Source organism: Cupriavidus sp. FW305-46 (genome assembly GCF_058787075.1).
Map to the genome: position 1 here is coordinate 1 of NZ_JBYSZI010000043.1, position 56,211 is coordinate 56,211.

General features: G+C 65.4%; 53 protein-coding genes, 2 tRNA genes and 2 pseudogenes (1 of these 57 only partly in view). 38 read left to right on the top strand and 19 right to left on the bottom strand.

Annotation, left to right across the window (positions count from 1 at the left end):
* Window positions 1–104 precede the first annotated feature (104 nt).
* From AC3WON_RS20450 to AC3WON_RS20475, 6 genes are all read left to right on the top strand, one after another.
* The gene (locus tag AC3WON_RS20450; protein ID WP_492352620.1) at window positions 105–1,241 is read left to right on the top strand and encodes an acyl-CoA dehydrogenase family protein; all 1,137 of its coding nucleotides are present in this window, start codon (window positions 105–107) and stop codon (window positions 1,239–1,241) included.
* Between the two features lie 27 nt (window positions 1,242–1,268).
* Window positions 1,269–2,462: a lipid-transfer protein gene (locus AC3WON_RS20455; RefSeq protein ID WP_492352621.1), complete on the top strand. Its 1,194-nt coding sequence runs from the start codon at window positions 1,269–1,271 to the stop codon at window positions 2,460–2,462.
* A 30-nt stretch (window positions 2,463–2,492) separates the two neighbouring features.
* The gene (locus tag AC3WON_RS20460) at window positions 2,493–2,942 is read left to right on the top strand and encodes a MaoC family dehydratase N-terminal domain-containing protein (RefSeq protein WP_492352622.1); all 450 of its coding nucleotides are present in this window, start codon (window positions 2,493–2,495) and stop codon (window positions 2,940–2,942) included.
* 23 nt (window positions 2,943–2,965) lie between these two features.
* Entirely contained in the window at window positions 2,966–3,385 is a 420-nt protein-coding gene (locus AC3WON_RS20465) for a MaoC family dehydratase (protein WP_492352623.1), read from the top strand.
* 37 nt (window positions 3,386–3,422) lie between these two features.
* A complete protein-coding gene (locus AC3WON_RS20470) occupies window positions 3,423–4,256 on the top strand; it encodes an SDR family NAD(P)-dependent oxidoreductase (RefSeq protein ID WP_492352624.1) in 834 nt (277 codons plus the stop codon).
* Window positions 4,257–4,399: 143 nt separating this feature from the next.
* Window positions 4,400–5,950 (top strand): acyl-CoA synthetase, encoded by a 1,551-nt coding sequence (locus AC3WON_RS20475; protein WP_492352625.1) that lies wholly within the window; start codon window positions 4,400–4,402, stop codon window positions 5,948–5,950.
* A 24-nt stretch (window positions 5,951–5,974) separates the two neighbouring features.
* On the opposite strand, the gene AC3WON_RS20480 is transcribed toward AC3WON_RS20475, so the two are convergent.
* Window positions 5,975–6,799 carry an IclR family transcriptional regulator domain-containing protein gene (locus AC3WON_RS20480; protein ID WP_492352626.1) on the bottom strand — a complete coding sequence of 275 codons (825 nt, stop codon included), beginning with the start codon at window positions 6,797–6,799 and terminating at the stop codon, window positions 5,975–5,977.
* 121 nt (window positions 6,800–6,920) lie between these two features.
* Here AC3WON_RS20480 and AC3WON_RS20485 point away from each other — a divergent pair, with 121 nt between their 5' ends.
* From AC3WON_RS20485 to AC3WON_RS20535, 11 genes are all read left to right on the top strand, one after another.
* A complete protein-coding gene (locus tag AC3WON_RS20485; RefSeq protein WP_492352627.1) occupies window positions 6,921–7,907 on the top strand; it encodes a Bug family tripartite tricarboxylate transporter substrate binding protein in 987 nt (328 codons plus the stop codon).
* A 40-nt stretch (window positions 7,908–7,947) separates the two neighbouring features.
* Window positions 7,948–8,862, top strand: coding sequence for an SDR family NAD(P)-dependent oxidoreductase (locus AC3WON_RS20490; RefSeq protein WP_492352628.1), 915 nt, complete (start codon window positions 7,948–7,950; stop codon window positions 8,860–8,862).
* An 18-nt stretch (window positions 8,863–8,880) separates the two neighbouring features.
* On the top strand, window positions 8,881–9,753 hold the full coding sequence (locus AC3WON_RS20495) for a MaoC/PaaZ C-terminal domain-containing protein (protein ID WP_492352629.1): 873 nt from the start codon (window positions 8,881–8,883) through the stop codon (window positions 9,751–9,753).
* 13 nt (window positions 9,754–9,766) lie between these two features.
* Window positions 9,767–11,308 (top strand): acyl-CoA synthetase, encoded by a 1,542-nt coding sequence (locus tag AC3WON_RS20500; protein ID WP_492352630.1) that lies wholly within the window; start codon window positions 9,767–9,769, stop codon window positions 11,306–11,308.
* A 14-nt stretch (window positions 11,309–11,322) separates the two neighbouring features.
* Complete coding sequence (locus AC3WON_RS20505; protein WP_492352631.1) at window positions 11,323–12,483, top strand: acyl-CoA dehydrogenase family protein; 1,161 nt, start codon at window positions 11,323–11,325, stop codon at window positions 12,481–12,483.
* 7 nt (window positions 12,484–12,490) lie between these two features.
* Window positions 12,491–13,651, top strand: coding sequence for an acetyl-CoA acetyltransferase (locus AC3WON_RS20510; protein WP_492352632.1), 1,161 nt, complete (start codon window positions 12,491–12,493; stop codon window positions 13,649–13,651).
* Between the two features lie 3 nt (window positions 13,652–13,654).
* Window positions 13,655–14,065, top strand: coding sequence for a Zn-ribbon domain-containing OB-fold protein (locus AC3WON_RS20515; RefSeq protein WP_492352633.1), 411 nt, complete (start codon window positions 13,655–13,657; stop codon window positions 14,063–14,065).
* A 25-nt stretch (window positions 14,066–14,090) separates the two neighbouring features.
* The gene (locus tag AC3WON_RS20520) at window positions 14,091–15,083 is read left to right on the top strand and encodes a tripartite tricarboxylate transporter substrate binding protein (protein WP_492352634.1); all 993 of its coding nucleotides are present in this window, start codon (window positions 14,091–14,093) and stop codon (window positions 15,081–15,083) included.
* Window positions 15,084–15,217: 134 nt separating this feature from the next.
* The gene (locus AC3WON_RS20525) at window positions 15,218–16,333 is read left to right on the top strand and encodes a CaiB/BaiF CoA transferase family protein (protein WP_492352635.1); all 1,116 of its coding nucleotides are present in this window, start codon (window positions 15,218–15,220) and stop codon (window positions 16,331–16,333) included.
* A gap of 915 nt (window positions 16,334–17,248) precedes the next feature.
* On the top strand, window positions 17,249–18,919 hold the full coding sequence (locus AC3WON_RS20530) for an MASE1 domain-containing protein (protein WP_492352636.1): 1,671 nt from the start codon (window positions 17,249–17,251) through the stop codon (window positions 18,917–18,919).
* The gene (locus AC3WON_RS20535; protein WP_492317902.1) at window positions 18,900–19,565 is read left to right on the top strand and encodes a response regulator; all 666 of its coding nucleotides are present in this window, start codon (window positions 18,900–18,902) and stop codon (window positions 19,563–19,565) included. Before AC3WON_RS20530 ends, AC3WON_RS20535 begins: the two co-directional genes overlap by 20 nt.
* Window positions 19,566–20,214: 649 nt before the next feature.
* Here AC3WON_RS20535 and AC3WON_RS20540 read toward each other — a convergent pair.
* Window positions 20,215–21,138 (bottom strand): LysR family transcriptional regulator, encoded by a 924-nt coding sequence (locus AC3WON_RS20540; protein WP_492317901.1) that lies wholly within the window; start codon window positions 21,136–21,138, stop codon window positions 20,215–20,217.
* Window positions 21,139–21,262: 124 nt separating this feature from the next.
* On the opposite strand from AC3WON_RS20540, the gene AC3WON_RS20545 reads away from it, so the two are divergent.
* The 5 genes from AC3WON_RS20545 (at window position 21,263) to AC3WON_RS20565 (ending at window position 27,363) form a co-directional block, all read left to right on the top strand.
* Complete coding sequence (locus AC3WON_RS20545) at window positions 21,263–22,351, top strand: tartrate dehydrogenase (RefSeq protein ID WP_492352637.1); 1,089 nt, start codon at window positions 21,263–21,265, stop codon at window positions 22,349–22,351.
* Between the two features lie 58 nt (window positions 22,352–22,409).
* Complete coding sequence (locus tag AC3WON_RS20550) at window positions 22,410–23,660, top strand: glycerate kinase type-2 family protein (RefSeq protein WP_492352649.1); 1,251 nt, start codon at window positions 22,410–22,412, stop codon at window positions 23,658–23,660.
* On the top strand, window positions 23,657–25,075 hold the full coding sequence (gene pyk / locus AC3WON_RS20555) for a pyruvate kinase (RefSeq protein ID WP_492352638.1): 1,419 nt from the start codon (window positions 23,657–23,659) through the stop codon (window positions 25,073–25,075). The genes AC3WON_RS20550 and pyk overlap by 4 nt, the downstream gene beginning before the upstream one ends.
* Window positions 25,076–25,165: 90 nt before the next feature.
* Window positions 25,166–26,152, top strand: coding sequence for a tripartite tricarboxylate transporter substrate binding protein (locus tag AC3WON_RS20560; protein ID WP_492317898.1), 987 nt, complete (start codon window positions 25,166–25,168; stop codon window positions 26,150–26,152).
* A 107-nt stretch (window positions 26,153–26,259) separates the two neighbouring features.
* On the top strand, window positions 26,260–27,363 hold the full coding sequence (locus AC3WON_RS20565; RefSeq protein WP_492317897.1) for a mandelate racemase/muconate lactonizing enzyme family protein: 1,104 nt from the start codon (window positions 26,260–26,262) through the stop codon (window positions 27,361–27,363).
* Between the two features lie 14 nt (window positions 27,364–27,377).
* Here the strand turns inward: AC3WON_RS20565 and AC3WON_RS20570 are convergent, their stop codons facing one another.
* Both AC3WON_RS20570 and AC3WON_RS20575 read right to left on the bottom strand, forming a co-directional pair.
* Entirely contained in the window at window positions 27,378–28,247 is an 870-nt protein-coding gene (locus AC3WON_RS20570; protein ID WP_492352639.1) for a metal-dependent hydrolase, read from the bottom strand.
* A 42-nt stretch (window positions 28,248–28,289) separates the two neighbouring features.
* Window positions 28,290–29,840, bottom strand: a complete 1,551-nt coding sequence (locus AC3WON_RS20575; RefSeq protein WP_492352640.1) for a serine hydrolase — start codon at window positions 29,838–29,840, stop codon at window positions 28,290–28,292.
* Window positions 29,841–30,198: 358 nt separating this feature from the next.
* Here AC3WON_RS20575 and AC3WON_RS20580 point away from each other — a divergent pair, with 358 nt between their 5' ends.
* Window positions 30,199–30,417: a hypothetical protein gene (locus AC3WON_RS20580; protein WP_492352641.1), complete on the top strand. Its 219-nt coding sequence runs from the start codon at window positions 30,199–30,201 to the stop codon at window positions 30,415–30,417.
* A gap of 62 nt (window positions 30,418–30,479) precedes the next feature.
* On the opposite strand, the gene AC3WON_RS20585 is transcribed toward AC3WON_RS20580, so the two are convergent.
* Window positions 30,480–30,566 (bottom strand) — tRNA-Leu (locus AC3WON_RS20585).
* A 105-nt stretch (window positions 30,567–30,671) separates the two neighbouring features.
* A complete protein-coding gene (locus tag AC3WON_RS20590) occupies window positions 30,672–31,577 on the bottom strand; it encodes a LysR family transcriptional regulator (protein ID WP_492352642.1) in 906 nt (301 codons plus the stop codon).
* A 121-nt stretch (window positions 31,578–31,698) separates the two neighbouring features.
* Here AC3WON_RS20590 and AC3WON_RS20595 point away from each other — a divergent pair, with 121 nt between their 5' ends.
* Window positions 31,699–32,523: a substrate-binding domain-containing protein gene (locus tag AC3WON_RS20595; protein ID WP_492352643.1), complete on the top strand. Its 825-nt coding sequence runs from the start codon at window positions 31,699–31,701 to the stop codon at window positions 32,521–32,523.
* 74 nt (window positions 32,524–32,597) lie between these two features.
* Here the strand turns inward: AC3WON_RS20595 and AC3WON_RS20600 are convergent.
* From AC3WON_RS20600 to AC3WON_RS20625, 6 genes are all read right to left on the bottom strand, one after another.
* Window positions 32,598–32,684, bottom strand: a tRNA-Leu gene (locus tag AC3WON_RS20600).
* Window positions 32,685–32,797: 113 nt separating this feature from the next.
* Entirely contained in the window at window positions 32,798–33,610 is an 813-nt protein-coding gene (locus AC3WON_RS20605; protein WP_492317891.1) for a MetQ/NlpA family ABC transporter substrate-binding protein, read from the bottom strand.
* Window positions 33,611–33,813: 203 nt separating this feature from the next.
* Entirely contained in the window at window positions 33,814–34,134 is a 321-nt protein-coding gene (locus AC3WON_RS20610; protein WP_492317890.1) for a type II toxin-antitoxin system PemK/MazF family toxin, read from the bottom strand.
* The gene (locus AC3WON_RS20615) at window positions 34,128–34,376 is read right to left on the bottom strand and encodes an AbrB/MazE/SpoVT family DNA-binding domain-containing protein (protein WP_492317889.1); all 249 of its coding nucleotides are present in this window, start codon (window positions 34,374–34,376) and stop codon (window positions 34,128–34,130) included. Before AC3WON_RS20615 ends, AC3WON_RS20610 begins: the two co-directional genes overlap by 7 nt.
* Window positions 34,377–34,541: 165 nt before the next feature.
* A complete protein-coding gene (locus AC3WON_RS20620) occupies window positions 34,542–34,949 on the bottom strand; it encodes a VOC family protein (RefSeq protein ID WP_492352644.1) in 408 nt (135 codons plus the stop codon).
* Between the two features lie 115 nt (window positions 34,950–35,064).
* Window positions 35,065–35,739: an SGNH/GDSL hydrolase family protein gene (locus AC3WON_RS20625; protein ID WP_492317888.1), complete on the bottom strand. Its 675-nt coding sequence runs from the start codon at window positions 35,737–35,739 to the stop codon at window positions 35,065–35,067.
* A 135-nt stretch (window positions 35,740–35,874) separates the two neighbouring features.
* Here AC3WON_RS20625 and AC3WON_RS20630 point away from each other — a divergent pair, with 135 nt between their 5' ends.
* Together AC3WON_RS20630 and AC3WON_RS20635 are read left to right on the top strand one after the other, a co-directional pair.
* Entirely contained in the window at window positions 35,875–36,351 is a 477-nt protein-coding gene (locus AC3WON_RS20630; protein WP_010810624.1) for an SRPBCC family protein, read from the top strand.
* Window positions 36,348–37,829 carry a DHA2 family efflux MFS transporter permease subunit gene (locus tag AC3WON_RS20635; RefSeq protein ID WP_492352645.1) on the top strand — a complete coding sequence of 494 codons (1,482 nt, stop codon included), beginning with the start codon at window positions 36,348–36,350 and terminating at the stop codon, window positions 37,827–37,829. Before AC3WON_RS20630 ends, AC3WON_RS20635 begins: the two co-directional genes overlap by 4 nt.
* Before the next feature lie 25 nt (window positions 37,830–37,854).
* On the opposite strand, the gene AC3WON_RS20640 is transcribed toward AC3WON_RS20635, so the two are convergent.
* Entirely contained in the window at window positions 37,855–38,124 is a 270-nt protein-coding gene (locus AC3WON_RS20640; protein WP_492317886.1) for an acyl-CoA-binding protein, read from the bottom strand.
* A 130-nt stretch (window positions 38,125–38,254) separates the two neighbouring features.
* Here AC3WON_RS20640 and tsaB point away from each other — a divergent pair, with 130 nt between their 5' ends.
* Genes tsaB through AC3WON_RS20660 form a run of 4 tightly spaced genes read left to right on the top strand, consistent with a single transcriptional unit; the run spans window position 38,255 to window position 41,547 of the window.
* Window positions 38,255–39,013 (top strand): tRNA (adenosine(37)-N6)-threonylcarbamoyltransferase complex dimerization subunit type 1 TsaB, encoded by a 759-nt coding sequence (gene tsaB, locus AC3WON_RS20645; RefSeq protein WP_492317885.1) that lies wholly within the window; start codon window positions 38,255–38,257, stop codon window positions 39,011–39,013.
* Entirely contained in the window at window positions 39,010–39,570 is a 561-nt protein-coding gene (gene rimI, locus AC3WON_RS20650) for a ribosomal protein S18-alanine N-acetyltransferase (protein ID WP_492317884.1), read from the top strand. The genes tsaB and rimI overlap by 4 nt, the downstream gene beginning before the upstream one ends.
* Window positions 39,567–40,436 carry a uracil-DNA glycosylase gene (locus tag AC3WON_RS20655; RefSeq protein WP_492317883.1) on the top strand — a complete coding sequence of 290 codons (870 nt, stop codon included), beginning with the start codon at window positions 39,567–39,569 and terminating at the stop codon, window positions 40,434–40,436. Before rimI ends, AC3WON_RS20655 begins: the two co-directional genes overlap by 4 nt.
* A complete protein-coding gene (locus tag AC3WON_RS20660; protein ID WP_492317882.1) occupies window positions 40,411–41,547 on the top strand; it encodes a DUF1853 family protein in 1,137 nt (378 codons plus the stop codon). The genes AC3WON_RS20655 and AC3WON_RS20660 overlap by 26 nt, the downstream gene beginning before the upstream one ends.
* A 15-nt stretch (window positions 41,548–41,562) precedes the next feature.
* On the opposite strand, the gene lplT is transcribed toward AC3WON_RS20660, so the two are convergent.
* The gene (gene lplT, locus AC3WON_RS20665) at window positions 41,563–42,882 is read right to left on the bottom strand and encodes a lysophospholipid transporter LplT (protein WP_492317881.1); all 1,320 of its coding nucleotides are present in this window, start codon (window positions 42,880–42,882) and stop codon (window positions 41,563–41,565) included.
* Window positions 42,883–43,451: 569 nt separating this feature from the next.
* Here lplT and alr point away from each other — a divergent pair.
* The 4 genes from alr (at window position 43,452) to AC3WON_RS20685 (ending at window position 47,227) form a co-directional block, all read left to right on the top strand.
* Complete coding sequence (gene alr, locus AC3WON_RS20670; protein ID WP_492317880.1) at window positions 43,452–44,573, top strand: alanine racemase; 1,122 nt, start codon at window positions 43,452–43,454, stop codon at window positions 44,571–44,573.
* A gap of 95 nt (window positions 44,574–44,668) precedes the next feature.
* Entirely contained in the window at window positions 44,669–46,030 is a 1,362-nt protein-coding gene (gene radA, locus AC3WON_RS20675; protein ID WP_492317879.1) for a DNA repair protein RadA, read from the top strand.
* Between the two features lie 3 nt (window positions 46,031–46,033).
* Entirely contained in the window at window positions 46,034–46,597 is a 564-nt protein-coding gene (locus AC3WON_RS20680; protein WP_492317878.1) for a GNAT family N-acetyltransferase, read from the top strand.
* A gap of 144 nt (window positions 46,598–46,741) precedes the next feature.
* Window positions 46,742–47,227: a disulfide bond formation protein B gene (locus tag AC3WON_RS20685; protein WP_010810635.1), complete on the top strand. Its 486-nt coding sequence runs from the start codon at window positions 46,742–46,744 to the stop codon at window positions 47,225–47,227.
* Window positions 47,228–47,340: 113 nt separating this feature from the next.
* Here the strand turns inward: AC3WON_RS20685 and AC3WON_RS20690 are convergent.
* The 3 genes and pseudogenes from AC3WON_RS20690 to AC3WON_RS20700 form a co-directional block, all read right to left on the bottom strand.
* Window positions 47,341–47,517 (bottom strand): annotated as a pseudogene (locus AC3WON_RS20690) (transposase); the annotation flags it as partial.
* A 68-nt stretch (window positions 47,518–47,585) separates the two neighbouring features.
* Window positions 47,586–48,926: an NAD(P)-binding domain-containing protein gene (locus AC3WON_RS20695; protein ID WP_492317877.1), complete on the bottom strand. Its 1,341-nt coding sequence runs from the start codon at window positions 48,924–48,926 to the stop codon at window positions 47,586–47,588.
* Between the two features lie 90 nt (window positions 48,927–49,016).
* A complete protein-coding gene (locus AC3WON_RS20700) occupies window positions 49,017–49,319 on the bottom strand; it encodes a hypothetical protein (RefSeq protein ID WP_492317876.1) in 303 nt (100 codons plus the stop codon).
* Between the two features lie 270 nt (window positions 49,320–49,589).
* Here AC3WON_RS20700 and AC3WON_RS20705 point away from each other — a divergent pair, with 270 nt between their 5' ends.
* From AC3WON_RS20705 to AC3WON_RS20715, 3 genes are all read left to right on the top strand, one after another.
* Complete coding sequence (locus tag AC3WON_RS20705; protein ID WP_492317875.1) at window positions 49,590–50,246, top strand: sugar transferase; 657 nt, start codon at window positions 49,590–49,592, stop codon at window positions 50,244–50,246.
* Between the two features lie 429 nt (window positions 50,247–50,675).
* On the top strand, window positions 50,676–51,695 hold the full coding sequence (locus tag AC3WON_RS20710; protein ID WP_492317947.1) for an ATP-grasp domain-containing protein: 1,020 nt from the start codon (window positions 50,676–50,678) through the stop codon (window positions 51,693–51,695).
* 393 nt (window positions 51,696–52,088) lie between these two features.
* Window positions 52,089–52,889 (top strand): class I SAM-dependent methyltransferase, encoded by an 801-nt coding sequence (locus AC3WON_RS20715; RefSeq protein ID WP_492352646.1) that lies wholly within the window; start codon window positions 52,089–52,091, stop codon window positions 52,887–52,889.
* Between the two features lie 227 nt (window positions 52,890–53,116).
* On the opposite strand, the pseudogene AC3WON_RS20720 reads toward AC3WON_RS20715, so the two are convergent.
* Window positions 53,117–53,426 (bottom strand): annotated as a pseudogene (locus AC3WON_RS20720) (Tn3 family transposase); the annotation flags it as partial.
* A gap of 101 nt (window positions 53,427–53,527) precedes the next feature.
* Window positions 53,528–55,462: an ATP-binding cassette domain-containing protein gene (locus tag AC3WON_RS20725; RefSeq protein ID WP_492352647.1), complete on the bottom strand. Its 1,935-nt coding sequence runs from the start codon at window positions 55,460–55,462 to the stop codon at window positions 53,528–53,530.
* Window positions 55,463–55,746: 284 nt separating this feature from the next.
* Between AC3WON_RS20725 and AC3WON_RS20730 the strand changes: the two genes are divergently transcribed.
* Window positions 55,747–56,211 carry the beginning of a MurR/RpiR family transcriptional regulator gene (locus AC3WON_RS20730; protein ID WP_492317872.1) on the top strand. It continues 498 nt past the right edge of the window, so the window shows 465 of its 963 coding nt (coding positions 1–465); it begins with the start codon at window positions 55,747–55,749; its stop codon lies beyond the right edge, outside the window.

Sequence of the window (56,211 nt, forward strand, 5' to 3'; positions counted from 1 at the left end):
AGACAGGTGGTGGAGGGGCCCGCCCCGCATCATTGGCTCACCGCGGGCCGGCCTGGCATGCCAGCCGCCCAGCCTGGTCCAACACCGAACAGGGAGAAGTCTTCGTGGAAGTCCTCCGTAGTGTCTATCGTGAAGATCACGAGCAGTTCCGCACCACCGTGCGCCGGTTCCTGGAACGCGAATGCCTGCCGCGCCAGGAGCAATGGTGGGCAAACGGTATCGTCGACCGCGAAACCTGGATCAAGGCCGGGCGCGAAGGCCTGTTATGCACGGCGTTGCCGGTGGAATACGGCGGTGGCGGCGGCGACTTCGGCCACGCCGCGATCCTCGCCGAGGAAATGGCGTTTACCGGCTGCAGCATTTCGTTCGGCCTGCACTCCGACATCGTTGCGCCGTACATCGTCCGCCTGGGCACCGAAGCGCAGAAGCAGAAGTGGCTGCCAGGCGTCTGCGCCGGGGAAACGGTGCTTGCCGTGGCGATTACCGAGCCCGGCGGCGGCTCGGACGTAAAGGCGTGCCGTACCACCGCCGTGCGGGATGGTAACGAGTGGGTCATCAACGGCAGCAAGACTTTTATCTCCAACGGCTTCATTTCCGACATGGTGATGGTGGTCTGCAAGACCGACCCGTCGGCCGGCGCCAAGGGCATCAGCCTGATCATGGTCGAGACCAACCGCGAGGGCTTCCGCCGCGGCCGCAAGCTGCAGAAGGTCGGCATGCACTCGCAGGACACCGCCGAGCTGTTCTTCGACAACGTCCGCGTGCCGGCAACCAACCTGCTGGGCGAGGAGAACAAGGGCTTCGGCTACCTGATGCACGACCTTGCACAGGAGCGCTTCATCATCGCCGTCAGCGCCGCCGCCAGGCTCGAGCGCCTGCTGGAGCAGACCACTGAGTACGTCAAGGACCGCAAAGCCTTCGGGCAGACCGTCTGGGACTTCCAGAACACCAGGTTCAAGCTCGCCGACATCAAGGCCCAGTCGGTGGCGCTGCGCACGATGGTGGATTACTACCTCGGCGAGCATATGCGCCGCCGCCTGAGCGGGGAGGAAGCCGCCATCGCCAAGCTGCATGCCACGGAAGTCCTGTGGAAGTGCATCGACGACATGGTGCAGCTGCATGGCGGCTATGGCTACATGCTCGAGTATCCGATCGCCCGCGCTTTCGTCGACACGCGCGTGGCGCGCGTCTACGGCGGTTCCAACGAGGTCATGCGCGAGCTGATCTCGCGCAAGCTGTAATTCCCCCAGTTCCAAGGAGACAAGACAATGTCCAAGCACGCGGTAGTTGCCGGCGTCGGCATGATCCCGTTCAGGAAGCCCGGCCAGAGCGACCCCTACGCCGTGATGGGTGCCAACGCCACCAGGCTGGCGCTGGAAGATGCCGGCCTTTCGTACGACAAGATCCAGCAGGCCTACGTTGGCTACGTGTATGGCGATTCGACCTGCGGCCAGGCGGCGCTGTACAAGGTAGGCGTCACCGGCATTCCCATCGTCAACGTCAACAACAACTGCTCGACCGGTTCGTCGGCCTTGTTCCTGGCGCGCCAGGCAGTGGAGAGCGGCGCGGTGGAATGCGCGCTGGCGCTGGGCTTCGAGTTCATGCAGCCGGGCCCGCTGAAGAGCGCGTGGACTGACCGCGAGGCGGCCATGGTCGAGTTCACCAATATCGCCGCCCCGATGGTGCAGGATGCGGTCGAGGCCGGCGTGCCGCGCGCGCTGACGCTGTTCGGCGGCGCCGGCCGCGAGCACATGCAGCGCTACGGCACCAGGCTGGAGACCTTCGCCAGGATCCGCGCCAAGGCCAGCCGCCATGCCGCCAACAACCCGCTGGCCGTGTTCCGCACGGTCGTCACGGAAGCAGACGTGATGGCCGAGAAGGTGATGTGGCCCGGCGTGATGACCCGCTCGATGGCCTGCCCGCCGACCTGCGGCGCCGCCGCTGCCATTGTCTGCACCGAAGCCTTCGCGAAGCGCCACAACCTGCGCACCGACGTGCGCATCCTGGCCCAGTCGCTGACCACCGACGTGGCCCCGAGCTTCGAGCCGCCTTCGATGATCGGGTTGGTGGGCTTCCATATGGCCGAGGCGGGCGCGCAGGCTGTGTACGAGCAGGCCGGCGTCGGCCCGTCGGATATCCAGGTCTGCGAACTGCACGACTGCTTCGCGCAGAACGAGCTGCTGAGCTATGAGTCGCTGGGCTTCGCCAGGACCGGCGAGGCCGAGAAGATGGTGCTGGACGGTGACAACACCTACGGCGGCAAGGTCGTGGTCAACCCGTCGGGCGGGCTGCTGTCCAAGGGCCACCCGCTGGGCGCCACCGGCCTCGCGCAGTGCTACGAGCTGACGCGCCAGATCCGCGGCAGCGCCGGTCCGACGCAGGTGGAAGGCGCGCAGCTTGGGCTGCAGCACAACCTCGGCCTGGGCGGCGCCTGCGTGGTGACGCTGTACGGCCGCGGCTGAACCAGATCCAGACAATCGAGAGGAGATCAGATGGCTGACAAGAGCATGATTGGGATGGATCTCGGCAAGGGCTCCATCGAGGTGGAGAAGGGGCGCCTGCGCTTCTTCGCCAAGGCAACCGGCGAAACCAATCCGGTCTATATCGACGAAGCCGCCGCGCGCGACGCGGGGCATCGCTCACTGCCGGTGCCACCGACGTTCTTCATGTGCCTGAACAGCGATGTGTCGGCCGCATCGGGCATCGACCGCATGAAGGTGCTGCAAGTGGACCTGGGCCGCATCCTGCACGCTGAACAGGCCTTCGACTACCACCGCATGGCCTACGCCGGCGACACGCTGCACTTCGACACGACGGTCAGCGACGTCTACGACAAGAAGGGGGGCGCGCTGCATTTTGTCGTCAACGCCACCCGCGTGACCAACCAGGACGGCGAACACGTCGCCGACATGCGCAGCACCCTGGTGGAACGCCGCGGCTGATCGCGCACAAGGAGAACAGAACCATGCAAGCCCCCCGTTTCGCCGACGTGAAGGTTGGCGACAAGCTGCCCGCGCTGACGCTGCCGGCGATCAACCGCACCACGCTGGCACTGTATGCCGGCGCGTCTGGCGACCATAACCCGATCCATATCGATATCGACTTCGCCCGCAAGTCGCGCATGCCGGACGTGTTCGCCCACGGCATGCTGTCGGCGGCCTACCTCGGGCGCCTGCTGACCGCCTGGGTCCCGCAGGCGGCACTGCGCGGCGTGGCGATTCGCTTCACCGGCATCACGCACCTTGGCAACCAGCCGACCTGCACCGGCGAAATCGTCGAGAAGCTGGAAGCCGATGGCGAAGAGCGCGTCAAGGTCGCGATCAGGGCCACCAACCAGTACGGCGAAGACAAGCTGCTGGGCGAAGCCATCGTCGCGCTGAGCTGAATCCGGACAACCATATCTGCAGCAAGGAAAACACACCATGAGCAAACTCGCAGGCAAGTCCGCCATCGTTACCGGCTCGGGCCGTGGCATTGGCCGTGAAGTGGCACTGAAGCTGGCGTCCGAAGGCGCCCGCGTGGTGGTGAACGACCTCGACGCCGACCCAGCCCACGAAGTCGTCGAACTGATCAGGTCGCAAGGCGGCGAGGCCGTGGCCTGTGCCGGCAGCGTGACCGCCCCCGACTTTGCCGATCGCCTGGTGGGCACCGCGGTGAAGCACTTCCAGGGCATCGACATCATCATCAACAATGCCGGCTACACCTGGGACAACGTGATCCAGAAGATGACCGACGAGCAGTGGTACGCCATCATCGATTGCCACCTGACTGCCCCGTTCCGCATCCTGCGCGCCGCCCAGCCGGTGATCTCGGCCGCCGCCAAGGCCGAAGCGGCCGAGGGCCGCGAGGTGTTCCGCAAGATCGTGAATATCTCGTCGGGTGCTGCCGGCGGCAATGCCGGCCAGTCGAACTATTCGACTGCCAAGGCCGGTATCCTCGGCATGACCAAGACGCTGGCCAAGGAATGGGGCCGGCTGAAGGTCAATGTCAATGCTGTCGCGTTTGGCCTGATCGAGACGCGGCTGACGCAGGCGCTGGCCGGCGACCAGTCGAAGACGGTCAGCATCGAGGGCCGCGAGATCAAGGTCGGGGTGCAGCAGGCGATGCTGGACAACGCCAGCCGTGTGATCCCGCTGGGCCGTCCCGGCAAGGCGGAGGAAGCGGCGGGCGCGGTGTACCTGCTGTGCACGCCGGAGTCGAACTTCCTGTCGGGCCAGGTGCTCTACTGCGGCGGTGGCCCGGGCGCCAACTTCTGAGTGGGCAGCTTAAAGCCGCCCGCCTGCCGGCCGGCCGACCGGCGAGGCGGGGGTCTGGCGGCGACTAAAACAGATGGCCGGCGTCCCTGCGGACGCAGCGGCCTGCACCGCCAGGGCATGCGGCGGATGACGGAGACCCAGACATGTACATGACCCAGGCGCTGCACCGTTCCATGCAGCAGCGACCCAATGCCGAAGCGGTGCGCTACATGGGCCGCAGCTTGACCTTTGCCGGGCTGGGGGAGCGCGTCGCGCGGCTGGCCGCAGGCCTGCGCAAGCTGGGTGTCGAGGACGGCGACCGCGTCGCGATGTTCTCGCTCAACTCGGCGCGTTATATCGAGTACTACATGGCAGTGCCCTGGGCCGGCGCCGTGCTGAACCCGGTCAACATCCGCTGGAGCGCGGCGGAGATCCTCTACTCGTTCGAGGATTCGGGCACATCGGTGCTGATCGTCGACGACACGTTCAAGACAGTGGCCGCCACGGTGGCCGCGGACAGCAAGGGCCTGCGGCACGTCATCTATGCCGGCGACGGCGAGGTGCCGCCGGGCATGATCTCGTACGAGGCGCTGATTGCGGAAAACCAGCCGATGGAAGACCGCCTGCGCCGGGGCAACGATCTTGCGGGCATCTTTTATACCGGCGGCACCACGGGCTTTCCCAAGGGCGTGATGCTGAGCCATGGCAACCTGGTTTCGTCGGCGAGCAATGGCCTGATGGCCGGCACCGCGACCCTCGGCGGGACCATATTGCATGTCATGCCGATGTTCCACCTGGCATGCCTGTCTGCGCTCAACACTGTATTCCTGGCCAACGGCACGCATGTCCCGATGGACGCGTTCGACCCGGGTCGCGTCATGCAAGCCGTCGCGCGAGACCAGGTCACAGACCTGCTGCTGGCGCCGACCATGATCCAGATGTGCCTGGACTGGCTCGACCAGCGTCCGGAGCGTGCCGCAACGCCGGATGTCTCGTCGCTGCGCGCGCTGCGCTATGGTGCGTCGCCGATGTCGCTGACGCTGCTGCAGCGCGCACGCACCGCATTCCCGAAGGCTGGTTTCAGCCAGGGCTATGGGATGACCGAACTGTCGCCAGTGGCGACCTTGCTGGGGCCGGAGTACCACAACGAGGAATCGCTGGCCAACGGCCGCATGCGTTCAGTCGGCCGGCCGGCGTTCACCACCGAGGTCAGGATCGTCGATCCCGAGGGCAACGAGGTGCCGCGCGGCACCGTCGGCGAGATCGCGGTGCGCGGCCCCGGCGTGATGCTGGGCTACTGGAACCAGCCCGAGCAGACCGCCGCGGCCATCCGCAACGGCTGGATGCATACCGGCGACGGCGGTTACATGGATGAGGACGGCTTCGTGTTCCTGTGCGACCGCATCAAGGACATGATCATCTCGGGCGGCGAGAACGTCTACTCGGCGGAGGTCGAGGCGGCGCTGGCGAGCCATCCCGCGGTCGCGCAGTCGGCGGTCATTGGCGTGCCACACGAAAAGTGGGGCGAGTCCGTGCATGCGGTGATCGTGCTCAGGCAGGGAGCCAGTGCGACATTGGAGACGATCCAGTCCCACTGCCGAGAACGCATTGCCAGCTACAAGGTCCCCCGCAGCGTCGAGTTCGTGGAGGCGTTGCCTTTGTCGAGCGTCGGCAAGGTGCTCAAGCACGAACTTCGCAAGCAACACTGGAAGTAGGCGTCCGCTGGCATGCAGCCTTGCTCAAGCTTGCATGCTGACCGCTGCTTCACGCTGTGTGGGCACCACGACCGGATTCAGGAATGCCGGCGCCAGGCCGGTCAACTGTTCCGCGGCGGCTCGCAAGGGCGGCAGGAAGCGCTTCACCGCTTCCTCCCTCGTGACTTCGCCCGAGGGCAGGTTGACGCTGATCGATGCCACCACGTTGTGGTGTTCGTCGCGTACCGGTACTGCGAGGCCTGCGATGTGCTGGTCGAATTCTCCATCCACCCACGCATAACCATCGCGGCGCACGGCAGCGAACGCTTCAAGCAATGCTGCCTTGTCGTGCACGGTGCGGTCCGTGTAGGCGCGCAGGGCGGCCTCGTCGAGAAACTGCGAGAGAAATTCCGTGGTCTGGAAGCCCAGTACCGCCCGGCCCGGTGCCGTGGCGAAGGCCGGCACATGGCTGCCCACGCCAAGTCCCAGTGAGCGGATCTTCAGCGACGGAATGCGCAGGACATACACCGCATCGTGCCCGTCGAACACACACATGCCGCACGACTCGGTGACCTGCGTCCACAGGGTTTCCAGCGCGCGTTGCGCGTGCCCCCAGAAGGGCAGCGAGGTCAGGTAAGTCATGCCGAGGGTAAGGATCTTCGGCGTCAGGCGAAAACCCCGCGTTTCGGATTCCGCCGCATAGCCCAGCTCGCACAGCGTGAGCAGGATCCGCCGGACCACGGTCCGCGGCAGGCCAGTGGATGCCGTGATGCTGGCAACGGTGTGCGTGCCGCTGCGCCCGAGGGCGTGGATAACGGCCAGTCCGCGGGCAAAAGAGCGTACGAAGCCATCGTTGTCGGTAGTAGTCATGTCTGTGCGAGGTCTGATTTCAGGTTGACATTGTAGCAAGGCCGGACGTAAAGTTCGAAAAAACGGGCGACAATGACCGCTAGGCGGACATGAGTGTCCGAAAAGTAAACAGGAGACAACCATGAGGCGGCGTTTTCTTTGCCAGGCGCTAGCCTGCCTTGCTGTCGTGTCCACCTCGGGCCTTGCATTCGCCAACCCGTCCCCCGAGACCTTCCAGGCCAAGCGTCCTTTGCGCCTGATCGCGCCAAGTTCGCCCGGCGGCATCCTTGACCTGACCAGCCGCCTGCTCGGCAAGACGCTGTCTGAGCAGCTGGGGCAGCCCGTCGTCGTGGAGAACCTGCCTGGCGCGGGCGGCGTGATCGGGATGCAGGCCATGCTGCGCGCGGAACCGGACGGCCACACGCTGGTGATGGGCAGCCTTGGCCCCAATGCGGCCAACTACGCATTGCACGACAAGCTGCCTTACAAGTTCGAGGACTTCGCACCGGTGGCGCATGTGCTGACGATGCCGGACGTCGTGGTGGTCAACCCGAAACTGCCGGTCAAGTCCATTGCCGAGCTGGCGGCTTATGCCAGGACGCGCCCCAACGGCTTGTCCATGGCGGTGTCGACGAGCGGTTCTTCCGGCCATCTCGCCGGGGACCTGCTGAAGCAGCGCGCCGGCGTTAGCGCCGTCGACGTGATCTATCGGGGCGCATCGCCGGCGCTGACCGACCTGGTGGCGGGGCAAGTCGATTTCATGGTGGACAACCTCATCACCGCATTGCCGCTGGTGCGAGCCGGCAAGCTGCGCGCGCTTGCCGTCACCACCAGGCAGCGTGCCCCGGAACTCCCGGATACGCCGACCATGGCCGAATCCGGTTACCGCGACTTCGACGTTTCGGTCTGGCTCGGCCTCTTTGTCTCGTCCAGGACGCCGCCCGCGGTGGTGCAGGCGTTGAATGTTGCCGTCAACAAGGCGCTGGCCGATCCTGCGCTGCGCGAGAAGCTGGCCCAGCAGGGCGGTACTGCGGCGGGCGGGTCGACGCGGCAGTTCGACAGCTTCGTGCGCGCCGAAAAAGCCCGCTGGGAGCAGGTCATCAAGGACGGCAACATCAAGCCCGAGTAAGCGCGAACAAATTCATCACTCTCTTCTTGCAGACAACGCCATGCAAAACAATTTCAAGGACAAAGTCATCGTCGTCACCGGAGCCGGCAATGGCATCGGCCGTGCCATTGCCATGCTGCTCGGCGCGCAGGGCGCCAGGGTGGTCGTCAACGACCTGGGCTCCAGCGGCAGCGGCGAGGGCAGTGATGCCGGACCAGCCCAGAAGGTGGTTGACGAGATCCGTGCAGCCGGCGGGAAGGCTGCGGCGAACACCGATTCGGTCGCGACTGCCGAGAGCGCGCAGGCCATTGTCGATACCGCCATCCGCGAGTTCGGCCGCATCGATGGCGTGATCAACAACGCCGGCATCCTGCGCGACCGCATCTTCCACAAGATGAGCACCGCTGAATGGCAGGCGGTACTGGATGTGCACCTGAACGGCGCTTACTTTGTCAGCCGTGCCGCTGCGCCTTATTTCAAGGAACAGCAAAGCGGCACCTACGTCCACATGACCTCCACCACCGGCCTGGTCGGCAATTTCGGGCAGGCCAATTACGCCGCGGCCAAGCTCGGCATCGTGGCGCTGTCGAAATCCATCGCCCTGGACATGGCCCGCTTCAATGTCCGTTCCAACTGTATTGCCCCGTTCGCATGGAGCCGCCTGATCGGCACGCTGCCCAGCGAAACCGAGGCCGAGAAGAAGCGCCTTGAGCGGATGCAGGCGATGAAGCCGGAGCAGGTTGCCCCGGTTGCCGCGTTCTTGTCCGGCGATGCTTCGGCGGACGTCAATGGCCAGGTGCTGGCCGTGCGCGGCAATGAGCTGATCGTCATGAGCCAGCCGCGCCCGGTGGCGTCGGTGCATCGTGCCGAAGGCTGGACGCTGGAGACGCTGGCGGAGCATGCCGTGCCGGCGGTGAAGCGCGCCTTCACGCCGCTGGAGCGCTCGCCCGAGGTGTTTTCCTGGGATCCGATCTGAGAGCGGAGGTACGCAGCGATGGCCATCGACTATCACCGCCTGCGCTCGTGGGCGTTCCTTGACCAGGTTTCCAGCTATGCGGCGAACGACAGCATCCGCTATGCGCTGAGCCTCGGCTTCGGCACCGATCCGATGGACGAGGCGGACTTGCGCTTTGTCTTTGAGGAAGGACTGAGCGTGGTGCCCGCCTTCCTCGCCACCGTCAGCGCGCCGGGTGCGTGGGCAAGCGACCCGGGCACGGGCATCGACTGGATGCAGATCCTGCACGGCGAGCACCGGATGCGCTTTTTTGCAGTGCCCGCGGCGTCTGGCGCGGTACGCAGCCAGACGCGCGTCAGCCGCGTGGTGGACAAGGGCGCCGGCAAGGGCGCGCTGGTGGTCACTGAGCGGCGCATCGAGGACCAGGCCAGCGGCGAGTTGCTGGCGACCGTGGAGCATGTGTCGTTCTGCCGGGCGGACGGTGGCTTTTCCTCCGCCGCCACGCCCGGCGATGCACCGCTCGAACCGTTGCCCGCGGTGCCGGAGCGCGCGCCTGACATGATCATGTCGATGCCGACCCAGCCTTCAGCGGCCTTGCTGTATCGCCTCAATGGCGATCGCAATCCCATCCACGCACTGCCCGCCGCGGCCCGGCAGGCCGGCTTCGAGCGGCCGATCCTGCATGGCCTTTGCACTTACGGCATGGCATGCCGGGCGCTGCTGAAGCAGGCTTGCGGTGGGGATCCGTCGCGCCTGGCCAGCCTTTCGGTGCGCTTTTCATCGCCATTTGTGCCTGGTGAAACGCTGCGCGTGGAGATGTGGCGCGGCGAAGGGCAGGTCCAGTTCCGTGCGCTCGCCGATGAGCGCAATGTGGTCGTGCTGAGCCACGGCGTCGCCGACCTGCATCCGTAATCAAGGAGTCAAGATGTCCGTGATCGAGCAATTCGCCCGTGCCACGCCCGACCGGGTTGCCTACCGCATGGTGCCGTCCGGCCAGGCGGTGATGTGGGCCGAACTGGAGCAGCGTTCGCGCCGGTGCGCTGCCGCGCTGCTGGCTGCCGGTCTGCGCGAGGGCGACGGCATTGCCGTGCTGCTGGAGAACCATGTCCGCTATTTCGAGATCCTTTGGGCCGCGCACCGGATCGGCTTGTACTACACCACGATCAGCCGTCACCTGAAAGCCGACGAGGTGGAGTACATCGTGCAGGACTGTGGCGCCCGGGTACTGTTCTGCTCGGCGCAGACCCTTGGCGACCTTGCGCCCGGCGCGCTGGCATCGCTTCGGGTCACGCGGGTGCTTCTGGATGGGAGCGAGCCGGGCTACAGCAACTATGAAGCGTGGCTGGAGCAGATGCCGGCCGATGTCGCGTTGCCGCGCACGGTAGAGGGAACTGACTTCTCATATTCGTCCGGCACCACGGGCAGGCCCAAGGGCATCAAGCGTCCACTGCAAGGCGCCAACGCTTTCTTCCGCACCGGTGATGACCCTCGCCTGGGCTGGAAGTCGCTGGACCGGGACACGGTCTATCTGTCGACCGCGCCGTTCTATCACACTGCCCCGGTGCGCTGGAACATGGCCACCATGCGCGCCGGAGGCACCTCGGTCATGATGGAAAAGTTCGAGCCGCTGGCGGCGCTGGATGCGATCGCGCGCTACGGCGTGACCCATAGCCAGTGGGTGCCGACCATGTTCGTGCGCTTGCTGCGACTGACTGCCGCGGAGCGCGAGCGCTTCGACCTGTCCACCATGCGCTATGCGATCCACGCCGCCGCGCCGTGTCCGATCTCAGTCAAGCAGCAGATGATCGACTGGTGGGGGCCGATCCTCTATGAGTTCTACAGCGGCACCGAACTGGTCGGGCGCACCTCGCTGGACTCCGTGGAGTGGCTCGCGCACAAGGGGTCGGTCGGACGGCCCGAGTTCGGGCAGGTACACATCGTCGGCGACGATGGCAATGAAGTGCCGCAGGGCCAGACCGGCGTGGTCTACTTCTCCGGCGGCGGGACCTTTGCCTACCACAATGATCCGGAGAAAACCCGGCAGGTCTATAACGACCGTGGGTGGGCCACCTATGGGGACGTCGGCTACGTCGATGCCGATGGCTTCCTCTACCTCACGGACCGCCTTGCCAACACCATTGTCTCTGGCGGCGTCAACATCTATCCGCAGGAATCCGAGAACGTGCTGATGAGCCATCCGGCGGTCTTCGACGTGGCGGTGGTCGGCGTGCCGAATACCGAGTTCGGCGAGGAAGTGAAGGCGGTGGTCCAGTTGCACGAGCCTGAGCGGGCGTCTCCGGTCCTGGCCGAAGAACTGATCGCGCTTTGCCGCAGCAGGATCTCCCCGATCAAATGCCCGCGCTCGGTGGACTTCGTCACGGCGCTGCCGCGCACCGAGACCGGCAAGCTGCTCAAGCGCGCCGTCAAGGCCAGCTACTGGCCAACCGAAAACCGAATCGCGCATTAAGCGCGCCTGATGCCATGTCCCGACAAGAAGCCAGCTACCACGCGCCGCGCAAGATGTTCGCGCCGGAGCACGAGATGTACCGCGACAGCGTCGCCCGTTTCCTGGCTGACAAGGTCATGCCCGGACACGCCGAATGGGAAGCCGCCGGCCTGGTTCCGCGCGATCTCTGGCGCGATGCCGGCGCCCACGGCCTGCTGTGCCCCGGCTTGCCCGAAGCCTACGGCGGTGCCGGCGGCGACTTCCTGCACAGCGCCATCGTGGTGGAAGAGATCGCCCGGGCCCTGGCCAGCGGCGTGACCGGGTTCACCACGCACTCGGAGAACGTCGCGCCGTACCTGCTGGAATTCGGCACCGAGGCGCAGAAGCGTGAGTTCCTGCCGCGCATGGCCAGCGGCGATGTGGTTGGATCGATCGCGATGACCGAGCCGGGGGCGGGCAGTGACCTGAAGGCGATCCGCACCACTGCTGTCAAGGTGGATGGTGGTTACCGGCTCAACGGCCAGAAGACCTTTATCACCAATGGCTACCACGCTGACCGCGTGCTGGTGTTCGCCAAGACAGAGCCGGCCGCCGGTGCGCGCGGCATCAGCCTGTTCTGGGTCGACACCACCAGCCCCGGGTTCAGCCGCGGCCGCCTGCTGGACAAGATCGGCCAGAAGGCCCAGGACACCGCTGAACTCTTCTTCGAGGACGTCTTCGTGCCGGACGACATGCTGGTCGGCGAGCGCAATGCCGGCTTCGGCTACGCCATGAGCGGGCTGGTGCGTGAGCGCCTGCTGATCGCCTTGCGTTGCGCCGTGGCGCTGGAGGTGGCGCTTGACTGGACCATCGCGCATGTCAAGGAACGCCGTGCCTTCGACAAGGCGCTGATCGACAACCAGTTCATCCGCTTCCGCCTGGCCGAAATCAAGACGCATGCGTGTGCCACGCGTGCTTTCGTCGACAGCTGCCTTGAACAATACCTGGCCGGCACGCTGACGCCGGATGGTGCCGCCATGGCCAAGTACTGGGCCGGCGAGGCCACGCGGGCCATCGATGACCTGATGCAGTTCTTTGGCGGCTACGGCTATATGCGCGAATATCCCATCGCCCGTGCCTACACCGACGTGCGTCCGAACCGGATCTACGGCGGTTCGGCCGAAATCATGCGCGAAGTCATCGCGCGCGCACTCTGAATTCACCATGACCAAGAACCTTTCTCGCTCGGTCGCCATCGTCGGCGCCGCGGAATCCGACCTGGGCAAGGTGCCCGGCAAGACGGCACTGGAGTTGCAGGCGCAGGCCGCGCGGCTGGCCCTGCACGACGCGGGGCTGTCGCTGCGCGATGTGGATGCCGTGTTCGCGCATACCGATGACCGCTTTGCCACCGTGCAGCTGGCCGAATACCTCGGCATCCAGCCAAGGTACGTCGACTCCAGCAACGTCGGCGGCATGTCCAACCTGATGCACATCCGCCATGCGATGGCGGCCATTGGCGCCGGCATGTGTTCGGTGGCGCTGGTGACCTATGGCAGTACGCAACTGTCCGACGGCTCGCGCAAGAGTGGCGCCGTCGCCGCGGATACGCCGGACTCGCCGCGTGGCCAGTTCATCGCGCCTTATGGCCAGCTCAGCCCGATCGGCTACTACGCAATGGTTGCCCAGTTGCACATGCATCGCTACGGCACCACGTCCAGGGATCTCGCCGAGGTGGCAGTGGCGGCGCGGCGCTGGGCGCAGCTGAACCCGAAGGCATACCGGCGCGAGCAAACCAGCATCGAGGAGGTCATGGCGTCGCCTGTGATCGCGTCGCCGCTGCGTACGCGTGACTGCTGCCTGGTCACGGATGGCGGTGGCGCACTGATCATCACCTCCGCCGATCGTGCCCGCGACCTGAAGTCGAAGCCGGTCTATGTGATGGGCGCGGCCGAGACCTTCTCGCACCACTACACCCCGTTCAGCACAGCCGACTGGCTGGATACGCGCGTCGCCGAGACGGCGGACGAAGCGTTCCGCATGGCTGGCGTCACCCGCGCAGACATCGACGTGGTGCAGATCTATGACCACTTCACCATTGGCGTGATCCAGTCGCTGGAAGAACTGGGTTTTTGCCAGCGAGGCGAGGGCGGTGCCTTCGTCGCCGATGGCGCCCTGGGCCCGGGTGGCCGCTTCCCCATCAACACCTCCGGCGGCGGCCTCTCCTACGGCCACCCTGGCATGTTCGGCATGTTCGTGCTGATCGAGGCCGTGCGCCAGTTGCGCGGGGAGTGCGGCGAGCGGCAATTGCCCGATGCCGAACTGGCGCTGTGCCATGCGCCCGGACTGGTCTTCTCCTGCAACACCACCATGATCCTCGGAGTCTGAAGCATGAGCGAAGCACAACGTCCCCTGCCGCGTCCCACCGAGATCACCGAAGGCTACTGGCATGCGGCGGCGCAGGGCCGGCTGGTGGTGCAAGGCTGCCGCGCCTGTGGCCACCGCCAGTTCTATCCGCGCACGCTGTGCCTTGCGTGCGAATCGGACCAGGTCGACTGGACCGAGGTCTGCGGCCTTGGCACGATCTATACCTTCACCATCAACCATCGCGCACCCAATGCCTTCATGAAGGCGCGGCTGCCGTACGCCGTTGCCATCGTCGAACTTGACGAAGGGGTGCGCATGATGGCGAACATCCTCAACGCATCGCCCGAGGCCATTGCTATCGGCAAGCGCGTGCGAGTGGTGTTCGAGAAGGCGAGTGACGACGTGAGCCTGCCGCAGTTCGAATTGATCGACTGACCCAATCCTGCCCCAAGGAGAGCCCATGCCCATCATCACTGCGCCGCGGCGGCGTGCTGCCCTGGCCGCGCTGGCGTGCATCGCCGCACTGCCGGCCTGGTCGCACGCTGCGGACGATTCTGCCTATCCGCAAAAGCCCATCCGGCTGGTCGTGCCATTCCCGGCCGGAGGCGGATCCGACACCGTGGCCCGCTTGCTCGGCCGCGAGCTGACGGCGATGTGGGGCCAGACGGTGGTGGTCGAGAACAGGCCCGGTGCCAGCGGCGCCATTGGCACAGGGACGGTCGCGAAGGCTGCACCGGACGGCTATACGCTGCTGTTGGGCGCAACGCCGCTGGTGCAGCTGCAAGGCGTCTACAAGTCACTGCCCTATGACACCTTCCGCGACTTCGCGCCGCTGGCGCGCCTGGCGCTCTCCTCGGACGTATTCGCCGCTCCGGTTTCCACCCGCGTTGCCAGCGTGGGCGAGCTGCTGTCCGCGGCCCGGGCCACGCCTGGCAAGATCAGCTACGGCTCCTACGGCAACGGCACTTCCTCCCACATGCACGGCGAGTTGCTGCGGATGCAGGGGGGCGTCGACCTGACCCACGTGGCCTACAAGGGCGGCACGCCACTGATCCAGGACTTGCTGGGTGGGCAGGTGAGTTCCGGGTTTGTGGATGTGGCCAGCGGCAAGGCCGCGCTCAACTCCCCGAAGATCAAGGTACTGGCCGTCACGGGCGAGCGCCGGCTGGCGCTGCTGCCTGAGGTGCCGACCTTTACCGAACTGGGCTACCGCGATTTCGAGCCAAACGGCTGGTATGGCCTGTTCGTGCCGGCGGCGACGCCGAAGGCGGTGAAGGACAAGCTATCCGCGGCGGTGCTGGCAATCCTGGCCAAGCCGGCCATGCAAACGGCGATTCGTGAACAAGGCCTGGAGCCGGGAACGCTGGAGCCCGAGGCATTCCTGAAGCTGATGCGGCGTGATGCCGAGATCTGGGGACGGATCGCGGCCAACGCGCGCATCACGCTTGACTGATCGGTGTTGCCGGCCGGGGCGGCCCCCTCCCTGTTCCGGGGAGGCCGGGCCTGGCCGGACGGCTGATAGCCTCCGAAGCTCCAACGTACTGTACGGAAGACTTTCACTTTCATGCTGAATCAGGGGGATCGTTCATGCTTTCCGGTGTAAAAGTTGTCGAGATTTGCGGAATCGGGCCAGGCCCGTTCTGCGCCATGCACCTCGCCGATCTCGGCGCCGATGTGATCGCCGTGGAACGCGCGGCACCGGCCAATGATGCAGCGCTATCCACCGAAGGCTACGTGCTGAACCGGGGCAAGCGCTCGGTGGTTGCCGACCTGAAGACGGCCGAAGGGCGTGAGCTGGTGCTGGCACTGATCCAGGATGCCGACGCGCTGATCGAAGGCATGCGCCCCGGCGTCATGGAGCGCCTGGGGCTGGGCCCGGATGTCTGCCTGCAACGCAATCCCCGCCTGGTCTACGGGCGCATGACAGGGTGGGGGCAGAGCGGCCCGATGGCGCAGGCCGCGGGGCATGACAACAACTACATCTCGCTTTCCGGCGCGCTGTACTACCACGGCACACCGGCAGAGCCGCCATCGTCGGCCATTACCGTGGTGGGCGACGTCGGCGGTGGCGCGCTTTACCTGGCGGTGGGGCTGCTGTCAGGCATCCTCAACGCCCGCGCCACCGGAAAGGGAACCGTGGTGGATGCATCCATCGTGGATGGCTCGGCCCATATGCTGCAGCTGTTGCTGTCCACGCGCCGCAAGGGCTTCATCACCGGCGAGCGCGGCAACAATATCCACGATGCCTCTCATTTCTATTCGACCTACCGCTGCGCGGACGGGAAGTTCGTCACGCTCGGCTCGATCGAGCCCCAGTTCTACGCGCTGCTGCTGGAAAAGCTGGGCCTGACCGAGGATCCGCGTTTCGCCCGGCAATGGGACCGCGAGCGTTGGCCGGAGCTGCATCGGCACTTCGAAGAACTCTTTGCCACCAGGACTCGCGCGCAATGGTGCGCTCTGCTGGAAAACACCGACGTGTGTTTCGGCCCGGTGCTGAGCCCGGAAGAGGCCGCCGGGCATCCGCACCTTGCCGCGCGGGGCGTCTACTTCGAAGCGGAGGGCCATCTGCAGGCCGCGCCCGCGCCGCGCTTCGATGGCAAGGCCGTGGCGGCGGGCGCGATTCCACGGCGCGGCCAGCACACTGGCGAGATTATGGCGGTACTGAAATCCGGCCAGCCCGGCGCATTCTGGACAACTGACTGAGGGTTGATGCGGGGGCGAGGGCCGGGTCCCGCCGCAGCGATTGAGCTTCGGCCATCCGTCGAAGCGCCTTTCTTTCTGTTGACTGCTGCAGCGGCCTCGGCAATGCCGCTCCGCAAAAAAATCCCCCGAGGCTGTGACTCGGGGGAGGTGCGGGTCTGTGGCCGGAGACGCTGAGTCCCGGCCACGAATTTTTTGAGGGGGACACTCTTTTCTGTAGGTCCTTACATGCTGTGGTCAACGAGTCCATCGCGGTTGGTGATCCTCGCGCCATCGGTGTACACGTCGCGCCTATCCGAGACTTTCGCCCCGTCTGAATAGACGTCAAACTTTGTGGTCTTGCCCCCATCGGAATATGGGTCTCGTGGCCCCATCACGCTGGCGCCGTCAGTGTAGACATCCCGCGTCCCGATGCCGGCATAGGCAATTCCGGCACTAAGCGCCGCACCCGCCGCAGCGAGCAGTATGACTGTCTTTACCATTTTTCTTACCTCCACTTCAGGTCGTTGCAAAAACGCCGAAACGATTCTTCTTTCGCTTCAGTTTGAGGGTCGCAACTTCGCACAAGTGCAATGAAATGTAGGCCCTGGCGGCAAGCATATGAATCGGGCTTTTTTCCGAAAAGAGGCTAGGGGATTGCCCTAGCCGGTGGGCAGGCAGATTCAGTCCTGCATTACTGCACGGTAGCAATCGAATCCATCCGGCAACTCTTACCGCGCAAGGGAGTTCTGGCGTAGATTCATAGTAGTGTTGTGGCACCATGGTTTTGCAGCGCTTCGCCTTGCATCGATTCGGTGCAGGCTCGTGATTTGCCGCAGGTGCATGGAACATTCACTTTCGCAAGAGTGTCGTCATTCCGTTTAACCATAGAAATGACTGGATGTGACAGTGTCTGTTCCCGGGGGGTTGAAGCGAACCATGTTTATTGTCTCGCGCAACTTAAGGCTCAGACTTTTCGTCCATACCGGATTTGTCGCTTTGGCGTATTTCGCAAGTGCAAAACTGGGACTGGCTTATGCAGTAGTGGGCGGTGCGGTGTCTCTGGTGTGGCCTGCCAGCGGCGTGGCCCTCGTTGCGCTCCTTGTCATGGGTTTCGCAGCTGCCCCGGGAATTGCCATTGGCTCCTTTCTTGCCAATATGTCGGTCGGCGTGCCACTGCCAATGGCCGCGCTGATTGGCTTCGGCGCAACGGCTGCAGCCTTGACGGCCACGTTGCTGTTGACGCGCGTGGCCCGGTTCCGGATCACCCTCGACCGCATCAGGGACGTATTGGCCTTCATCATCCTGGCCGCGACAGTCAGCACAGCAGTGAGTGCCCTGATTGGTGCGACTGCTCTCCTTGGCGCGGGCCGGGTGTCGGCTTCCGAGTACGGCAACGCAGTCCTGGAATGGTGGCTCGGTGACATGATGGGGGTGCTGGTGGTGGCCCCGCCCCTGCTCAGCCTGCTTGCGAGTCCCGAGCCTGTGCGCTCCGCAAGGCAGGCCGTGGAAGCGTGCGGACTGACCGTTGCCATGCTCTGGGCAAGCTACCTCATCTTCGGCGCCCCCGAGCTTGCCGGGCACGGCTACTATCCTTCAGCCCTGGCGATTCTTCCGTTCATCATCTGGGCGGCTCTGCGCTTCGATCACCTGGGCACCACCTTCGCAACCTTGCTGGTCTCGATCGTAGCCATCTGGGGCACCACCAACGGCACCGGTCCCTTTGCCGCAGAGTCTCCAGTGGATAGCCTTGTGAGATGGTGCGCCTTCGCGAACGTCGTGGCAGTCACCGGGCTGCTGCTGGTGGCGGCACATGCCCAGGAGAAGCGCGTCCATAGCCTGCTGCAGGCATCGCACGTCGAACTGGAGCGGCGCGTGCAGGAACGAACCCGGGACCTGCAGCGGGCAAACCATGAACTGAAGCAGGAGATGGCGCGGCGTCGCCTGCTGGAAGCGGAGCTGATCCGGATCGGCGACCAGCAGCAGAGACTCATCGGCCGGGAGCTGCATGACGGCCTCGGGCAGCACCTCACCAGCCTGGGCTTCTACTGCACGACCCTGAATCAAACACTGCAGAAGGCTGGCCACCCGGCTGCGGCGGACGCGGCTACCATCGTCGGACTGGTGAAGCAGGCGTCCTTGATGACTCGCAAGATTGCCCACGGCCTGGACCCGGTCGCCATGGAATCCGGTGGCCTTGCGCTCGCCCTGCAGCGGCTGGCGCAGACGACCTGCGCGCTGGATGGCATTGACTGCACGCTGCGCATCGGGTCGGACGTGGACTTGCTCGATCCGCCGATGCAGATCAACCTTTACCGTGCGGCGCAGGAAGCCGTGAACAACGCGCTGAAATACAGCCAGGGACACCACATCGGGATCGACCTTGAGCGCGAAGGCGGGATGCAGCGGCTTTCCATCAGTGACGACGGGGTGGGGGTGGACCCGGAGCAAATGGAGCGTGCCTCGGGACTGGGACTTCACAACCTGCGTCACCGGGCGAGCCTCCTGGGCGGCTCCTGCACGATCACCCGCAATGCTCTGGGCGGCACCACGGTTGCCATCAGCTATCCGATACCAGAGAGTCCGGGCCATGCAACAGCAGCCATCTAGCCCGGGCCGCGCAACCCAGATCCTGATCGTGGATGACCACCCCATCATCCGGGAGGGGTTAAGCCAAATGCTGAATCTGCATGAGGACCTGCACGTCTGCTGTGCGGCCGGCAGTGCCGAAGATGCTCTGGCGTTGATGGCCTGCCAGCCTGACGTGGCCGTTGTCGACCTCAGCCTGCACTCGAACTCCGGCCTGGATCTTGTCAGGACGCTGCGGCAACACTATCCAAAGCTGGCAATCCTTGTCCTCAGCATGCATGACGAAACACTGTTTGCCGAACGCGCGCTGCGGGCAGGCGCCAACGGGTATCTGATGAAACTCGAGGCCACGGAGCATATTGTGAATGCCATCCGCGAGGTGCTGGCCGGCAATGTCTACCTGAGCGCCGCCATGCATGACAAGCTGGCGCGGGCCCTGAAGGCTCCTCAAAGAAGCCGCGCGGGCTCGATCGCGAGCCTGTCGGAACGGGAGTTCGAAGTCCTGCACCTGATCGGGCTTGGCTTCAGCACCCGCCAGATCGCCGGGAAGCTGAATCGCAGCGTCAAGACCATCGAGGCGCATCAGGCCAACATCAAGGAAAAGCTGGACATTCCCAACGGCAAGGAGCTGATGCGCTTCGCGATTCAGTGGATCGAGAGCCAATAGGCGTTGAGTTGCTTTCGCCTGCTTGAACGCTCGACTGCTCGCCGCCCTGGGCCAGACAGAAGCCTGGTTGCGCGTGTCAAGGGCGGGGAAGGCCACACATAAGCTGCGTTCAGATCGTTTTAGCGGGTCCGGGCCCGCACCGCAGTCCGCCTCTGGTACCGCAGCAAATCTCGTTAGTCTCTTTTTTCCCCGAACGGGGCGTTCCGCCCATGGCGGAATTTGCATACACTCGCCCACTTCATGGACCGACGGCCAGCACAGGCATTGCTGTGCGCTCTGGTCATGGTGAGCCATCGGAAGCTGAGATCGGGCCTCACCATCCCGTTGTGGACGCCGGGCATCGACTGGGCCTTCATGACCCTGACCACGGATGCCACCACAGATCTGCGGGCGCTGCGCACGACGCTGGCACCGATGAAATACTTTGCACATTGCCTGCACCATGGCAATGGCGACCATGCCAGCCCCGGCGCGCGAATTGCCTTGGGCGAGAATAGTGAAAGGCCAGGGTGGTGGAGCGGGCACCCTGTGGGATTCCACAGGGGGTGTCGCGGCGCGGGCCCGAGGTTGGGGCGCTTCTGTCCCTTTCCGGTCGATTGATTCGAATCCACGCCTGGCGGCCCGGACGCCGGAAAACAACCTGCTGCGTTTACTTCCCAAACTCACTGAACTTGGCCGCCAGGAACTCCACGAACAGCCGGATCCGGGACGACAACTGGTGCCGCTGCTGGTAGACGGCATAGATGTCCGCCTCCGGCGTCGCGTATTGCGGCAGTACCTGCACCAGGCGGCCACTGCGCAGGAACCGCTCGATGTCCCACTCGGCGCGCATCAGGATGCCGTGGCCTTGCAGCGCCCAGTTGACCGCGATCTCGCCGTCATTGGTGGTGAGGTTGCCGCGCACATGGACCGATTCGGTCCGCGCCTTGGTTCCTTTGCCTGAGGTCAGGCGCCACACGCCATAGGCGTCGCTGCCCTGGCGGATGCCGATGCAATTGTGCTGGCGCAGGTCGGCGGGCGTGTGCGGGGTGCCGTGGCTGCGCAGGTACTTGGGCGAGGCGCATAGCAGGCGCCGGTTCGGCGCCAGCTTCCGGGCCACGATGCGGGCGTCGGGCGGCTGGCCGAAGCGGACGCAGACGTCGAAGGCATCTTCGGTCAGCGGCGGCGGGTCGGCGGACAGCTGGAGCTGGACATCGACCTCGGGGTAGGTGGCGACATACTCGGAAATCACCGGCGCCACATGCATGCGCCCGAACCCCAGCGTGGCATTGACCCGCAGCAGGCCGCTCGGCCGGCCCTTTGAGCGGGTCAGGATCTGGTCCAGGTCGTCGATCTCGCTGAGGATGCGCCGCGCGTGCTCCAGGTAGACCTCGCCCTCCGGCGTCAGGCTCATGCGCCGCGTGGTGCGCGTCACCAGCGGCATGCCGATGCGCGCCTCCATCTGCGCCAGCCGCTTGCTGACCGCGGCGGTAGTGATCCCAAGGTCGCGCGCGGCCGCGCTCAGGCTGCCTGCCGTGGCCACCGACGTGAAGAATCCCAGTTCTGACGGTTGGATGCCGGACGATAGCGCCATTCCATCTTTAATTTGAGGTTAACAATGGTTTAACTCTACAAGCGATCCAAAACCTTGTCCACGGCCCAGAATCCGCCCCATGCACGCAACTCGTATTTGAATCGATCTGGACCAGGAGACACGGATGAAGACGTACTGCATTGCAACGATCCCCGGCGATGGCATTGGCAAGGAGGTGGTGCCGGCCGGCCGTGAAGTGATGGAGGCGCTGGCGGCTGCCGGTGCTGACTTCCGCTTTGAGTTCGAAGACTTCGACTGGGGTGGCGACTACTACCGCCAGCACGGCGTGATGATGCCCGCCGACGGCCTGGATGCGCTGCGCGACAAGGATGCCATCCTGTTCGGCTCCGCCGGCGACCCGCATATTCCGGATCACATCACGCTGTGGGGCCTGCGCCTGAAGATCTGCCAGGGCTTCGACCAGTACGCCAACGTGCGCCCGACGCGCATCCTGCCCGGCATCGATGCGCCGCTCAAGCGCTGTGCCGCGGAAGACCTGAACTGGGTGATCGTGCGCGAGAACTCGGAAGGCGAGTATTCGGGCGTGGGCGGCCGCGTGCACCAGGGCCACCCGATCGAGGCGGCCACCGACGTCAGCATGATGACCCGCGTAGGGGTGGAGCGCGTCTTGCGCTTTGCCTTCAAGCTGGCCCAGTCGCGTCCGCGCAAGCTGCTGACGGTGATCACCAAGTCCAACGCGCAGCGCCACGCCATGGTGATGTGGGACGAGGTGGCCGTGCAGGTGGCCAGGGACTTCCCGGACGTTACCTGGGACAAGGAACTGGTCGATGCGGCCACGGCGCGCATGGTGAACCGTCCGGCCTCTCTGGACACCATCGTCGCCACCAACCTGCATGCCGACATCCTGAGCGACCTGGCGGCGGCGCTGGCCGGCAGCCTGGGCATCGCCCCGACCGGCAATATCGATCCGGAGCGCCGCTACCCGTCGATGTTCGAACCCATCCACGGCTCGGCCTTCGACATCATGGGCAAGGGCCTGGCCAACCCGGTCGGCACCTTCTGGTCGGTGGTCATGCTGCTGGAACACCTGGGCGAGAACGAGGCGGCGCAGCGCGTGATGCAGGCCGTCGAAACCGTCACCGCCAACCCCGCGCTGCATACCGGCGACCTCGGCGGCAAGGCGACTACCGCTGAAGTGACCAGGGCGGTGTGCGACTTGCTTGCCGCTGGCCAGCAAGCGAAGGCCGCCTGAGCGCAAGGGCGGTTTCGTGAGCCTGCAATATTCCGAGCCCAGCGTGTTGCTGCGGCGCATGTTCGAAGCGGCGGTCGCCGCCGCCCAGCCGGCCAGGACCCTGGCGCGGCACCTGCCGCCGCCGCCGCGCGGACGCACCGTCGTCATTGGCGCGGGCAAGGCCTCGGCGGCGATGGCGAGCGCGCTGGAAGCGGCATGGCACGGGCCGCTTGAAGGCCTGGTCGTTACCCGCTACGGCTATGCGGTGCCGTGCTCGCGCATCGAGATCGTGGAGGCCGCTCATCCGGTGCCGGATGCTGCCGGGCTGGCCGCTTCGCAGCGCATGCTGGCGATGGTGGCGGGCCTGGGCGAGGACGACCTGGTGATCTGCCTGGTCTCAGGCGGCGGATCGTCGCTGCTGCCGCTGCCGCTTGCCGGCATCACGCTTGACGACAAGCAGCGCGTCAATCGCGCGCTGCTCAAATCCGGCGCGACGATTTCGGAGATGAATTGCGTGCGCCGGCACCTGTCCGCCATCAAGGGCGGCCGGCTGGCAGCCGCGTGCCATCCGGCGCGCGTGCTGAACCTGCTGATTTCCGATGTGCCGGGCGATGACCCCATCGATATCGCCTCGGGCCCGACCGTGCCTGACCCGACCACGCGCGCCGATGCGCTGGACATCGTCAAACGGTATGCGATCGACCTGCCGCCCAATGTGATGGCCGTGCTGGCGTCCGACGCGGCCGAGACGCTCAAGCCCGGCGACCCGCGCCTGCCGCGCATCCGCACCGAGTTCATCGCCACGCCCCGGCTGGCGCTGGAAGCGGCCGCGCAGGTGGGCCGCGACGCGGGCTTCGCGGTGCACGTCCTGGGCGACGCCATCGAAGGCGAAGCCCGCGATGTCGGCAAGGTCATGGGCGGTATCGCGCTGGCGGCGGCCAGGCATGGCCAGCCGTTTGCGGCACCGTGCGTGCTGCTGTCCGGCGGCGAGACCACGGTCACGGTGCGGGGCGCGGGCCGGGGCGGCAGGAACGTGGAATTCCTGCTGTCGCTGGCGCTGACGCTGCGCGGAGAACCCGGCCTCCATGCGATCGCGGGCGACACCGACGGCGTCGACGGCCAGGAAGAGATCGCCGGTGCGGTGATCGGCCCCGACACGCTGGAACGCGCCTGGCGCGCCGGACTGCGTCCGCAGGATGCGCTCGCCGCCAACGACGGCCATGGATTTTTCGAGGCGCTGGGGGATGCCGTGATCACCGGTCCCACGCTGACCAATGTCAACGACTTCCGCGCGATCTTGCTGATGCGCGCTTCCGGAGCCTCCGCATGAGACGCCTTCGCAATGCCAAGATCGTGGCCACGCTGGGTCCGGCCAGTACCGACCCGGCCATGATCGAGCGCCTCTTTGACGCGGGCGCCGATGTGTTCCGCCTCAACTTCAGCCACGGCACCCAAGCAGACCATCAGCAGCGGCTGCAAAGCATCCGCGCCATCGAGCAAGCGCGTGGCCGGCCCATCGGCGTGCTGCTGGACCTGCAAGGGCCCAAGCTGCGCATCGGCACCTTTGCTAACGGCCCGGTGCAACTCGCCGCGCAGGCCGCGTTCCGGCTCGATCTCGATGCCAGCGTGCCGGGCTCCGCGAAGCGGGTCAGCCTGCCGCATGCGGAGATCTTCGCGGCGCTGCAGCCCGGGGTGGAGCTGCTGGTCGACGATGGGCGCGTGCGCCTGCGCGTCGAGCGCTGCGGCCCGGAGTGCGCGGAAACCACCGTGATCAATGGCGGCACCCTGTCCGACCGCAAGGGCGTCAACGTGCCCGGCGTAGTGCTGCCGCTGTCGGCGATGACCGAGAAGGACCGGCGCGACCTGGACTTCGGGCTGTCGCTGGGCGTGGACTGGATTGCGCTTTCGTTCGTGCAGCGCGCCGAGGATATCGAGGAGATCCGGCAGATCGTGGACGGCCGCGCCGGCATCGTCGCCAAGCTGGAAAAGCCGGCCGCCATCCAGAGCCTGGAAGCGATCGTGGCGGCATCGGATGCGGTCATGGTCGCGCGCGGCGACCTGGGCGTCGAGATGCCGGCGGAGCAGGTGCCGTCGCTGCAGAAGCGCATCGTGCGCGCCTGCCGCAAGGCCGGCAAGCCGGTGATCGTCGCGACCCAGATGCTGGAGTCGATGGTGGCCGCGCCGGTGCCGACGCGCGCCGAAGCGTCCGATGTGGCAACCGCGATCTACGACGGCGCCGACGCCGTGATGCTGTCCGCGGAATCGGCATCGGGCAGCTATCCGGTGGAAGCGGTGCGGATGATGGACAGCATCATCACGCGCACCGAATCGGATCCGCATTACCACGAAGCCATCCAGGCATCGCACTCAGCGCCGCGCGCGGAAGCCGCCGACGCCATCGGCTATGCCGTCAGGCACGTGGCCAACCTGCTGCGCGTGCCGGCCGCGGTCACCTACACCAGCTCAGGCTACTCCGCGCTGCGGATGGCGCGCGAGCGGCCTGAAGTGCCGATCCTGGGCATGACGCCGCGGATCGCCACCGCGCGCCGGCTGGCGCTGGCCTGGGGTGTGCACGCGGTGCTCTGTCATGAAGTGGTCGATGTGCTGGAGATGACCAACCTGGCGAGCCGCACCGTGCTGAAGGAGCAGTTTGGCGTGGCCGGGCAGCAGATCGTCATCTCGGCCGGCCTGCCGTTCACGGTGGCCGGCACCACCAACCTGCTGCGCATCGCGCAGGTCCAGTAAGGCAGGCATCGGGCAGGGGGACCAAGGAGCCATCAAGGCATCAATCAGCCGAAAACCGGCTGCAAACATAGAACATTCAGGAGACAAAGCATGCGTGGTACTGAACTCGTGCGTCGTATTTCCGGTGTGGCCGTGCTGGCAGCCGGCTTTATCCTAAGCGGCACTTGCCTGGCACAGGAATGGCCGGCCAAGCCGATCACCCTGGTGGTGCCGTTCCCGTCGGGCGGGACTACCGACGTGCTGGCCCGCGCGCTGGGCGACCAGTTGTCGAAGAGCCTGGGCCAGCCCGTGATCGTCGAGAACCGGCCCGGCGCCGGCGCCACGGTGGGCGCGGACTACGTCGCCAAGGGCAAGCCGGACGGCTACACCCTGCTGATGGGCGCGGTCCACCATACGATTGCCAGCAGCGTCTACAAGAAGCTGCCCTACAGCTTCCAGAAGGACCTGGCGCCCATCGCCACGGTCGCCATGGTGCCCAACGTGCTGGTCATCAATGCCGCCAAGACGCCGGCGAAGGACGTCAGTGAACTGGTGGCCCTGGCGAAGAAGGCAGCGCCGGAGTTTGCCTATGGCTCCAATGGCAACGGCACCGCGCAGCACCTGATCGGCACCCAGTTCCAGGCCGCGACCGGTGCGCCGCTGCTGCACGTGCCTTACAAGGGCAGTGGTCCGCTGACGACGGATCTGCTCGGCGGACAGGTGACGATGTCGTTCGATACTCTGACGCCGGTGCTGCAGCACATCAAGTCGGGCAAGCTGCGCGCCCTTGCAGTGACTACAGCGCGGCGCTCCAGCGTCCTGCCTGATGTGCCGACGCTGGAAGAGGCGGGGCTGAAGGGCTTCGATATCGGCACCTGGTTCGGCGTGCTGGCGCCGGCCGCCACGCCGGCGCCCATCGTGACGCGGCTGAACGCCGAGATCGTCAAGATCGTGAAATCGCCGGACTTCCAGCAGCGCATGGTGGCGGTCGGGGCCGAGCCGATGGCGAGCACGCCGCAGGAGTTTGCCAAGCGGATCCAGGACGAGACGGTCAAGTTCGCCAGGCTGGTGAAGGACGGGAAGGTGACGATCGAGTAGGCGACCCGCCGTCATTCGGTTGCTTGCCTTCTCGCCTATATTGAACTCTGCCCGGCATCGCCTTATGCGTTGCACGGGCGGACTGCGGGTAACGGAGGGAGGGCGCCATGAAGATCGCGAGCATCGAAGCCATCGTCCTGCGCATTCCGTTCACGGTGGGCGGCGTTTCCGCCGCGGGCGTCTGGGGCGGCGCCGGGATGCAGGCCGCCGACTCGCTGCTGCTCAAGGTGACGACCGACGATGGGCTGGTCGGCTGGGGCGAGACCTTCGGCTTCGTGGGGATTCCGGCGGTCAAGGCGGCCATCGAACAGATGCTGGCGCCTGCCTGCATCGGCCGGGACGCAACCCGGATCGATGCCATCGGCCTGGACCTGCAACGCAGGTTCCATGTCTTCGGGCGCAGCGGGGCCATCTTCTACGGGCTGTCCGCGCTCGATATCGCCCTGTGGGACCTTTGCGGCAAAGCGGCCGGGCTGCCCGTTCACCAGCTGCTCGGGGGCGCGCGCCGGGACCGCCTGCCTGCCTATGCCAGCCTGATCCGGTATGCCGATCCCGAAACGATAGCGGTCAATGTCAGGCGCGCCATCGCCGATGGCTACCGGAGCCTGAAGCTGCATGAGGTCGACCTCGCGGTCATCCGCGCCGCCCGCGAAGCGGCGGGCCCGGACATCGAGATCACGCTGGATACGAACTGCCCGTGGCCGCTCCATGAGGCCATCGACATGGCGCGCGCGCTGGAACCCTTGTCGCTACGGTGGCTGGAAGAGCCCCTGTGGCCGCCGGAGAACTACGCCGGACTGGCCGCCCTGCGCCAGCAGTGCGCCATCCCGGTCGCCGCCGGCGAGAATGCCACCACGCTGATGGAGTTCCAGCACCTGCTCAGCGTGGGCGCCGTCGATGTGGTGCAACCCAGCCCGGCCAAGATGGGTGGCATCAGCGCCTTGCGCAACGTCTTTGCGCTGGCCGAGGCGCACAACACGCAAGTGATGGTCCATACCTTCTACGACGGCCCGGGGCTGCTGGCCAGCATGCATGCCACGGCAGCGCTGGGGGATGCCGCGGCCATGATCGAATGGCGCTACTTCGACATGGAGGCGCAGGTGCTTGGCGATGCCGTGGTGCCGCGCGATGGCATGATCGCGGTACCCGCTGGCCCGGGCCTGGGCATCGACCCGGATCCGGAGGTCATCCGGCGCTATCGCGTTGCGTGAGCATCATCCCGGCATCAGAAATCCACCTTCTCCCCCGGCTGCGGCACGATCACGCTTGCCGCGGCGCCAGCGCCAAGCGCCGCCTTGAACGCCTCCGGTGTCCCGCTCAACTGCGGCGAGGTCTGATAGTGGATCGGAATCGCAAAGCGCGGCCGGATCAGGTCGCGCACCGCGATGGCGGCTTCCTGCGGTCCCATGGTGAAATGGCCGCCAATGGGGATCAGCACGAGATCGGGTTTGTAGACCTCGCCGATCAGCCGCATGTCACCGAACAGTCCCGTATCGCCCATGTGCCAGATCTTGAAGCCGTTCTCCAGCTCGATGATGTAGCCGACGGGCTCACCGCCGTAGTGGGTTTCGTCCTTGCCGGTGGCGGGGTTCTTCAGCGCCAGTTCCGACGAGTGCTCGGCATGCACTGCGGTGATTCTGGGGCCGGTCGGGCCAAAGGGCATGACCGTGCCGCTCTTGCCGAAGCGCTGCGCCTGCGCGGCCGGGACCATGCCCAGGCTGACCAGGGCCTGGCCCAGGCCGCCGCCGTTGTAGATCGGCGCGTTGGTCAGCCTGGCCAGGGCGGGGGCATCGCCCAGGTGGTCGCTGTGGGCATGCGTGACCAGGATCAGGTCGACCTTGCCCAGCGCCGAGAGCTGCTTGAAGCCTGGCGGCGTCTTGGGATTGGTGGTGAGCCATGGGTCGACCACGATGACCTTGCCGCCGGGCGTGGTGATGCGCGTGGCGGCCTGGCCCAGCCACAGCACTTCGGCCTTGCCGGCGGTGGGCCGGCCGGGCGGCATCGGGCGCTGGGCCTCCGCTGGCGGCGTGGGCGCGGCGCAGGAGCCGAGCAGGGCGATGCCGGTGGCGAGGAGAACGGCGCGCAGTCTGGTCATGGTCTTTCTTCCCTGGATGAATTGGCCTGGCAACTTGCAGTACTAGCGGACAAACATGCCCAATCCTTCGTGGTCGTAATACTCCAGCCACACGCGGTCGCTGGAGAACGCCGCCTGCGAGATCGTGCCCGGCGTTGCGTTCTCGCTATTGAGCGTGAAGGTAAAGACGTCGCCGTCCCAGTGGCTCAGCGGCAAGGTGAGAGGGGTGGCGCCCAGCGTCATCACCAGCGTGCCGCCCTGGTCGGTCACCTGCAGCGGACCGTAGTAGTCGTTCTGGTAGGTGCCGGTGTAAGCCGAGAGTGCGCGCGCCGGCAGCGGGTTGGCCGGGGGTGCCTGGCCCACCAGCCGGCCTTCCGGTGCCAGCAGCGGCGCAAGCGCATCGCCGTAGATCTTGCCCCAGTCGCGCCGGATGGCGCCGTACTGCACGAGATCGAAGAATTGTGCGTTCAGGGTTTCCGGGACGCCGATGGGATAGCCATTGGTCAGCGTCACGATGGCCAGGTTCAGCGACGGCACCGCGGTAAAGTTGGTGGCCGCGCCCACCGCGAACGCACCGGAGTGGCTATAGGAGGTCAGCCCGAGTTCGGTCGTGCCGACATTGAAGCCATAGCCGTAGTAGCCGGCCGGCCGTCCGCTGACGGGCGGACTGCTTTGCATCTGCTGGCTCAGCGCGGGTGCCAGCGCGGCGGCGTCGACGATGCGCTGGCCTGCGAACTCGCCTTTGGCGAGCAGCATCGCCAGCCATTTCGCTATGTCGTTGACGGATGAGCTGACGCCACCGGCGGGCGACTGCGCATCCGGCATCGTGCCCATGCCTTGCACCCAGGCGCCGTTGATCCTGACATGGCCGAGGGCGCGGTTGTCGCGCGCGGCAAAGTCGGCGTAGCGCGAACTGGTGCGCGCCATGCCCAGCGGTTGGTAGATGGCCTGCTCGGACAGCGTGGCCCAGTCGATGCCGGCCGCGGTGGCCACGGCCTCGGCGGCGGCGGTCATGCCAAAGTTGGTGTACGCATAGACCGCCCGGAACGGATGCAGCGGCAGGAAGCGCAGGCGCGTCAGCACCTGCTGGCGGTCGTAGCCCATGTCTTCAAGGCGGTCGCCGGCGTGGTCGGGCAGGCCGGAGCGATGGGCGTAGAGATCGCCAATGGTGACGGCTTCCGTGACTTCCGGTTCCGCGAGCGCGAACCACGGCAGGTGCGCGCGCACCGGCGTATCCCAACTGATGCCGCCGCGGCCGACCTGCCGGGCCACCACGGTTGCCCCGATAGGCTTTGACACCGACGCAAGCTGGAACACAGTGTCGGCATCGACCGGCGCGGGGTCGGTTACCAGCCTGCGGCCAAAGCCTTTGGCGTAAACGGTTTGATTGCCGCGCACCACGGCGACGGCCATGCCCGGCACGCCGGAACTGGCCATCAGGTCAGCGGCCAGCTTGTCGACCTGGGCAATGGCCTGGGTGATCTGGGATTCGGGAACTGGATCGGGCGGTTTGGGCGGATCGTCATCATCCCCGCCGCAGGCGGGCAGGGCAGGGACCAGCAGGCCGCCCAGCGCGGCTCCCAGGAAACGGCGACGCTCTTGCAGTTTGCCCACGGTGGTTCTCCGCAGTTCTTCGGTCAGGCGGCTCGGCCGCGCCCTTGGATAGGAATACTGTAGGCGAAAGGGCGGGGAGTGGCGAATGCGAAACGTCTTATCGCAGCACGATGGCGGGAGCGGGAAACTGCAAGCCTCACCGAAGGGTTCGGTGAGCGGGGGTGACAACCCGGCAAAGCAACAATGACCAGGTAAAAAAATCCGCGGGCAGGCCGTTTTCCACGGCGGGCCGGGCGGGGCAGCCTTATGGCTGGCCGGTTTTACGTCATTGTTGCACCGGCAATGTCACCCCCGTTGTCTGGCCCGCCACCTTCTTCATACTTGGGCAGGCGGGCGTTCTCTAAAGGAGAAAAGCGCGATGCAAATGTCTACTCATCACCCTGCAGATGTCCGGCATATCGTCCCGGCCGGCACCATCGAGTCCTTTGAGCAAATCAGCGCCGGGCTGAGTGCCATCCTGTTGCTGGTTGAAATCGAGAGCGAACGGTCGGAGGGCTGCCACAACGTGTATTCGCTGCTGGCAATGGTGAAGGCGCAGCTGGACCATACGGCGGCAAAGCTGTGCGCGGATGATTGAAGCATTCGCCGCGGCAAAAACAAAAAGCCCGCACTTTCGTACGGGCTTTCTGCTTGAATCTCTGGTGCCCAGGAGAGGACTCGAACCTCCACAGTGTTGCCACCGCTAGGACCTGAACCTAGTGCGTCTACCAATTCCGCCACCTGGGCAAGGTGAGCGCCGGATTTTACAGCGCGCTGCGGATTTTGCAAGTCCCTCGGCCGGCTTTGGCGCAAGAAATCCAGTTTGAGCTGCGGTGAGGCCGCTGTTGCTGGTCAATCGGTGGACACGTCAGCGTCGGAAGTGAGGATGTCAAACAGCGCCTTGGCCGCAGGCTGCAACGCCCGGTCGCGACGTCGTATCAGCGCCAGGATACGGTCCACGGCAGGCTCGGTCAGCGCGATGGCGCACAGGCGGGGATGATCGTGTGGCAGTGCCAGGCCCGGCAGCACGGCCATGCCGAGGCGGGCTTCCACCAGCGCCAGCACGCCAACCACGTGGTTGGCTTCGTAATAGATGGTCGGGCGCTGTTCAAGATGGGCGATGGCATTCTCGATCAGGGCACGATTGCCGCTTTGCCTGGACACGCCGGCCATGCGCTGCCCCGCCAGGTCCGCCCACGCGACCGACTTGCGCTGGGCCCAGGGATGGTCGCGCCGCAACACCAGCCTGTAGGGTTCGATACGGATCGGGCGGAACTCGATATTGGGTTCCTGGGAACCCATGAAGTTGAGCCCGAAGTCCGATTCGCCCGACAGCACGCTGGACAGCACCGCGTTGGCGCTTTCGTCGATCACACGCACGCGCACGCCAGGATGACGGGCGGCAAACACGCTGATGGCTTCGGGCAGCAGATGCACCGCGGCAGACGGTATCGCCGCCACCGTCACCAGCCCGCGCCGGAGCGCGGCTTCGTCACCAAGGCGGAATACGGCGCTGTCGAGAATATCCAGGGCAGTCCGCGCTTCCTCCAGGAACTGCCTGCCGACGTGTGTCATCTCCACGCGGCGGGTGGTGCGCTCCAGCAGGCGTGAGCCGAGCGTCTTTTCAAGCTTGTCGATCCTGCGGCTCAGCGCGGGTTGCGAGATATGCAGGGTCTCGGCGGCCACCCGGAAACTGCCTTTCTCCGCCGTGGCGATAAATGCCTGCAAATCCTCAAGGGCGAAATTGATGCGTGACATGCATGAAACCATCAGAACATTGCAATTCACAGAATAGTGTTACGAGAATACTCTGGCAACGCAGAAGAACGAGGAAGACTGGCGCTCTTGCGGCGCCAGCAACGAGATCACGGAGACGAAAATGAAGCTGACTGCCCTGGCCGCCAGAAAGGCCGCACTGGTTTTCCTGCTATGGCTGGCCGCGCCCGCCTGGGCCGACGATATCCGAGTGATTACCTCGGGTGGTTTCACCGCGGCATACCAGCAACTGGTGCCGCTGTATGAAGCCGCCACGCAGGACCGGATCATCACCGCCTACGGCGCGTCGATGGGCAATGCACCCGATTCCATCCCCAGCCGGCTGGCACGCGGCGAGACCTTCGATGTGGTGATCCTGGCGGACTCGGGTCTCGACAAGCTGATATCGGAGGGCAAGGTGGCAGCGGGCAGCCGGGTGGACCTGGCGCAGTCGCTGATCGGCATGTCGGTCCGCAAGGGCACGCCCAAGCCCGATATCAGCACCGCAGAGGGCTTGAAGCAGACCTTGCTCAACGCTAAATCGATTGCGTATTCAGCCAGCGCCAGCGGGACTTACCTGTCCGGTGAATTGTTCCACCGGCTCGGCGTCGCGGACCAGATCAAGGACAAGGCCCGCAAGATCAACAGCGAGCGCGTCGGCGCCGTGGTGGCCCGTGGCGATGCGGAAATCGGCTTCCAGCAAGTCAGCGAGCTGCTGCCGTTCAAGGAGCTGGATTTCGTCGGCCCGCTGCCAGCCGAACTGCAGCAGCGGGTCTTCTTCTCCGCCGGGATGGTGGCGGGCCACCAGAGCGCGGCGGCTTCGCGGTTTGTTCAGTTCCTGGCGTCCCCGGCGGCAGCCACCATCGTGCGAACGACCGGGCTGGAGCCGGTTGCCACGCCGCTGCCGCCACCGGCGCCGCCGGTTCTGGGGCAGCCACAAAAACGCTAAGCCGCTTCAATACCGGTTGGCGGCCGCAAAAACAAAAAGCCCGCACTTTCGTGCGGGCTTCTCGCTTTAAAACTTGGTGCCCAGGAGAGGACTCGAACCTCCACAGTGTTGCCACCGCTAGGACCTGAACCTAGTGCGTCTACCAATTCCGCCACCTGGGCAAGGTGAGCGGCGCATTTTACCGAAGGTTCACAAATTTGCAAGCACCTCCGGCGAGCACACGCAGCATCGCTGGCCGGACCGCGTTACGGCGATCCGGATGCGCCACGGGCAATCAGAACGACGGCACCATCGCGCCCTTGTACTGGGCCTTCATGAACTGGCGCACGTCTTCAGACTGGTACGCTGCCACCAGCTTCTTGACCCACGGCTTGTCCTTGTCCTGCGTGCGCACGACGATGATGTTGGCGTACGGGCTGTGGATGTCTTCCAGCGCGATCGCGTCCTTGGTCGGCTGCAGGCCGGCGGCGAGCGCATAGTTGGTGTTGATCACGGCGGCGCTGACGTCGGGCAGGGCACGGGCCAGCTGGGCTGCATCCAGTTCCACGAGCTTCAGCTTCTTCGGGTTCTCGGCCACGTCCAGCGGGGTGGCATTGACACCATTGGTGCCGGCGCCCGCCTTCAGCTTGATCACACCTTGCGACTGGAGCAGCAGCAGGGCGCGGTTTTCATTGGACGGGTCGTTGGGCACGGCCACCTTGGCGCCTTGCGGCAGGTCCTTCGGCGACTTCAGGTTCTTCGCGTAGATACCGAGCGGCGAGATATAGGTGTAGCCCACGCTCTGCATCTTGTAGCCGCGCTGCTTGACCTGGCTGTCCAGGTAGGGCTGGTGCTGGAAGCTGTTGGCGTCCAGGTCGCCGGCATCCAGTGCGGCATTGGGCTGCACGTAGTCGTTGAACTCGACGACCTTGACGTTCAGGCCATTGCGCTTGGCCACCTTCTGGACGACTTGCCAGACTTCGGCATCGGGGCCGCTGACGGTGCCGACGCGGATGGTCTGTTCCTGGGCCGAGACGCTGCCGGCGGCGATAAGACCAAGGGCGGACACTGCAACCGCCAGACGCTTGATGAGAGACGTGCTGCGCATAGGAGTTCTGGAAATATTCTGGTTATGTGGCGAGTGAGACAGTCGCCTGGGCAGGGATCGCCTGACCGGGGCGAGGGCCACAGATTAACGCAATTGCGTTCAGATGGCTCAGCGGGAATGAATCTGGCGTCTATTTCTTTTTCATATGCTTATGAATCTAAATGACGCCAGATTGACGGCATTAAATGCTTCTGTGCCACGGCTTAGTCTGCAAAGGCTTCGCGCAATGTCCGCAAGGTGTCTGCCACGAGCCTGTCACTCAGGCCGCCGGCCCGCCTGACCAGCCGGGACTTGTCCACGGTCCGGAGCTGGTCCAGCAGGATCAGGCCAGTCTTGCGCTGAAAAGTTACCGGGACACGAAACGGTGCCGGCCTGCTGCCGGTAGTCATTGGCGCCACGGTGACGGTGCGCAGGTAGTCGTGCATCTCCGGCGGCGAGAGGATGACGCAGGGGCGCGTTTTCTCGATCTCGCTGCCGACGGTCGGGTCAAGCGCAACCAGCCAGACGTCGCCGCGCGCTACCATTTCAGCTCCGCGTCGTCGGTGTTGGGGAAATCGCCCAGTACCAGGCCGTCGTCACCGGCCGCGGCGATGGCCTGGCTGGCTTCCGCCCAGCCTTGCCGCGGTGCTTGCTTGGGGCGCCGGAGCACCAGCGCGTCATTCACGATTTCCATTTCCACTTCATTCTCCAGACCTAGCTGTGCCAGGATTGCCTTGGGGATCAGGACACCTTGTGAGTTGCCCATCTTGCGGATCGTCGCTTTCATGCTTGTCCCTCATGGTGGTGAGCAGTGTTGACGTCAGCACAATGTTATTACAGCGCGGGCGTCAAGGAAACAGGCAAGCGCGATGCCGCATGGAAATGTGACATCCTGGCGACGCCAGGGGAACGCGAATCGTCCGAAGACTCCCGCACCGCCGGCGCCACTGGCTCAGCCGGCCACCGCCCCATATCCCTGGCCCTTCCACTCGATAAAGCACAAGCCATGGCCGAACGGGTCCGACAGCCTTGCCTGCCGTCCCCAGTCAAAATCCTGCGGCCAGTCCTCGATCTCGGCGCCGGCTTCCAGCGCGCGTTCGATGGCCTGTTCCAGGTTGGCCACGACGAAGTCGAGGTGGACCGGGGTCCAGTGGCGGCGGTAGTCGCGCCGGGTATCGGCGCGGGTGGTGGGGCGGGTGCCGGCGGGCTTGGCGAGCAGGTAGATGGGGGTGTTGCCGCCCAGCATTTCGGCAACGGTGCCGTCGAACAGCTTGCGGTTCAGCCTCAGGCCAAGCCCCTGCGCGTAGAAGTCGATGCCGCGCGGCAAATCGTTGACATCGATATTGATCAGCAACTCCATGACAGCCTCCTGGCGGCGTTCCGTGTGAGAGCGGCCGCATTGTGCGCCGGGTCTCCTGACAACTGCTGTCAGGAGTGATGTTTCAGCCGGCCAGGCAGGTGCCAGGAACGGCGCGCTAGCCGCGCAACAGCTCCCGCACCACCGGGCGCAGCGCGTCGCCGAGTGCCAGGTGCGCGTCGGCATCCAGGTGCACGCCGTCGACCTCGCTGCTCTGGATCACGGTGCCGGCGTCGAACTGCGGACAGCCCAGTTGCGTGCAGACCTCGGCCACGGCTTGCGGCAGGCCCGTCCACTTATGTTCGCCGCCGGCAAACTTGGGCGCCAGCGGCCCGCGCGGGGTGCGGATCGGGGGTGGGGTGACGACCAGCACCGGCGGCACCGGCATGCCCGGCTCGATCGGCGCGCTGCGGATCGCCTGCACCAGCGTGGCGATGCCCTGGGCGGCGTGCCAGGCGTTGTGCGGGTGCATCGACTGGAAATCGTTGTTGCCCAGCATCAGGACCACCAGCGCCAGCGGCGCGTGGATTTCAATGCGCTGCGCCAGCCCCTGCAGGCCGTTGCGGCCGGGTTTGAATGGGTCGTCCCAGACCGTGCGGCGGCCGTTCAGGCAGTCTTCGATGACGCGCACCGGGGCGCCGCCGTCGGCGTTCAGGCCCAGCTCCAGCCGGCCGGGCCAGCGCACCGGGAAGGGCAGGCGCCGGCGCGTGCCGGGCACGATGCCCCATGACAGCGAGTCGGCGTAGACAAGGATCTGCAGGGGATCGGTTTCGGCCAGCGGCGCGGCGGTCATGCGGGACTCCAGTTGGCGTGGATATTGGTCGATAAAGGGCAATGGTCCGTGTCAAGCCATGTTGCACCGCGCAGACAAAAAGGTCTCCCGAATACGCGGAGACTTCATAATATCGACTTACTGACGATCGGGAGAATGAAGTTGCGTTTCGAGCACTTGGTTGAGATCAACGATCCAGGCAATCCTCAACTGGATCCGCTGACGCCTGACCAGCTGTGGCAAGGGCTGGTGCTGCGCGCCGAGTCGCCCGAACTCTTCGTGCTGGGGCTGGACCGCGCCGAGGTAGTCGGCCGCGGCGACAACTGGATCGATCGCGTGCTGCATTTTGGCGAGGCGTCGATCCATGACCATGTGGTGTTCGAGCCGCGCCGGCAGGTGCGCTATGAAACCGCGGCCACGGCCGAGCATGCCGGCGGCACGCTGACCATGGCGATCGAGACCCCGGGCCCGGGCGCGCTGCTGCTGCGCTTTGTCTACAACACCACCATGCCGGCGGTCGACGCCAGCGGCGATGACCGCTATGCCGAGATCGTCAAGTCCGCCTACCACGAGGCCGATATCGACACCGTGCGCAAGATCCGCGAGATCGCTGACACCGGACGGCTGGGGTGAGCGAGGGTCCCGCCACGCCGGAGGGTTCCGGCCAGCGGCCGGGTCTGCCGACCCGGATGGCGCTGCGTGCGCGCTACGGCGAGCGGCTGCGCTGGCTGGTGCTGGTGACGCTGATGCTGGGCACGATCTCGTCGATCGTCTCGTCCACCATCATCAACGTAGCGATTCCGGACCTGAGCCGGCATTTCGTGCTGGGGCAGGAGCGCGCGCAATGGGTGGCGGCCAGCTTCATGATTGCGATGACGCTGTCGATGCTGCTGACGCCCTGGCTGCTGAACCGCTACGGGCTGCGCCGCACCTTCCTGGGGGCCTCGCTGCTGCTGGGCGCGGGCGGGCTCTTTGGCGGCTTTTCACCGACCTACGGCGTGATGATCGCGATGCGCGTGGCCGAAGGCGTCGCCGCGGGCATCATGCAGCCGCTGCCCAATATCCTGATCCTGCGCGTGTTCGAAGAGCGCGAGCAGGGCAAGGCGATCAGCATGTTCGGCTTTGGCGTGGTGCTGGCGCCGGCGCTCGGGCCCAGCCTGGGCGGCTTCCTGGTCGAGGCCTTCGGCTGGCGCTCGATCTTCTTCGTGGTGGTGCCGCTGACGCTGATCGGCGTGCTGATGGCGCGGCGCTTCATGGCGGTGGACTCGATCATGATGGGCGAGCGCCAGCCGCTGGACTGGCGCGGGCTGGGCCTGGCCGGCATTGCCACGGTCAGCCTGCTCAACGGCGTGGTCGAGATGCGCGACAGCGTGCCCGCGGGCCTGGCGCTTTTGGGCTTCGGCGTGCTGATGCTGGCGGCGTTCGTGCTGTGGCAGCTACGCGCGGCGCATCCGCTGATGAATCTGCGGCTCTACAGCTACCGGCAGTTCGCTGCCGGCGCGGTGGTGGCCTTTATCTACGGCGCGGGGCTGTTCGGCTCGACCTACCTGCTGCCGGTCTATATGCAGATGGCGCTGGAATACACGCCGTCGCGCGCGGGCCTGGTGCTGTTCCCGGCGGGCGTGATGCTGGCGCTGACGATTGCCGTATCGGGGCGCTTCACCCACAAGATCGCGCCGCATATCCAGGTGTCGTTCGGGCTGGCGCTGCTGTCGCTGTCGTTCCTGCTGATGGCGCTGGGCTCGCGCTCCACGCCATATCTGGTGCTGGTGGCGCTGGCGGTGCTGGGGCGGATCGGGCTGGGCTGCATCCTGCCGTCGCTGACGCTGGGGGCAATGCGGGGAGTGGACTTCACGCTGATCGCGCAGGGTTCGAGCTGCATCAACTTCCTGCGCCAGCTGGGCGGCGCCATCGGCGTGAGCCTGGCGGGCGTGGGCCTGCAATGGCGGCTGGCGGAGCACGGCGCGGTGCTGGGCCAGGCCGGCGACGCCGCCGTGCAGGCGGCGCGCATCCGTGCCTTCGATGAAACCTTCCTGGCCGTGGGCGTGGTGATTGCCAGTGCGATGATCGCGGCGTGGCGGATCCGGCCGCGGCCGGTGCCGGCGGCCTGAGGCCGCCGGGCCTGGCTGCGCTTGCTTAGCTGGCTGCGCCGCTGCGCAGTTCTTCCACCAGTGCGATGTACTGCTCCATCGCCTGTTCGCGCGCGGTGCCGCGCAGGGCTTCCCAGGCTTCAAACTTGTAGCGGCCGACAAAGTCGGTCATGCCGGGCTTGTCGCCGTGGGCATCGCCTTCGCTGCCTTGCTTGAACAGGGCGTACAGGCGCAGCAGGGACATGTTGCTGGGGCGCTCGCTCAGTTGCTTGACGTTGATCTGGGCCTGGTCGAAGCGTGCCTGCAGGTCGCTCATGGGGGTTCCTCCGGGTGTGCTGTCTGGATTGCGAAAGTGCAGGCCGATGATAGCCGCCCGGCGGCGCCGCGCCGTCCGTATAAAACCGAAGAAGCCCTCGATTCCGGGCGTCACCGGATACAATCGCGCCATGTCCTGGATTCTTGCTGTTGAAACTTCTACAGAGTGGTGCTCGGTCGCGCTCGGACGTGCGGTGCCGGGTGCCGGAGTCGAGTGCCTGGTGCGCCATGAGCACACTGGTGCACGCTCGTCGGCACGCGTGCTGCCGGCTGCCGGCGAGCTGCTGGCCGAAGCCGGCATCGCGCTGGCGGACTGCGCCGCGATTGCCTTTGGCGCCGGCCCGGGCTCGTTCACCGGCCTGCGCACCGCCTGCGGCGTGGCGCAGGGGCTGGCCTTCGGCGCCGGGCTGCCGGTGGTTCCGGTCAATACCCTGATGACCTGCGCCGAGCGCGCGCGCGCCGCTACTCCGGCGCTGCCGGACGACACCGCGGTGCTGGTGGCGCTGGATGCGCGCATGGATGAAGCCTATTCCGCTGCTTTCCGCTGGCATGCCAGCGCGCGGGAATGGGCACAAGTCACGCCGATGCAGGTCAGCGCGCCGGAAACCGTGCCGCTGCCCGACGGCGAATACTGGCTGGCCGGCAACGCCTCGACGGTGTTCGGCGAGCGGCTGGCGGGCCTGGCGCGCGCCGCGCGCGTGCTGCCGGAGGCGATGCCCGACGCGCAGCCGATGGTCGCGATTGCACTGCGCGCACTGGCGCGCGGCGAGGCCATCGACGCCGACCAGGCCATGCCGATCTACTTGCGCGACAAGGTCGCCCAGACCATCGCCGAACGCGAAGCCGCCGCTGCCGCCCGTGCCGCGGCCCAGGCCGGGAGCGCATCGTGAGTGCAGCCTATCCGCTCGATCCCCGCAACCACTGGCCGACCGTGCCGGCCATGCCGGTGCTGCCGGACGGCTGGGCGCTGGGCCGCATGAGCGCGCTCGACCTGGCGGCCGTGGCGGGCATCGAGGCACGTGCCTACAGCCATCCGTGGACCCGCGGCAATTTCGAGAACTCGGTCAAGTCCGGGCATCTCGGCCTGACGCTGCGCGACCCGGCCGGCACGCTGGTGGCCTACGCCGTGCTGATGCCGGTGGTCGATGAAATGCACCTGCTCAATATCACCGTCGAGCCGCGGCGCCAGCGCCAGGGGCTGGGGCGGCTGATGCTGGCGGTGGTGCTGGCCACCTCGCACGCGCACCGCATCCATACCATGCTGCTGGAAGTGCGGCCGTCCAATACCGGCGCGATCGCGCTGTACCAGGCGGCGGGGTTTGCCGAGATCGGGCGCCGCAAGGGCTATTACCCGGCCCTGGGCAGCAAGCGCGAGGACGCGCTGGTGCTGCGCCGCAGCTGGCCGGCCGAGTCCGCCGCCAATGAAGGCACGGAGGGCAGGGCATGAGCCGCCGCGCACAGTTCCTGGAAGTCCTGGGCATCCCGACCGAATGGGTGCCGCGCGAGCGCGCGGATGCGCAGGCAGAGGCGGCGCCGGAGGTGGCCGTGGCGCAGGCAGCGATGCCTGTGGCGGAGGCGCCTGTGGCCGAGGTTGCCGCGGTGGTTGCCGCCCCGGCTGCGGAACCCGCCGTGCCGGTGCCGGCGCCAGTGGCGCCGCCGGTCTCCCGGGCGCCGGTTGCGCCTGCTCTGGTTCCCGCTGGCCCGGAACCCGGCTCGGCGCAAGCAGACCGCGAAGCCGTCATCGCCAGCATGGAATGGCCGGCGCTGGACGCCGCCGTGGCCGGCTGCACCGCGTGCGGCCTGTGCCAGAACCGCACCAATACCGTATTCGGCGTGGGCGACCGCCAGGCCGAATGGATGCTGGTGGGCGAAGCCCCCGGCGAGAACGAAGACCTGCAGGGCGAGCCCTTCGTGGGCCAGGCCGGCAAGCTGCTCGACAATATGCTCGGCGCGCTCGGGCTGGCGCGCGGGCGCAATGTGTTTATCGCCAACGTGCTCAAGTGCCGCCCGCCCGGCAACCGCAACCCGGAGCCCGAGGAGGTGGCGCAGTGCGAGCCGTTCCTGCGCCGCCAGATCGCGCTGGTGAAGCCCAGGGTGATCGTGGTCCTGGGCCGCTTTGCGGCGCAGTCGCTGCTGCGCACCGCCACCCCGATCGGCAAGCTGCGCGGCACCGTACATAGCTATGAAGGCATCCCCGTGGTGGTGACCTACCATCCGGCTTACCTGCTGCGCACCCTGACCGACAAGGCGCGCGCCTGGGAAGACCTGTGCCTGGCCAGGGAGGTCCATGACCGTGCGGGAGCTGGGGCCTGATCTCTCCCTGACCAGCGGCGGCGACGGCAACAGGCCGTCGGGCCCGCCACTGTGGCGCCGCGCTGCGTCGGCGCGCACGCGCGACCTGGCCTGGACCACGCTCTCGCCGCCGCTGCTGGCGGCGGTGCCGGGCGCGGCCCCGGCGCGCTGGCCCGCCGGCACGCTGGCCGCCTGGCAACACTGGCTGGAAGCCGCTGACCCCGCCACGCTGCCCGCCACCATCGACGAACTGGCCGACGGCCACGCCGCCCCCTCCGCCGACGATCCCGACCAGGACCCCGCCAGCCGCAGCCTGCGCCTGGGCCGCCATGCCGAGCGGCTGCTGCATTTTGCGCTGCGCCATATGCAGGGGCTGTCGCTGCTGGCCGCCAACGTGCCGGTGCGGCGCGCCGGGCGGCAGGGTATCCGCACGCTGGGCGAACTGGACTTTATCTGGCGCGAGCAGGCGTCGGGCGCGGTGGTCCACTGGGAGATGGCGGCCAAGTTCTACCTGATGGCGCCTGGCGACAGCCAGGTGGCGCGGGCGCAGGATTTCGTCGGCCCGAACCTGGTCGACCGCCTTGGCGACAAGCTGGGCCACATCGTGCACCGCCAGCTCCCCCTTGGCTGCACCGCGGAGGCACAGGCCCTGCTGGGACATATGGTGGACCGCAGCGAGGTCTACCTGCTGGGCTGGCTGTTCTATCGCGATGGCCGGGTGCCGCCGGGGCTGGATGCGCTGGGCATCGCGCCAGACCATTTGCACGGCTGGTGGTCCACGCTCGATGACTGGGCCGCCCGCGCTGCCGCGCGGCCCGGCTTGCGCTGGTGCCGCCTGCCGCGTACCGGCTGGCTGTCGGGCGCGCTGGTGCCCGAATCCGGCACGGAAGAAGTCGGCGCGCTGCGCGCGATGCTGGCGCAGCGCTTTGCCGACCCGCGCCATGACCACGGCTGGCGGCGCGAATCGCCGGTGATGCTGTGCGAACTGGAACCGGCCGGGCCGGAGGCGCCGGGCTGGTGGCGCGAATGCTCGCGCGGGTTCGTGGTGCCACCGGGGTGGGAGGAGCGGGCGCTGGCGCGGGCGGCGGAGCCGCCAAGGCCAGGGCCGCAGGCCGCGCAGGACGCGGCCTGACACTCGCTGCGCCGGCTAGTGGTGCTTGTCCTCGCCGATCATCGCCAGCGAGTTGAAGGTGCGCGCGTTGTACTTGTGCAGCTTGAGCACCAGCGCCATGGTCACGCAGATAAACAGGCCCAGTGCGACGATGACCACGCCGATCGGCACGTTCAGCTTGATCAGCAGCGCATACAGGCACAGCATCAGCAGCACCGAGACGTTCTCATTGAAGTTCTGCACCGCGATGGAGTGGCCGGCCGACAGCAGCACGTGCCCGCGGTGCTGCAGCAGCGCGTTCATCGGCACCACGAAGTAGCCCGACATGGCGCCCACCACCATCAGGAATACATAGGCGATGGCCATGTACAGCGGCATATGCATGCCCAGCACGTCCAGCGTGACATTGGGCATCGCATCCTTGGTGTAGAACGCCATGATCATCACGGTGGCGCCCATGGCCACGCCAAAGGGCAGCACCGACAGCGACTTGCGCAGCGGGATGCGCGCCGCGGCCAGGATCGCGCCCACGGCCACGCCCACGGCCACCACGGCCTGCAGCAGCGCGCCCTGGGACAGGTTCAGGCCCAGCGATTTCTCGGCCCACTTCAGCACGATGAACTGCAGCGTGGCGCCCACGCCCCAGAACAGCGTGGTCACCGCCAGCGAGATCTGGCCCAGCTTGTCGCGCCACAGCGCCACGAAGCAGTCGCCGAACTCGGCGATCAGCCTGATCGGGTTCTTTTCCTGCGCCGGATAGCGGGCGCCGGTATCGGGGATAAACAGGTTGAAGATCGAGGCGACCACGTAGAACAGCATGATCACCACCATCGCGGCCTCGGCCGGGGTGTCGATCCCGGTGTTCAGGAACGGCACATCCAGTTGCAGCAGCATGCCTGACACGTGCACGGAAATCAGCGCGCCGCCGACCACGGTGCCCAGGATGATCGAGCCCACCGTCAGGCCTTCGATCCAGCCGTTGGCCAGCACCAGTTTCTCCGGCGGCAGCAGCTCGGTCAGGATGCCGTACTTGGCCGGCGAGTACGCCGCCGCGCCGAATCCCACCACGCCATACGCCAGCAGCGGGTGCAGCCCGAACATCATGATGGCGCAGCCGACCACCTTGATGGCGTTGGTGATGAGCATCACCCGCCCCTTGGGCATGGAATCGGCAAAGGCGCCGACGAAGGCGGCGAGAACGACGTAGGAAAGAACGAAGAACAGCTTGAGCAGCGGAGTCATCCACTGCGGGGAATGCAATTCGGTGAGAAGGGCGATGGCGGCGATCAGTAAGGCATTGTCGGCCAGCGAAGAAAAAAACTGCGCGGCCATGATGGTGTAAAAACCCTTCTTCATGCTGTCGACTTTTTCTCCATCGCGAGCTCCGCTCAGGTTGGCCAGGCTGGCGCCCACCGGGGAGGCCATGGTTTGCAGGGAACCTTGTGCCGCGGCCGTGTCGAATTGTGTCTGTGGTGCTGCGCTGCGGCGCCTTGAGGCTTGCCTGACAGTCATTGACATAATGCTTCGCTTTTAGAACATGGCCGGAGCGTCCGGCTTTATATCACGAAAACATGACATTCCCGAACCCCGGCAAGGGCTCTTTTTGACAGCGGATTGCCGCGCCGATTCCCCAATGACCCCCGGCAACGGCATCTGAATGTGTTCAAATAACGACTGCGATCGCGACCAGCCGACCAGGTCTTCCCTGATCTGGTGCGTGGTCGAACCGATATGGTGACTGGGATACACGGGCCTGCCAATTCCGCACATTCCCGCATGCCAGTCGCCGCAACATGCTGCTGCACACCGACAGGTGACGTTTGCGCCATCGATACTGAGACAGAGCCGTCCTTCCAGCGCCCGCGCGGCCGCCCATGCCGTCAGCGCCGCCTGCTTGCTCGTCCGCTTCCTGAGATGTGACTTCCATGCCAAGACCCATCCACGCTGTCATCCACCAACCCGCCCTGGCCAACAATCTCGACATCATCCGCCGCAAGGCGCCGGAGTCGCGCATCTGGGCGGTGGTCAAGGCCAATGCCTACGGCCACGGCATCCGCCGCGTCTTTGCCGCCCTGCGGGGCGCCGACGGTTTCGGCCTGCTGGACCTGAACGAGGCCGTGCTGCTGCGCGACCTTGGCTGGCAGGGCCCGATCCTGCTGCTGGAGGGCTTCTTCCAGCCGCAGGACGTTGCCGTCATCGAACAATACCGCCTGACCACCGCGATCCATTGCGACGAGCAACTGCGCATGCTGGAAAGCGCACGCGCCAAGGGGCCGCTGGCAATCCAGCTCAAGCTCAATACCGGCATGAACCGGCTCGGCTTCCATCCGGCCGCTTACCGTACCGCCTGGGAGCGCGCACGCGCCATGCCCTGCGTGGGCAGTATCGTCCATATGACGCATTTTTCCGATGCGGATAGTGCCCGAGGCATCGCCCACCAGATCGAGGCCTTCGACGCCGCCACGGCCAACCTGCCGGGCGAGGCCAGCCTGTCGAACTCGGCCGCGGTGCTGTGGCACCCGCAGGCGCACCGCGCCTGGGTGCGCCCGGGCATCATCCTGTACGGCGCCTCGCCGACCGGGCGCGATGCCGATATTGCCGGCACCGGCCTGCAGCCCGCCATGTCGCTGCACAGCGAACTGATCTCGGTGCAGGACCTGCAGCCGGGCGATACCGTCGGCTACGGCTCCTTGTTCACCGCCGAGCGGCCGATGCGCATCGGCGTGGTGGCGTGCGGCTATGCCGACGGCTACCCGCGCCATGCGTCGGGCTGGGGCGAGCAGCGCGCGCCGGTGCTGGTCGATGGCGTGCGCACCGAACTGGTCGGGCGCGTGTCGATGGACATGCTGTGCGTGGACCTGACCCCGTGCCCGAAGGCCAGGGTCGGCAGCCCGGTCACGCTGTGGGGCCAGGGCCTGCCGATCGACGAGGTGGCGCAGGCCAGCGGCACGGTGGGCTATGAGCTGATGTGCGCGCTGGCGCCGCGCGTGCCGACCTCGGTGGCGACGATCACGGCCTCGGACAGCGCCGCGCCTGCCGTGGCCTGATCCGGGGCGCTGGTGCGGGCGCAGGCCCGCGCACTTACCATCTGCCGGCCGGGCCACTTGTGGGCCCGGCTCGTTTTTTCCTGCAAGGACATCCGTTGGCCAAGACCAAGACTGTCTATACGTGTACTGAATGCGGCGGCACCACGCCGCGCTGGGCCGGCCAGTGCCCGCATTGCCAGCAGTGGAACACGCTGGTGGAGACGGTGGCCGAGTCCGCCGCGAACAAGCGCTTCCAGCCGCTGGCCGCCTCGGCCACGGTGCGCAAGCTGTCGGAGATCGATGCCGCCGACGTGCCGCGCTTCTCCAGCGGCATCGATGAATTCGACCGCGTGCTGGGCGGCGGCCTGGTGTCGGGCGGGGTGGTGCTGATCGGCGGCGATCCCGGCATCGGCAAGTCCACGCTGCTGCTGCAGGCCCTGGCCAACCTTGCGGGCCAGCGCCGCGTGCTCTACGTCAGCGGCGAAGAATCCGGTGCGCAGATCGCGCTGCGCGCGCAGCGGCTGGGCGTGGAAAGCCCGTCGCTGGGGCTGCTCGCCGAAATCCAGCTGGAGAAGATCCAGGCCACGCTGGAAGTGGAAAAGCCCGAAGTCGCGGTGATCGACTCGATCCAGACGTTGTACTCAGAGGCGTTGACCTCCGCGCCGGGCTCGGTGGCGCAGGTGCGCGAATGCGCGGCGCAGCTGACGCGCATTGCCAAGAGCAGCGGCATCACCATCATCCTGGTCGGCCATGTGACCAAGGAAGGCAGCCTGGCCGGTCCGCGCGTGCTGGAGCATATCGTCGATACGGTGCTGTATTTCGAGGGCGATACCCATTCGTCGCACCGGCTGATCCGCGCCTTCAAGAACCGCTTCGGCGCGGTCAATGAGCTGGGCGTGTTTGCCATGACCGAGCGCGGCCTGCGCGGCATCAGCAATCCGTCGGCGCTGTTCCTGTCGCAGCACGAAGAGACCGTGCCGGGCTCGTGCGTGCTGGTGACGCAGGAGGGCACGCGTCCGCTGCTGGTGGAGATCCAGGCGCTGGTCGATACCGCCCATGTGCCCAACCCGCGCCGGCTGGCGGTGGGCCTTGAGCAGAACCGGCTGGCGCTGCTGCTGGCCGTGCTGCACCGGCACGCGGGCATTGCCTGCTTTGACCAGGACGTGTTCCTGAACGCGGTGGGCGGGGTCAAGATCACCGAACCCGCCGCCGACCTCGCGGTGCTGCTGTCGATCCATTCATCAATGCGCAACAAGCCGCTGCCGCGCGGCCTGGTGGTGTTCGGCGAAGTCGGCCTGGCCGGCGAGATCCGGCCCAGCCCGCGCGGGCAGGAGCGGCTGAAGGAAGCCGCCAAGCTGGGCTTTACGATCGCCGTGATTCCCAAGGCGAACGCGCCCAAACAGAGGATCGACGGGCTCGAAGTGATCGCGGTGGAACGCATCGAGCAGGCCATCGACCGCGTGCGCCATCTGGACTGAGCCATGGACGACGGCATCGCCTTCGAGACCGAACGCCTGCGGCTGCGCCAGTGGCGCGAGGCGGACTATGCGCCGTTTGCCGCGCTCAATGCCGATGCGCAGGTGATGCGCTATTTCCCTGCGCCGCTGGCGCGTGCTGAAAGCGATGCGATGGCCGACCGCTGCCGCAGCCTGATCGCAGCGAAGGGATGGGGCGTCTGGGTGGCGGAGCGCAAGGCGGACGGTGTTTTCCTGGGGTTTGTCGGACTGCACGAACCCACCGCGGCGCTGCCGTTCGCGCCTTGCGTGGAGATCGCCTGGCGCCTGGCGCGGCACGCCTGGGGCAGCGGCTACGCGACCGAGGCGGCACGCGGCGCGCTTGCCTGGGGCTTTGAGCGGCTGGGGCTGGATGAGATCGTGTCCTTCACGACACTCGCCAACGCCCGCTCGCGGGCGGTCATGGAAAGGCTCGGCATGCGTGAGGATGCCGTGGGTTTCGAGCATCCCGCGTTGCCGCAAGGGCACCCCTTGCGGCCCCACTGCCTGTACCGTTTGCCGCGCACGGCGTGGCAGGCAGCCGGCGCATAGCACACCTGCGTCAATCCGCCACAGGGCAGGGGGCTTGCGCTGCGTGTGACGCCAACTGCAGGCGCTGCAAAATAGGTAATAATGCGCAGCAATGCCGCGCCATCAACCGACGGCAGCGCTTACCGGATTACCTGATCACCCACTATGCAAGCCAACTCTCGCGCCTATTTCCTGCTGATCGCCCTCGTTTCCTTCGGCCTGGTCGGCGTTGCGCTCTACCTGCAGTTTGAAAAGGGCTACCAGCCTTGCCCGCTCTGCGTGATGCAGCGCTTTGCCTTTATCGGCATCGGCATCTTCTCGCTGCTGGCCGCGGTGGCGCAGAACACGCGCTCGCTGTGGCAGGGCCTGGGCATGCTGTCCGGCATCGCCGGGATTGCGGTGGCGGTCTACCACGTGTCGCTGCTGCTCAATCCCAAGGCCAGCTGCGGCATCGATCCGCTGGAGAACTGGGTCAACGCGCTGCCGACTGCCAAGGCGCTGCCGCAGGTGTTCTACGCGGATGGCCTGTGCACCGCGCCGCTGCCGCCGGTGCTGGGGCTGTCGGTGCCGGCATGGTCGCTGATCTGGCTGTTTATCCTGACGCTGACGCTGGCGGTGGGGTTGATCCGGCGCGAGAAGAATTTCCGCTGAGTGGTGAACTGATAAGGAAACCGGCGCACCAGGCGCCGGTGTTTGTTTGATGCAACGGATTTTCGAGCAGCGCTGGTTTGCTTTGACGTAGTCGGGTAGTACCTGTTGCGCAGGGCCAGCCACAGTAGCTTGATCGCCGCCGCCACGGCCCGGCACTCCTTCCTGCTGGCGTATTCCAGGCTGTTGCGGATCAGATGCACGATGCAGGACTGCAGCCTCGTTTGGGGGAACACGGCGTTCAGGGCCTGTTCCATGCCCTTGAGGCCGTCTGCCACCGCAGTCAGGATATCCCGGGTGCAGTGGTCCGGCTTGCCACTACTCCGTCTCGCTCTTAGCAAGTTGAGAGCGCCTTCTGAAACTATTCGATATTATTTCCCGGGGCCTGAAGTATGCTTTGTCCATGCAGGCCGCTGCCACCACTTCCCTCGACCAGCTCCGAAGGGAGGGCCTGTGACTGGGCGACGGAAATCCTGGTTTCATTCTTGAAGCATCTACTGATGTGCCGTGCCAACTGTGGAGCCGCATATTTTGCGCCATAGATGAAACGCAGAGCAGGCCCAAAGCTCAGCGCGGCGGCCGGCCCAACCACATATAGGTCGCGTACATTGGTTTCGAAATTGCGCGTCAGACTTGGCGAGCCGTCAATGAGTGAAAGCGAATTCAAGAGTTCCTGGGAAATGAAGGAATGTCTGGCCATGTCAACCTTGAACCCCGTCGCGACAACAACATGATCAGCGCTAATGCAGGACGTTTCGTTCCTGGTCGCGACCTGCAGAACTACCTGACCATTCTTGACTTCGGCCTGCCTGATTTCAGTCTGAGTCAAGATATCAATCTTGCCATCCACGCGATTGCGCAGCCACCAGGCACCCGACGGTCCCCACCCAGTCTCTAGAGTTCTCATGCGGCGCTCAAGATTCATCATGTGGAAGACAATAGGGTACTCGGACACCAAGAAGGAAGACAAAAGAGCGCTCGGAGTATTCGACTGCCAACCGCGTCCTATCCCGACGTGCGATCTCAGTAGCCTTGAGATACCCCCGCGGGAGGTACGCGGTTCATTACTCCAATTCACAGTCGCACCGCGCACGAGTAAGCGAACCCGCGCTCCGATCTCGCTCAACAGTGCTGCGAGCCCGATTGCCGACTGACCTCCGCCCACAACGACGATGTTCTTGTTCTTAGCCCATTCCAGACTCCCGAATTCGCTGGAGTGAACCACGTAAGGTGTCGGCATGCCCTGTAGTGCCGGAGGCATTTGCGAAAATCCCTTCAGACCCAAAGCCATTACCACGCGCCGCGCCGCCAGGGAACTGCCGTCGCCCAGGGCCAGCCGGAAGAATGCATCCTTGCGGTGCATATCGACAACTTCCACTGCGCGAACATGACTGACCAACTGCGACTGAAACCAAAGCCCGTATTCCACGAAGAGCTCGAGCGGCAGGTGCATACCAATCGGTTTATATTCAATACGATTGCGACGGCAATATTCTTCAATCGTATAGCCTTCCCGCGGCGCATAGAGATTCGAGGCAAATCCTTCCGAGCGCAACAGCATGCCTGGAGGCATGAAATTCCTCCAGGCATGCATTGGTTTCCCAAGAATTTGATGAGGCACGCCAGCTGAGGTCAGGTAGGCCGAAACCGATAAGCCATAGGGACCAGCTCCGATGATAACCGTATCCGTCGACGAGATCATTATTGCTCTTCCCCTTAAACTTGCCTGGCTTGCGGAGCCGCGCAGTACGGACCACCGCATGATGCTGCGGTGCAGAAAATCATTCTTGAATCATTTTTCCGGTGCTGTCATGTCTTCGATAAAATCATGCCACTGAAAGTGCGAACCAAATAACCACAGGCATGGCGCGACCATAGTGCGGCGCCTTGAGAGATCAACCGCACTATTGACTTCACGATTGACCATCGGGCGCGCCAATCCAAGCAATTGAACAGTTGCGATCGCCCTATTCAGCGTGTCCAATAGATCAGCGTGGCGTGCTGCACAGCGATTTCCGATTGCTTCTATCGTGCCGTCCAGCCAGATTAAGGCAATCCAGAACCAGGCCGCCGTGTCATCTGTACGGGCGCGCACACTCGCTTTCTTGATTCTCTTTCGGGTGGCCGGACACAGCTTGCGCGCAGGCGCAGGTCGTCAGAGCCATGTATGCCATGGCGGACATAGTCGAATTCCTGGCGATGCAACCGTTCCAGCACCGGTGGCGCGGCGCAACGTGGCCTCGACCACATTTTGGTCCTTCACACGGAGGCTCGGCTTTGGTTAGATAGACGCCGGAGCGGAAATCCATTGTCTGTCAGGGGATGGCCATGAATGCCGCTGCGGGACGAACTGGGCGGATCGATCATGAAGCGTTTGTTCGACATAGTTTTCGCCTCCATGGCATTGCTCGTGCTGGCCATTCCGTTGCTGATCCTGGCTGGCGCAGTGCGATGGAAGCTGGGCAGTCCGGTGCTGTTTCGTGCAACACGTGCAGGCCTGGGTGCCAGGCCATTCGAAGTCGTGAAGTTCCGAACCATGACGGAAGAGCGAGGCCCTGATGACGAGCTCTTGCCGGATGATGACAGGCTCACGCCGTTCGGCAATTTTCTGCGCCGCTCCAGTCTCGATGAGCTGCCTCAGTTCTGGTGCGTTCTGGTGGGCGACATGAGTGTCATTGGTCCACGGCCTTTGCCGATGAAGTACCTGCCGTTCTACTCACCGGACCAGGCACGTCGTCATCTGGTCCGTCCCGGCATTTCCGGCTGGGCGCAGGTGAACGGGCGGAACTCTCTGAGCTGGGAAGATAAGTTTCACTTCGACACCTGGTATGTGGACCACTGCTCTTTCTGGCTGGATCTGAAGATCCTCTGGCTCACGGTGGGCACTGTCATGGACCGCCAGGGCATCAACGCCGCGGGGGATCTGACCGTGCCTTCATTTACAGGCAGCCCAGGCACCCAGTACGTCGCCAGCGAGTCCGAGGCCGCGCAGAAAGAAGAAGTTCCGATTCGCACGGCATGACGAGTGTTCATGCTGAATACCGCATGTTCTCCTTGTGACCATGCTTCTCTCGCGAAGAGATCGATGCCGTATCGTGGCAGTTCAGCTCGAACAAGACAAACTACCGGACCAGGAGGGGACGGCCGTTGGTGAGAGGCTGTGCCGGTGGGTGCTCAAAGGCGTGTTGCCACTACGTGAATTGGCGCACGTATCGTGCTTCTTTCCTGCCGGTGATTCTGATTAGATGGTACGTGGTACGGTTGGGCGCAGGACAATGGCCGCAGTTCTGGCGGGACGGCTTCGCGCGATCGGTGAACCCAGGTTCAAGGACTGCAAGGAAGAAAGTGCCGGCGCTCCAGCCGCAGGGCCGAAATCCGGTCCGACGAAAGCATCGAAAGACCTGTGAGGCTATGGCAGGGTCATTTTGATTGGAATGACATTGGGGTGAAGATGAACGTTCTTTTGACCTGCATAGGTAGACGGCGCTATCTGGTGGAGTATTTCAAGTCGGAGCTAAGCGGGACCGGCATGGTGCTTGGGGTGGACATGCAACGCGGCGCGCCGGCCGCGAGCGCATGCGACATGTTCTTGGTAGGCCCCGACGTCTTAGCGGATAACTACATCGACTTCCTGATCGATGTATGCAGGGTGCATCGGGTCTCGGCCCTCCTGTCGCTGAATGACTTGGAGCTCCCGCTCATTGCAGAGCACGCTCAACGGTTTCGGGAAATCGGAACGATACCGGTCATCTCGTCGGCAGGGGTCATTAACCTTTGCGCGGACAAGTTCCTGACTGCGCAGTTCGCCGAATCAATCGGGCTGTGCACGCCGCGCAGCTATGCGACCCTCGAAAGCGCAGAGCATGCCATTGCGACGGGCTCGGTAGCCTTCCCTCTGATTGTCAAGCCCCGCTGGGGCAGCGCAAGTTTTGGCATCTTCGTGGTCGAGGACCTGAACGAGCTTCGCTTCGCCCGTGCGTACTGCCAGCGGATCCTGCTGAAATCGATTTTCGCAAAGATGGGACAGCCAGGGATGGAGGTGCTGATCCAGGAAGTGATCTCGGGCCAGGAGTACGGGCTCGATATCTTCAACGATCTTGAGGCGAGGCCGATCGGGTTTGCGGTCCGCAAGAAGCTGTCGATGCGGGCGGGGGAGACGGACCGGGCGATCACTGTCGAAAGCGCGCCATTCAACGACCTGGCCACGCGAATCAGTCGCGAATTGCGGCACATCGGCAATGTCGACTGCGATGTGATCGAGCGCGACGGGCGTCAGTACCTGCTGGAGATGAATCCAAGATTCGGAGGAGGCTATCCCTTTACCCATATAGCGGGAGCCAACCTGGTGCGGATACTGCTGAATTGCGTGCGCGGCGGGCAGCAAGGGCAGGAAGTCCGCTATCAGGCCGGTATCGAACTGGCCAAGTGCGACTACCCGGTCGGCGTGGGAGCATGGGTTGAGGAGGGATAAAGGCAGGCGATAACGAGCAATGCAACAGGACGGAGCAGCCACACTCGTCCGAGATGGATCTTGAACCAGACTGTCGGCAAATCGCGGCGATTTCCGTGAGCGGTTGCGCGCTCATTTCCATGGCGCGCCGGGTCAATTCGGCAGCGCTGCTCGGTGTGAGCACAGCGAGGCAGATGCCCGGGAGCCGCCAGGCGACAGGTGCCGGCCAAATGCGTCCCCTCGTGAAGAGCGTCATCGGTCAGATGCTTGCCGACGCGCCATACACTGGACCTTTTTGACATTCCGATGTGCGAAACCAGACATTGTGCGGTTTGCACACCCGATAGATTGAGGGCTCGCGACCCGCCCGCCCCGGGCCGTCCACATTTCGCCACTCTTTGCAGGAGGCATATTGTGAACACTTCAAGCATACCGACCAAGCCTTTGCGCACTGTGTTGATGCAACGGCTGAAACAACGGCTCAAGCCGTACACGCCAGCCTGGTTGCTGAAATACCACCACGACCGGACCATCCGCAAAGACCGCGCCCTGTATCAGGGAAAGGCGCTTCGCGAGGTGTTTTCCCATGTCTACGAAACCGGGGGGTGGGGCGTGGCGAAGGACCACTCCGGGTTCTACAGCGGGAGCAGTTCTCATGATCCGGCGATCGTCGACACCTATGTCGAAGCCGTAACGGCCTACCTCGGCTCGTTGCCATACCGGCCAGACGTGGTTGACCTCGGTTGCGGCGATTTCAATGTCGGCAGCCGTATCCGGCCGGCTTGCGCACGCTACATTGCTTGCGACGTGGTCGAGGCAGTCATCCAGTCGAACCGCACCAGGTTCTCCAGTCTTGATGTGGACTTCCGGTGCCTCGACATCACAAGCGAGCTCTGGCCGAGAGGTGACGTCGTTTTCCTGCGCCAGGTGCTCGATCATCTGGACAACGCACGCATTGCCGGCGTGCTTGCCAGCCTGACGCCATACAAGAGCCTGATTCTGACTGAGTACTTGCCTCTGGCACCCGATTTCCCGCCAAATCTCGACAAGCCGATCGGTCCTGGTCTCCGGATTTGGGGGGCTATACCAAGCGGGATCGTGGTGACGGAGCCGCCGTTCGAGCTGAAAGCCTTGTCGACGCGGATACTCTGCGAGGTGCAGGACAACGTAGGCGTCATTCGTACCATCGCGTACGAACTGCCTCGGCAAACCTAACTGAACCTCTGCCAAGATGTAACGTGCCGTCCTTGACGGTGGCAAGGGATTTTGACGTAGGAGACCAGGGCCGGTTCGAGGGCCGGCAGCTCGGCAGCGACGGCCCAGGCGGCAGTTCGGGTCCGGTTAATTGGATGATCGGCGATGCGGCCCAGCACTTGGCGCGGGTAGTCTCGGTGCTGAGGCCGCTGAGCTGGCTGTGCCGATGAGCGTGTACCCACTGCGCCCGAAAAGAGGCGGTCACTGTTACGATACCTGGAGGTGGGATCGGCTCGGTAAAGTTTCAGGTCCTGCCAGTTGCGAATCCGCGGCATCAGCTTGATGCCAAGCAGGTAGGTAAAGGCGAAAACGGCGGCCGACTGCGCCTGGGTGTCGGCATGCACGGTGCCGGCCTCCACGCTCAAGCCTGTCTTGAGCGGGCCCTCGATGAGGTAGGCCTCCCACACGCCGACGCCGGGCGATGTAGTTGTCGGCAACATGGCGGTAGGCCACCGCTCCCATCTTGCGGTGGCGCAAGTGGTAACCCGCCGGCAGAGAATAATGTTGGCCAGAACGTCCATGGCCGTTTCCGTGACAAGCAGCGCCAAACTCCTGCCCCCCCAGACCGCGAGGCATCGCGCATCAGTGCTATCGTCCCCTCACGCAATCTGCTCGATCTGCTCCTGCAACTCCAGCCACTTCTCCTCCAGCGTCTCCAGCTCGCCATTGACCTCACCCTGGCGCTTGAGCATCTCCATCAACTTCGTCTTGTTGGCTTCGGCATAGCTGCTTTCATCGGCCATGAACTGGTCGATCTCCTCCTTGGCGGCCTGCAGTACCGCCATGCGCTTTTCCACCTTTTCCAGTTCCTTCGTCAACGGCTTGCGCAGTGCTGACAACCGCTGGCGCTCGTCGGCCTCGGCGCGGCGCTGGTCCTTGCGGTTGACCGCCGACGCGGCATCGCCGGCGTTCTCTGCCAGGTGCGCGGCAGTGGCGGCATTGCGCTTGGCCGCGGCCTGTTGCAGCAGCCAGTCGCGGTAGTCGTCCAGGTCGCCGTCGAACGGCTTGATGGTGCCGTCGGCCACCAGCATGAACTGGTCGGCGGTCGCGCGCAGCAGATGCCGGTCGTGCGACACCAGGATCAGCGTGCCTTCGAACTGTGCCAGCGCCATGGTCAGCGCCTCGCGGGTGTCGAGGTCCAGGTGGTTGGTCGGTTCGTCGAGCAGCAGCAGGTTGGGCTTCTGCCAGACGATCAGCGCCAGCGCCAGCCGCGCTTTCTCGCCGCCTGAGAACGGTTCGATCGGCGAAGTGGCCATGTCGCCGCGGAAGTTGAAGCTGCCGAGGAAGTCGCGCAGTTCCTGCTCGCGGGTATCGGGTGCCAGCCGCGCCAGGTGCTGCAGCGGCGAGTCGTGGTCGCGCAGCGTCTCCAGCTGGTGCTGGGCGAAGTAGCCGATCTGCAGGCCCTTGCCCAGGCGCAGGTTGCCCTTGAGCGGATCCTGCGTGCCCGCCAGCGTCTTGACCAGCGTCGACTTGCCCTGGCCGTTGGCGCCGAGCAGGCCGATGCGCTGGCCGTTCTGGATCGACAGCGCCAGGTTGTGCAGGATGGTGACGGGCGGCTCGGCCTCGGCATAGCCGCAGTCGACACCGTCGAGCACCATCATCGGGTTGGGCGCGGCGTCGGGTTCGCGGAACTCGAAGGCGAAGCCGGCGGCCACGTGCACCGGCGCCAGCCGCTCCATCTTTTCCAGCGCCTTGACGCGGCTCTGCGCCTGGCGCGCCTTGGTCGCCTTGGCCTTGAAGCGCGTGATGAACGATTCCAGGTGCGCGATTTCCTTCTGCTGGCGCACGTAGGCGGATTGCTGCTGTGCCATCTGCTGCAGGCGCAGGGTCTCGAACAGCGTGTAGTTGCCGCCGTAGCGGCGCAGTTGCTGGTTCTCGATATGCACGGTGACGTTGCAGATCGCATCGAGGAATTCGCGGTCGTGCGAAATCATCACCAGCGTGCCGGGATAGCGCGCCAGCCAGTCTTCCAGCCAGACGATGGCGTCCAGGTCCAGGTGGTTGGTCGGTTCGTCAAGCAGCAGCAGGTCGGACGGGCACATCAGCGCCTGTGCCAGGTTCAGGCGCATGCGCCAGCCGCCGGAGAACGAGGCCACCGGCTGCGACACCTGCGCCAGCGTGAAACCCAGGCCCAGTAGCAGGGCCTCGGCGCGCGCCGGGGCGGTGTAGCCGTCGGCGTCGGCAAAGGCGGCGTGGGCTTCGCCCTCGGCACTCCCGTCGCCGCTGGCCTGTGCGGCGGCGATGGCGGCTTCGATCTCGCGCAGGCGGGTGTCGCCATCGATCACGTAATCCACGGCGGTGCGGCTGACCGCAGGCGTTTCCTGCGCCACGTGCGCGACGCGCCACTGCGCCGGCACGATGACGTCGCCCCCGTCCGGATGCAGCTCGCCGCGCAGCAGCGCGAACAGCGTCGACTTGCCGCTGCCGTTGGCGCCGACGAGGCCCACGCGCTCGCCCGGGTTGAGCGTCACGCTGGTGTGGTCGAACAGCACCTTGGTGCCGCGCTGGAGGACTAGCTGGTCGATTCGGATCACGGGAGGGGGAAATGCCTGAGTGAAAAACAGAAAAAGCGCGCAGAAAGCGGGCAACCGCCGGGCCTGGTGCGCTGGCCGGCATTGTAGCGTTTCCGGTGCGCCGCACGCCTTGACGGTGCAAAACAGCTCGGCAACGTGCACCGCCAATGTGCCTTCGTGCCGCGGCGATTCAGGGATTACCCTTGGTCTCGCAAAACTCTATTTTCTTGTTCGTGCGTTGCGTGTAAATTCATTTTCACGAACACGGCGTGCACCAGACGACGTCCAGACCAACCGCTTCCACCATGCAAAAAGGCCACTCGATCTCAGACCGCATTGCGCGCAGCCTGCCGACGCTGACGCCGGCGCACCGCCGCATGGCGGAATACGTGTTGGCCAATCTGTTCCGCGCGGCGACCATGCGCATCGACGAATTTGCCGCGGCGGTGGAGGTGTCGGTGGCCACGGCCAACCGTTTTGCGCGGGCGCTGGGGTTCGACGGCTATCCGCAGTTCCGGGCCGAGCTGGTGCGCGGCTTCGAGGCCACGCTGGCTCCGGTGGAGCGGTTGCGCAGCGAGCTGGAGCGGCCCGCGACCGCGGCCGAAGTCTTTGCCGCCTCGCTCGAAGATGCCGCGGCCAACGCCGAAGCCACGCGGCGCGGCATCGACCCGGAGGCCTGCGAGCGCGCGGTCTCGGCGATCCTGGCGGCGCAGCGTGTCTACGTGGCCGGCTTCGGTGCCAGCGGTTTCCTGGCGGGCCTGCTGCAGCAC

Bases quoted from the DNA above. Each gene is read 5' to 3' on its own strand.
- AC3WON_RS20490 (WP_492352628.1), top strand. From the start codon at position 7,948: ATGCAAAACAATTTCAAGGACAAAGTCATCGTCGTCACCGGAGCCGGC.
- tsaB (WP_492317885.1), top strand. From the start codon at position 38,255: ATGTCCTGGATTCTTGCTGTTGAAACTTCTACAGAGTGGTGCTCGGTC.
- AC3WON_RS20485 (WP_492352627.1), top strand. From the start codon at position 6,921: ATGAGGCGGCGTTTTCTTTGCCAGGCGCTAGCCTGCCTTGCTGTCGTG.
- AC3WON_RS20495 (WP_492352629.1), top strand. From the start codon at position 8,881: ATGGCCATCGACTATCACCGCCTGCGCTCGTGGGCGTTCCTTGACCAG.
- AC3WON_RS20545 (WP_492352637.1), top strand. From the start codon at position 21,263: ATGAAGACGTACTGCATTGCAACGATCCCCGGCGATGGCATTGGCAAG.
- AC3WON_RS20480 (WP_492352626.1), bottom strand. From the start codon at position 6,799: ATGACTACTACCGACAACGATGGCTTCGTACGCTCTTTTGCCCGCGGA.
- AC3WON_RS20580 (WP_492352641.1), top strand. From the start codon at position 30,199: ATGCAAATGTCTACTCATCACCCTGCAGATGTCCGGCATATCGTCCCG.
- AC3WON_RS20695 (WP_492317877.1), bottom strand. From the start codon at position 48,926: ATGATCTCGTCGACGGATACGGTTATCATCGGAGCTGGTCCCTATGGC.
- AC3WON_RS20630 (WP_010810624.1), top strand. From the start codon at position 35,875: ATGAAGTTGCGTTTCGAGCACTTGGTTGAGATCAACGATCCAGGCAAT.
- AC3WON_RS20505 (WP_492352631.1), top strand. From the start codon at position 11,323: ATGTCCCGACAAGAAGCCAGCTACCACGCGCCGCGCAAGATGTTCGCG.
- AC3WON_RS20595 (WP_492352643.1), top strand. From the start codon at position 31,699: ATGAAGCTGACTGCCCTGGCCGCCAGAAAGGCCGCACTGGTTTTCCTG.
- AC3WON_RS20685 (WP_010810635.1), top strand. From the start codon at position 46,742: ATGCAAGCCAACTCTCGCGCCTATTTCCTGCTGATCGCCCTCGTTTCC.
- AC3WON_RS20520 (WP_492352634.1), top strand. From the start codon at position 14,091: ATGCCCATCATCACTGCGCCGCGGCGGCGTGCTGCCCTGGCCGCGCTG.
- AC3WON_RS20475 (WP_492352625.1), top strand. From the start codon at position 4,400: ATGTACATGACCCAGGCGCTGCACCGTTCCATGCAGCAGCGACCCAAT.
- AC3WON_RS20705 (WP_492317875.1), top strand. From the start codon at position 49,590: ATGAAGCGTTTGTTCGACATAGTTTTCGCCTCCATGGCATTGCTCGTG.
- AC3WON_RS20625 (WP_492317888.1), bottom strand. From the start codon at position 35,739: ATGACCGCCGCGCCGCTGGCCGAAACCGATCCCCTGCAGATCCTTGTC.
- AC3WON_RS20460 (WP_492352622.1), top strand. From the start codon at position 2,493: ATGGCTGACAAGAGCATGATTGGGATGGATCTCGGCAAGGGCTCCATC.
- AC3WON_RS20525 (WP_492352635.1), top strand. From the start codon at position 15,218: ATGCTTTCCGGTGTAAAAGTTGTCGAGATTTGCGGAATCGGGCCAGGC.
- AC3WON_RS20500 (WP_492352630.1), top strand. From the start codon at position 9,767: ATGTCCGTGATCGAGCAATTCGCCCGTGCCACGCCCGACCGGGTTGCC.
- AC3WON_RS20510 (WP_492352632.1), top strand. From the start codon at position 12,491: ATGACCAAGAACCTTTCTCGCTCGGTCGCCATCGTCGGCGCCGCGGAA.
- AC3WON_RS20640 (WP_492317886.1), bottom strand. From the start codon at position 38,124: ATGAGCGACCTGCAGGCACGCTTCGACCAGGCCCAGATCAACGTCAAG.
- AC3WON_RS20615 (WP_492317889.1), bottom strand. From the start codon at position 34,376: ATGAAAGCGACGATCCGCAAGATGGGCAACTCACAAGGTGTCCTGATC.
- pyk (WP_492352638.1), top strand. From the start codon at position 23,657: ATGAGACGCCTTCGCAATGCCAAGATCGTGGCCACGCTGGGTCCGGCC.
- AC3WON_RS20540 (WP_492317901.1), bottom strand. From the start codon at position 21,138: ATGGCGCTATCGTCCGGCATCCAACCGTCAGAACTGGGATTCTTCACG.
- AC3WON_RS20590 (WP_492352642.1), bottom strand. From the start codon at position 31,577: ATGTCACGCATCAATTTCGCCCTTGAGGATTTGCAGGCATTTATCGCC.
- AC3WON_RS20680 (WP_492317878.1), top strand. From the start codon at position 46,034: ATGGACGACGGCATCGCCTTCGAGACCGAACGCCTGCGGCTGCGCCAG.
- AC3WON_RS20605 (WP_492317891.1), bottom strand. From the start codon at position 33,610: ATGCGCAGCACGTCTCTCATCAAGCGTCTGGCGGTTGCAGTGTCCGCC.
- AC3WON_RS20570 (WP_492352639.1), bottom strand. From the start codon at position 28,247: ATGACCAGACTGCGCGCCGTTCTCCTCGCCACCGGCATCGCCCTGCTC.
- AC3WON_RS20465 (WP_492352623.1), top strand. From the start codon at position 2,966: ATGCAAGCCCCCCGTTTCGCCGACGTGAAGGTTGGCGACAAGCTGCCC.
- AC3WON_RS20660 (WP_492317882.1), top strand. From the start codon at position 40,411: ATGACCGTGCGGGAGCTGGGGCCTGATCTCTCCCTGACCAGCGGCGGC.
- AC3WON_RS20535 (WP_492317902.1), top strand. From the start codon at position 18,900: ATGCAACAGCAGCCATCTAGCCCGGGCCGCGCAACCCAGATCCTGATC.
- AC3WON_RS20560 (WP_492317898.1), top strand. From the start codon at position 25,166: ATGCGTGGTACTGAACTCGTGCGTCGTATTTCCGGTGTGGCCGTGCTG.
- lplT (WP_492317881.1), bottom strand. From the start codon at position 42,882: ATGAAGAAGGGTTTTTACACCATCATGGCCGCGCAGTTTTTTTCTTCG.
- AC3WON_RS20470 (WP_492352624.1), top strand. From the start codon at position 3,423: ATGAGCAAACTCGCAGGCAAGTCCGCCATCGTTACCGGCTCGGGCCGT.
- AC3WON_RS20710 (WP_492317947.1), top strand. From the start codon at position 50,676: ATGAACGTTCTTTTGACCTGCATAGGTAGACGGCGCTATCTGGTGGAG.
- AC3WON_RS20620 (WP_492352644.1), bottom strand. From the start codon at position 34,949: ATGGAGTTGCTGATCAATATCGATGTCAACGATTTGCCGCGCGGCATC.
- AC3WON_RS20610 (WP_492317890.1), bottom strand. From the start codon at position 34,134: ATGGTAGCGCGCGGCGACGTCTGGCTGGTTGCGCTTGACCCGACCGTC.
- AC3WON_RS20455 (WP_492352621.1), top strand. From the start codon at position 1,269: ATGTCCAAGCACGCGGTAGTTGCCGGCGTCGGCATGATCCCGTTCAGG.
- AC3WON_RS20530 (WP_492352636.1), top strand. From the start codon at position 17,249: ATGTTTATTGTCTCGCGCAACTTAAGGCTCAGACTTTTCGTCCATACC.
- AC3WON_RS20655 (WP_492317883.1), top strand. From the start codon at position 39,567: ATGAGCCGCCGCGCACAGTTCCTGGAAGTCCTGGGCATCCCGACCGAA.
- AC3WON_RS20550 (WP_492352649.1), top strand. From the start codon at position 22,410: ATGTTCGAAGCGGCGGTCGCCGCCGCCCAGCCGGCCAGGACCCTGGCG.
- alr (WP_492317880.1), top strand. From the start codon at position 43,452: ATGCCAAGACCCATCCACGCTGTCATCCACCAACCCGCCCTGGCCAAC.
- AC3WON_RS20565 (WP_492317897.1), top strand. From the start codon at position 26,260: ATGAAGATCGCGAGCATCGAAGCCATCGTCCTGCGCATTCCGTTCACG.
- AC3WON_RS20515 (WP_492352633.1), top strand. From the start codon at position 13,655: ATGAGCGAAGCACAACGTCCCCTGCCGCGTCCCACCGAGATCACCGAA.